The following is a 57671-nucleotide window of genomic DNA, read 5'->3' as shown; positions in this document are numbered from 1 at the left end:
GCGCACGTTCACCACCCTGCATACCTGGGTCGGCCTGGTGGCCGGCTTCGGCCTGTTCGTGGCCTTCTACGCAGGTGCGCTGACCCTGTTCCATCACGACCTGCCACTGTGGCAGACCCCGGGAGCCGCCACCGCACTGCCCGCCGGGCTGGACGATGCGCAGTACCTGCTGGAAGACGTGCTGGCTGCGCATCCGGAGGCACGCCGCCACGTCGGCATGACCTTCCCCGGCGCCGAACACCCGCAGCCGCTTGCGTACTGGCAGGCCGATGACGGCAGCTGGCGCTATGCCTGGCCCGGCCAGATCGCCGGCAGCCCCACACCACCGCAGACCGGACTGGCCGAACTGGTCAACGAGCTCCATTACAGCCTCGGCCTGCCCGTGGCCGGGATCTACGTGATGGGCATTGTCAGCCTGCTGTACGGCATGGCACTGCTCAGCGGCCTGGTGATCCATCTGCCGAAGCTGCTCGGCGACCTGTTCGCGCTGCGTCCGGGCCGCAACCTGAAGCAGCTGTGGCAGGACGCGCACAACGTGATCGGCGTGCTCAGCCTGCCTTTCCACCTGATGTTCGCGGTGACCGGTGCCCTGCTCTGCCTGGTGTTCGTGCAGATGGCCCTGCTCAACCCGTTGATCTACGACGGCAAGGCGCTGCAGGCGGTGCCGACGGCGATGGACACCGCGCCCGTGCGCGATGCCAGTGGCATTCCGGCACCGCCGGGCAGCCTGCGCGTGCTGCATGCGCGCGCGCTTGAAGTCGCCCGCGCACAGGGCGTGGCCAACTTCGAACCGGCCTACCTGAAGCTGGCCAATGCCGGCGATGCCAATGCCACCATCGAGATCACCGGCGAATCCACCGGCACGCTCGGCCCGCTTGGCGCGGTGGCGCTGGACGTGGCCACCGGCGACGTTCTGGCCTCGCAGCTGCCGGGCCAGCGCGACGCCAACCACGCCACGCTCAGCGCCGCCTACGCGCTGCACTTCGGCGAATTCGGCAACGGCGTGGTGGTCTGGCTGTACTTCCTGCTCGGCCTTGGCGGTGCGTTCCTGTTCTATTCGGGCAACCTGCTGTGGATCGAGTCGCGGCGCAAGCGTCGCCAGCCGCAGCAGCCGCGCGCCGGGGTGAACATGGCGCGGGCGACGGTCGGCGTGTGCATCGGCCTGTGCGTGGCGATCTCGGTCGCGTTCGTCACCGCGCTGGTGCTGGAGCGGCTGGCGCCGACAGCGGTCGATCGCGGCATCCGCTGGGCCTGCTTCGGCAGTTGGGCGGCCTGTGCGCTGTGGGCCGCGCTGCGACGCCCGGCGCAGGCCGCACGCGAGTTGCTGTGGGCGGCGGCGATCAGTACCGCGCTGGTACCGGTGCTGCACGGCGCACTCAATGGTGACTGGCTGTGGCGCGCCGCCGCGCGTGGCCACTGGCCGCTGTTCTGGGTCGACGCCATCGCGCTGGCCATGGCCTTCGGCTTTGCCCGCCTGGCAGTGGCCAGCCAGCGCCGCGCCCGCAACGGCGATCCCAACAGCGTCTGGGCCAACTGAACCTTCGCCCGGCATGCCCCGGCGCTACCTGCCATTGCGCGCAACGCCCCCTGTAGCGTCGAGCTTGCTCGACAGCTGTTGATTTCGCGCCAAGCACCGTCGAGCAAGCTCGACGCTACCCGAGCAGGATCATGCCTCGCCGGGGTAACGACTCACTTCGATCAGGTTGCCATCCGGGTCGCGGAAATACACCGATTCGATCGGCCCCAGCGCACCGGTGCGCGCAACCGGCCCCTCCTCCACTGCAACGGACTGCGCCTGCAGGTGGGACAGCACATCGACTGTCGCCATGCGCGTGACCAGGCACAGGTCGGCACTGCCCGGCGTGGGCCGCAGCGCATGCGGCTGCAGCGGGGCACTGGCCGCATGCAGATTGATCTTCTGCTGGCCGAACTGCAACGCGGTACGACCCGCGCCGAAGCGCACGACCTGCATGCCGAGCACGCGCTGGTAGAAATCACAGCTGCGGTCGATGTCGGCGACGGTGAGGACCAGGTGGTCCAGGCGTTCAAGATGGATCATGCCCGCAGCGTAACGCTGCGGGCGTGGCCATGCTGTGCGGGGTTGGGCCAATGGCGTTGCGGCATTGCGCCGGGCATCGCCTGATGCAGCTCAATCGCCGATGCGCGCCTTCTGCCACGGGCCCAGCATGGCGTTGAGCAGGCTGGCCTGTTCGTCGTCGCCGGTCAGCTCCCACATGAACACCCCGGCCAGGCCCTGCTCGCGGGCGAACTGCGCACGCAGGCCGATCGAGCGCGGGTCTTCATAGCTGATGAAGATCTTCTGCCCGGCGTTGTACAGCCACGGGCTCTGCGCCTGCGGCTGCCAGTGTTTCGTCCAACCCGGCTGATCGAGATAGCGCGCCTTGATCACCCGCCAGTCGCCGGCATCGGCCGGCGCACTGTAGGACTGGTACAGACCATCCGCTGCATCGCCGGTGACCTTGAAGCCGCGCCCGTAGAACGGTACGCCCAGCACCAGCTTCTCGGCCGGCACGCCGTGCTCGCGGTAGTACTGCACCGCGCCGGCCACGTTGTTCCAGCGCCGCAGCTCCGGGGCCAGCGGATCGGCCGGCACTTCATGCAGCGGCGCATTGAAGGTCGACACCGCAGAGAAACCGGTGCCCATGTCGTAGCTCATCAGGTTGATGAAATCGAACACCTTGGCCAACGCCGGCAGGTCGTAGCTGGCGGCCGGATCGTAGGGGCCATCGGTCTGCAGGCGACCGGCGGCCAGTGCGGCGGTCAGCAGCATCGGCTGTCGCTCCTTGCGCCCGTGCGCGTCGAGTGCCACGCGGAACGCCTGCGCGAGCCGGGTCAGATTGGCGCGATCCTGCGGGCGGTGCGCCAGCTCCTTCGGGCCGCCACTGACAGGAAATTCCCAGTCGATATCCACGCCATCGAAGCTGCCGGCATGGCGATCGAAGAACAGTGCCATGCACGAGTCGACCAGGCGCTTGCGGCTGGCCTCGGTCAGCGCTGCATCGGAGAACCCACCTGCGCCCCATCCGCCAATTGAGATCAGCGTGCGCAGATGCGGGTGCGCCTTCTTCAGCTCGGCCAGCGCCGCGAAATTCTTCGGCGCTTCGGCACCGATCGTGCAGCGCCCGTCCTCGATGGTGGAGAACGCGTAGAACAGATGGGTGAGGCGCTCGGCCGGAATGCTCGACACCGGGTAGCGCTCGGCCGAACCACCGGGGTAGTAGGCACCGAAGATCGGTGGCTGCGCGGGCGCCGCATGCACGGCAATGGGCAAGGCACCGGCAATCAGCACGGCAAGGACAGCCACGGTCTGGCGGAACATGGGATCTCCCGGTTCGAAGGCGCAGCCACGTTAGCAAACGGATGGGGCTGTGGGACGGTTGTCGCGGCATGTCGTCCAGTGGACAGGCACGCCGCATCCCTTGACGACATCGGGGCAGACATGCGATTGCCGTCATGCACTGCAGCAGGACACACACCGACGCCGGTCTCCCATGCATCGGCTAAGGTAGCCGCGGACCTCCAACCGTGCATGGACATGAGCACCGACCACAACGACATTGACGACGGCGACCTGCTGGACGACGAAATCCTCGACGAACACCAGGCACTGGAGGCACGCGCCTACGCCGTTTTCCGCGAGGGCGACCTGCAGCAGGCAGTGGCGCTGTTCGGCGAGCTGATCGCACTCGCTCCCGAAGTGCCGTATCTGCATTACATGCGCGGATTGGCGCACAAATACCTGCGCGACTGGGCTGCCTCGCTGCAGGACAACCGGCAATCAGAACAGCTGCGCGGCGAGTTCGATGAAGCCACCGCGTGGAATGCCGGTATCGCCGCCACCGGCGCCGGTGACTGGGCCGAAGCGCGCCGCCAATGGGCCCGCTGTGGCATCACCCTGCCCGAGGGCGAAGGTCCGATCGAGGGCAACTTCGGCGTGGCCTGTGTGCGCTTGGCACCGTGGTCCGATGCCGAAGTGGTGTATATGAGCCGCATTGATCCGGTGCGTGCACGCATCGACAACGTACCGCTGCCCGAAAGCGGCTTCCGCTTCGGCGACATCGTGCTGCACGACGGCGCATCAACCGGCCATCGCACCTACGGCGAGCGCCAGGTGCCGGTGTTCAACGCGATACAGCGCCTGCAGGCATCGGACATGACGACCTTCACCGTGTTCGTGCAGTGTGATTCGGCCGATGACATCGCTGCCCTGGAGGCCATCACGCTGCCAGGCATCGGCATGGTCGAGGACTGGACGGCCACCGTGCGCCGGCTGTGCCGCCGCTGCAGCTACGGCACGCCGCACCAGCATGGTGATGAGGCGCCAGATGAAGACCAATGGAGACGCGAACGTGACCTCGGCGTGGCCGCACAGGGCCGGGCTGCGGTGGAAAAGCTCATGGCGGTGTGGGGCGCTGCAGCCCCCAGCCGGGTGCTGGAGGCCATCGAACAGCGCGAGCACCCGATGAGCGCCCCGGAGCCAGGCCAGGTCTGGTGGCTGGGGGAGGACGAAGAAGGCGCGTAAGTGCAAGGACCAACGGTCCTCATCCACAGGATTCCAGGCAAAGAAAAAGCGGGCCGAAGCCCGCTTTTTCATTTGCGAAAGCGTGAGGACCAACGGTCCTCACCCACCGCACAATCAGCAATACCGATTATTCGGCGCTGGCGGCGTCGCCTTCTTCCACGGCCTTCATCGACAGGCGGATACGGCCCTGCTTGTCGACTTCCAGCACCTTGACCTTGACCACATCGCCTTCCTTCAGCACGTCGCCGACCTTCTCGACGCGATCGCTGGAGATCTGCGACACGTGGACCAGACCGTCCTTGCCCGGCAGGATGGTGACGAACGCACCGAAGTCCATGATCTTGGCGACCTTGCCTTCATAGATGCGGCCCGGTTCGACGTCCGAGGTGATCTGCTCGATGCGGGCCTTGGCGGCCTGCGCAGCGATGGCGTTGACCGAAGCGATGACGATGGTGCCGTCGTCCTGGATGTCGATCTGGGTGCCGGTTTCCTTGGTGATGGCCTGGATGGTCGAACCACCCTTGCCGATCACTTCGCGGATCTTGTCCGGGTGGATCTTGATGGTCAGCAGGCGCGGCGCGTAGTCCGACAGCTCTTCACGCGGAGCGGTCAGGCCGTGGGCCATTTCGCCCAGGATGTGCAGACGGCCAGCCTTCGCCTGCTGCAGGGCCTGCTTCATGATCTCTTCGGTGATGCCTTCGATCTTGATGTCCATCTGCAGGGCGGAAATGCCCTCAGCGGTACCGGCGACCTTGAAGTCCATGTCGCCCAGGTGATCTTCGTCACCCAGGATGTCGGACAGGACGACGAAGCGCTCGCCTTCCTTGACCAGGCCCATGGCGATACCGGCCACCGGAGCCTTCACCGGCACGCCGGCGTCCATCAGGGCCAGCGACGAGCCGCAGACCGAGGCCATCGACGAGGAACCGTTCGACTCGGTGATTTCCGAGACGACGCGGATGGTGTACGGGAAGGCTTCCAGCGACGGCATGACAGCCAGCACGCCGCGCTTGGCCAGGCGACCGTGGCCGATTTCGCGGCGCTTCGGGCCCATCATGCGGCCGCACTCACCCACCGAGAACGGGGGGAAGTTGTAGTGGAACAGGAAGTTTTCCTTGTACTCACCGGCAACGGCGTCAATGACCTGGCCGTCACGGGCGGTGCCCAGGGTGATGGTCACGATGGCCTGGGTTTCGCCACGGGTGAACAGCGAGGAACCGTGGGTACGCGGCAGCACGCCGGTCTTCACGGCGATCGGGCGGACGGTGTCCAGCGCACGGCCGTCGATACGGACCTTGGTGTCCAGCACCGAGTCACGCATGGTGCGGTATTCCAGCTCGCCGAATTCCTTCGACAGCTCGGCCGGGTTCCAGCCTTCGGCGGCCACGCGGCCAGCCAGGGTTTCGAACACGTCCTTCTTGATTGCCGAGATGGCGTCACGGCGCTGCAGCTTGTCACGCACCTGGAAGGCTTCGCCCAGGCGCGGGCCGATGGCTTCCTTCAGGGCGGAGATCAGCGCGTCGTTCTTGGCCGGGGCTTCCCAGGTCGACGGCTTGGTGCCGGCTTCGACGGTCAGCTCGTTGATCGCGTTGATGACCTTCTGCATTTCGCGGTGACCGAAGGTCACGGCGCCCAGCATCACTTCTTCGGACAGCAGCGCGGCTTCGGATTCAACCATCAGCACGGCGTTGGAGGTACCGGCGACGACCAGTTCCAGCTGCGAGTCAGCCAGTTCGCTGACGGTCGGGTTCAGGATGTACTCGCCGTTCTTGTAACCGACCTTGGCGGCGCCGATCGGACCCATGAACGGGGTGCCGGCCAGGGCCAGGGCAGCCGAGGCACCGATCAGGGCCGGGATGTCGCCGTCCACGTCCGGGTTCAACGACATGACCGTGGCGATGATCTGCACTTCGTTCTTGTAGTCTTCCGGGAACAGCGGACGGATCGGACGGTCGATCAGACGCGAGATCAGGGTTTCCTTCTCGGTCGCACGGCCTTCACGCTTGAAGAAACCACCCGGGATACGGCCGCCGGCGTAGAACTTTTCCTGATAATCGACGGTCAGCGGGAAGAAGTCCTGGCCTTCGCGCGCGCTCTTGGCGGCGACGGCGGTGACCAGCAGTACGGTGTCGTCCATCTTGACGATGACGGCGCCGCTGGCCTGACGGGCAACTTCGCCGGTCTCAAGCGTGACGGTGTGCTTGCCGTACTGGAAGGTTTTGGTGATTTTTGCCACGGAGGGTGTCCTTGGGGATGCTGTCTGCGAATTTGGACCGTCGGCGACCCTTGCCGCCAGCGGGTGGCCGGATCGTTCCGGCCTGAATCGGGGATTGCGGTACTACAAAACAAAACCGCGGCGCATCGCTGCGCCGCGGGGGATTCGTTGCTTAGCGACGCAGGCCAAGCTTCTCGATCAGGGCCTTGTAGCGCTCGACGTCCTTCTTCTTCAGGTAGTCGAGCAGGCTGCGACGGCGGTTGACCATCTGCAGCAGGCCGCGGCGGCTGTGGTGGTCCTTCTTGTGGGTCTTGAAGTGGCCGGTCAGCAGTTCGATGCGGGCGGTCAGCAGCGCAACCTGGACTTCCGGGGAGCCGGTGTCAGCCGAGCTGCGCTTGTTGTCTTCAATGACCTTCTGGGTGTCGATCGACATTTCTTTTTCTCTGTGATGCGTGGCCGGCAGGAACGCGCTTCGCGCACCGCCAGGCTCGCCGTGGACTACGAGGATGAAACCTGCGCCAGGCAGGCTGCCGGAAAACGGCCGCGAAATTGTAACGGTCGGGGGCTTCCGGGACAAGGACCGGGGCTGAACCGCCCGGGCCCGGTCAGAGGTTGAAACGACGCTGCGGGGCCAGCAGGCCGCTTTCGTCGACCTGGCCCAGGCCCTGGACAGCGTCGTCCGGACCAAACACCGCCACCAGGCCACGCGGCCAGGACAGATCGCGCTGGCGCTGGCCGACGCAGAAGCGGTGGGCCTGGTCGGCATCCAGGTCGACCCGCGGGTACTCGGCCAGGCCGGCCGCCAGCGGCAGCAGCAGCGCGTCCATGCCCGCCTCGTCACCCGCCTCGACCATCGCCCGCAGCTGGTCCAGGGTGACCATCACCGGCTCACGGAACGGCTCGACCCAGAGCCGACGCAGTGCGCTGATGTGGGCACCACAGCCCAGCGCCTCGCCCAGGTCGCGGGCCAGGCTGCGGATGTAGGTGCCGGAGCCGCAGGTCACGCGCAGCCGCAACCGTTCCGGCTGCTGCTCCAGCACCTCGATGGCATGTACCTGCACCTCGCGTTCGGGCGCTTCGATGACATCGCCGCGGCGGGCCTTCACATACAGCGGCTCACCGCCCTGCTTCAGCGCCGAATAGATCGGGGCACGCTGGCGGATGTTGCCGGTCAGCGCCGCCAGTGCGGCCTGCAGCGCTTCGGCACTGATGGCCGGCACCGGGCGCTGCAGCAGCACCTGGCCTTCGGCATCGTCGGTATCGGTGGTCTGGCCCAGAACGATCTCGGCGTCGTAGGCCTTGGCCGAGCCGAGCAGCAGGCCGGCGATCTTGGTTGCCTCGCCGAAGCACAGCGGCAGCAGGCCGGTGGCCAGCGGGTCAAGGCTGCCGGTGTGCCCCCCTTTCTCGGCGCGGAACAGGCGGCGGGCTACCTGCAGGGCGGCGTTGGAACTCATGCCGGTCGACTTGTCGAGCAGCAGGATGCCATCCAGGCGGCGGAACTGAATTCGGGTCATGGCAGAATTTTGTAGGGTCGAGCCATGCTCGACTGCCGCAGCGCGGTCTGCATCAGACATCGCGCAGCCGGAATGCAACAACGCCGGGCATGCCCGGCGCCACGCGGTTATTCTTCGTCGCTCTCGCGACGCTTCTCCGCGGCCAGCGTATCGGGCAGGTCGCGCAGGATGTTGTCGATGTGCTCACCACGGTCGACCGAGTCGTCGTAGTGGAAATGCAGCTCCGGCACGTGGCGCAGCTTCATCGCGCGTGCCAGGTCCATGCGCAGGCGGTAGCCCAGCTCCTTCAGGCCGGCCACGGCTTCGGCCGAACGTTCCGGCATCAGCGCGGTGACGAACACCTTGGCATGGGCCATGTCGCGGGTGATTTCCACGTCGGACACGCTCACCGAGGGCAACCCATGCTCGCGCACGGCGTTGTGCACCAGGGTGCCGAGTTCACGGCGCAGCTGGGCGGAGACACGGTCGGTTCGATGGAAAGTCTTGGGCACGAGGAGCTCTTCGTTCAGTTGTCGCCCGACCAACGGTCGGGCGCTACCTTTGATTCGATTGTCGCCCGACCAACCGTCGGGCGCTACAGGTCCATGGTGGGGCCCGACCGTTGGTCGGGCCACCTTGCAGCATTACAGGGTGCGCGGCACTTCGATACGCTCGAAGCACTCGATCTGGTCACCCGGCTTGACGTCGTTGTAGGCCTTCACCGCGATACCGCACTCGGTACCGTTGCGGACTTCCTCGACGTTCTCCTTGAAGCGACGCAGCGATTCCAGCTCGCCCTCGAAGATCACCACGCTGTCGCGCAGCACGCGGATCGGCTTGTTGCGCCTGACCACGCCCTCGATGACCATCGAGCCGGCAACGGCGCCCAGCTTGGAGCTGCGGAACACGTCGCGGACCTCGGCGATACCGATGATCTCTTCGCGGATCTCCACGCCCAGCAGACCGGAGGCCACCTGCTTCACCTGATCGATCACGTCATAGATGATCGAGAAGTAGCGCAGGTCCACGCCGTTGGATTCGATGATGCGACGGGCCGAAGCATCCGCACGCACGTTGAAGCCGATGACGGTGGCCTTCGAAGCGGCCGCCGAGTTGGCGTCCGATTCGGTGATGCCGCCCACGCCGGAGTGGATCACGTTGATGCGGATGTCTTCGTTGGACAGCGCCACCAGCGCCTGGCTGAGGGCCTGCACCGAACCCTGCACGTCGGCCTTGATGACCAGGTTGAGGACCTGCTGGCCCTCGCCCTTGCCCAGGGTCGCCATGATGTCTTCCATGCGGCTGCCGGCGGTGGCGACCAGGCGCGATTCACGGCGCTTGGTCTCACGCTGCTGGGCAACGTCCTTGGCCAGGCGCTCGTCCTCAACGACCACGAAGTCGTCACCGGCTTCCGGCACGCCGGACAGACCCAGGACCTGCACCGGGATGGACGGGCCGGCGAATTCCGGCTGCTTGCCGGTTTCGTCGAACAGCGCACGCACGCGGCCGTACTGGATGCCGCACACCAGGTAGTCGCCCTTCTTCAGGCGGCCCTGCTGCACCAGCACGGTAGCGACCGGGCCGCGGCCCTTGTCCAGCGACGATTCGATCACCACGCCCGAGGCGCGGCCTTCGTCGACGGCCTTCAGTTCCAGCAGTTCGGCCTGGATCGAGATGGCGTCCAGCAGATCGTCGATGCCCAGGCCGGTCTTGGCCGAGATCTCCACCATCTGGGTATCACCACCGAAATCTTCGGCCACGACCTGCTCGGACAGCAGTTCGTTCTTGACCCGCATCGGGTCGGCGTCGGACTTGTCGATCTTGTTGATCGCCACGATCAGCGGCACACCCGCCGAACGGGCGTGCTGGATCGCTTCCTTGGTCTGCGGCATGACGCCGTCATCGGCGGCCACGACCAGCACCACGATATCGGTCAGCTTGGCGCCGCGGGCACGCATCGAGGTGAAGGCAGCATGGCCCGGGGTATCCAGGAAGCTGATCACGCCCTTCGGCGTATCCACGTGGTAGGCACCGATGTGCTGGGTGATGCCGCCGGCTTCGCCGGTGGCGACCTTGGTGCGGCGGATGTAATCCAGCAGCGAGGTCTTGCCGTGATCGACGTGGCCCATGATGGTGACCACCGGCGGGCGCTGGGTGGCTTCGCCCTGGTTTTCACCGGTCGAGGCCAGCAGTGCGTCTTCGGCGTCGTTGTCGTTGGCACGGATCGCCTTGTGGCCGAGCTCTTCGGTCACCAGCGCGGCGGTGTCGTGGTCGATGGACTGGGTGATGGTGGCCATCACGCCCATCTTGAACAGCGCCTTGACCACCTCGCCGCCCTTCAGCGCGAGCTTCTGCGCCAGGTCGGCCACGGTGATCGTGTCGCCGATCGCCACTTCACGCACCACCGGCGCGGTCGGACGCTCGAAGGCGTGCGGGCCGGCATTGTTGCCACCGCGCGACATGTCGCGACGGCCACCGGCCTGGTTACGGCCGCCCGGCCGACCACGGGTGTTGCTGTTGTTGCTGTTGCCACGACGCGCACGGTCGGCAGCCGACAGGTGCATCTGGCCGGCGAAACGGTCGCCCGGGCCACGCTCGTTGCGCGGCGCGCTGCGGTTGTTGCGGTCGTCGTTGCGCGGCGGCGGCGGCGCACTGCGCGGCGCAGCCGGAGCGGCGGCCGGCGTGCGCGGCGGACGCGGCGCGGTTTCATCGATCGGAGCGCGCTTGGGCTTGGCGGCCGCCAGTGCCTCGGCAGCCTTGGCGGCGGCCGCAGCTTCCTCGGCAGCCTTCTTCTCGGCCTCTGCGCGTTCCTTGGCCGCAATCTCTTCCTCACGGGCACGGACGATGGCTTCGTCGCGCAGACGATCCTTCTCGGCCAGGGCCTGCTGTTCGGCGAGGTTGCGGGCGCGCGACTCTTCCAGCTTGCGCAGGATGTCGGCGCGCTCTTCGTCCGGCGTCATGGCGCGCGCACCATCCTTGACGTAGGTGCGCTTCTGGCGCACCTCGACATTCACGGTCGTCTTGCTGCGACCGGAATTGACCGTCACTTCCTGCTGCTTCCGGCGGTTGAGCGTGATCTTCTTTGCAGACTGATCGCTCTCTTCCGGGGCCTGCTCGGGCTTGCCGTGCGAACGACGAAGGAAGCCCAGGAGCTTCACCTTCTCGGAGCTGGTCACGACCTGGTCGGGACCGCTGAACTTCATGCCGGCACCGGCCAGCTGTTCCAGCAGTTTTTCGACCGGCGTGTTGACCAGTTCGGCAAGCTTGCGGATGGTGGTTTGCTGCGACATTCGGATCCTATGATCTTGTGGGCGCCCCCCCGCATCTGGAGGCGGCGCGGATTCTACGCCCTGAGCGGCTCAGGGCCCTGTTCATTGCCGGCTCATTCGCCGCGTTCCAGTCGGGCGATCTCTTCGGCACGGGCGGCCAGGATCAGCGCAGCGGCGCGCGCCTGATCCAGTCCTTCGATGCCGAAGTCCATGACCTCGTCGGCGGCCAGGTCGGACAGGTCCTCGCTGGTACGCACGCCGTGGCCGGCCAGCGCATATGCGGTGGCTTCGTCCATGCCCTTCAGGGACAGCAGGTCCTGCGCCGGCTGGCCGTCTTCAAGGCCTTCTTCGACTGCCAGGGCCTCATTGAGCAGCGCATCGCGGGCACGAGCGCGCAGCTCTTCGACGATGTCTTCGTCGAAACCTTCCACGGCCAGCAGTTCGCCGACCGGGACATACGCGATTTCCTCGACGGTGCCGAAGCCTTCGCTGACCAGGATGCCGGCGATTTCCTCGTCCACTTCCAGCTTGTCCATGAACAGCTGGCGGGCCGAAGCCTGCTCGGCCTCCGACTTGGCGGTGACCTGGTCCTGGGTCATCACGTTGAGCTGCCAGCCGGTCAGGCGGCTGGCCAGGCGCACGTTCTGGCCGCCCTTGCCGATCGCCTGGGCCAGGCGGTCTTCGGCAACGGCCAGGTCCATCGAGTGCTTGTCTTCATCGACGATGATCGACTGCACTTCGGCCGGCGCCATCGCGTTGATGACGAAGTTGGCCGGGTTGTCGTTCCACAGCACGATGTCCACGCGCTCGCCATTGAGCTCGTTGGACACGGCCTGCACGCGCGAACCGCGCATGCCGATGCAGGCACCGATCGGATCGGTGCGCTGGTCGTGGGCGAGCACGGCGATCTTGGCGCGGTCGCCCGGATCACGGGCGCAGGCCTTGATTTCCACCAGGCCCTGGCCGACTTCCGGCACTTCCAGCTTGAACAGCTCGATCATGAATTCCGGGGCGGCGCGGCTGATGAACAGCTGCGGGCCACGGGGTTCCGAACGGACTTCGGCCAGGTAGCCGCGCACGCGGTCACCGGCGCGCAGCACGTCGCGCGGAATGCCCTTGTCCTTCGGAATGAAGCCTTCGGCATTGCCACCGAGGTCGACATAGATGTTGCCGCGCTCGGCGCGCTTGACCACACCGGTGATCAGTTCGCCGACGCGATCCTTCCACGCATCCACGACCTGCTGGCGCTCGGCTTCGCGCACGCGCTGGACGATGACCTGCTTGGCGGCCTGGGCGGCGATGCGGCCGAAGTCCGGGTTCTCGATCTGCTCTTCGATGTAGTCGCCGACGTCCACGCCTTCGGCTTCGTCGACGGCGTCCATCAGGCGGATCTGGCGGTCCGGCGATTCCATGACCACGTCGTCGGCCACCACTTCCCAGCGGCGGAAGGTTTCGTAGCTGCCATCCTTGTGGTCGATGACCACGCGGGTCAGCACTTCCTCGTCGGGATAGCGCTTCTTCGCTGCCGAGGCCAGGGCGGCCTCGATGGCATCGAAGATCACTTCACGCGGCACGCCCTTCTCGTTGGCGACCGCGTCGACTACCAGCAACAGTTCCTTGCTCATTGGCTCACTCCGCGCGCGGCTTCTTTGCCGCCGGCTCGTTGGAAGAAGAATTCGTGTTCGGCTTCGGACGCTTCGGCGCCGGACCGGTCGGCTTGCTCGGGGCCAGCCCCAGCGCCACCCAGTCGGGCATGATCCGTGCCTTGTCGATGTTGTCGGCCGACACCACCACTTCGGTCTTGTCGACGATGAAGGTGATGGTGCCTGCGGCCTCGTCGGTTGCCTCGATACGGCCCTGCAGGCGACGACGGTTGTCCTGCGGCAGCTTCAGCGTGACCTTGGCCGATTCACCCTGGTGGCGAGCGAACTGCTCCAGGTTGAACAGCGGGCGATCCACGCCCGGCGAGGACACTTCCAGCGTGTAATTGCCGCTGATCGGGTCTTCGACGTCCAGCTGCGCCGACACTTCGCGGCTGACCCGCTCGCAGTCGTCGACATTGATGATGCGCTCGGGCTGTTCAGCCAGCGGCACGTCGATGTAAAGGCGCAGGGTCGCACCGCCGGGGGCCGGCAGATACTCAACGCCCAGCAGCTCCAGGCCCAGCGACACAACGGTCGGGGCGAGCAGATTCGCGATGTCGGTTGCCTTGTCGCTCACAGCCTGCCTTGATCTCTTGGTTGGGTGCCGGCTTTGGCCGGCGTGAAAACATGACGCCCCGGAAACGACAAAGGGCCCGCTGGGCCCCTTTTCCGGAAAGACTCCGGTGACTGGATTCCGGTTGCAACCTGCAGTGCCTGCCGGTTGCGGCCCTCCTTCCGGGTCCGGACTCCCGCCGGGAGGCCGCCTTCAGGGGTACTGCTAGGCCGCTGATGATAGCGGCTGCACCGCGCTGGTGCAAGGTGCGGACCTGGGGTCAGATCCCTTTCCCGCGGAAAAGGGATCTGACCCCGATCACGCAGAAACGACGCAGCCACCCAAAGAAAAACGCCTTCGAAGCAGGACTTCGAAGGCGATCTCTTTACTTGGTAGCGGGGGCAGGATTTGAACCTGCGACCTTCGGGTTATGAGCCCGACGAGCTGCCAGACTGCTCCACCCCGCATCAGAAGCGGAATTATGAGCGTTGGCTCCAAAAAATGCAAGCTTTCCCTCATTCATCAAACCGGTTGGCGCCGATCTGAAGCTGGTAGCGGGGGCAGGATTTGAACCTGCGACCTTCGGGTTATGAGCCCGACGAGCTGCCAGACTGCTCCACCCCGCACCGGAAGTGTTTGAACTGTTGCCCTACTCTCTTTCGAGGAGGGCTACCGCAACGATGTTCTGGCTGAACCGCTGCAGTGACAACTCAGGCTGCGCATATTACACGAATCGCGCAGCTTTGTGTCAACTTTTATGCAAGATGCGCAAATGCCTGCTGGCACCAGACCATGATCGGGTTCCAGGCCAGGCCCAGCGCCAGCAGCGCCAGCGCGTTCACGCCCAGCACCAGGCCCAGCACGCGGTCGTTGCTGCGCGGCATGGCCTCGCCCACCGGCTCATCGAAGTACATGACCTTGATGACGCGCAGGTAGTAGAAGCAGCCGACCACTGCACACAGCACGCCGAGGATGGCCAGCCACAGCAGGCCCCCGTTGACGGCCGCGCCCAGCACCGCCAGCTTGGTCCAGAAGCCCAGGAACGGCGGAATGCCGGCCAGCGACGCCATGATGCACAGCACCAGGCCGGCCATCCACGGGTTGCGGGCATTGAGGCCCTTGAAGTCCTCGATGTTCTCGGCTTCGAAACCGGCACGCGACAGCGCGATGATCGCGCCGAAGGCGGCGGTGGACATGATGGCGTAGGCCAGTGCGTAGAACAGCGCGGCGGCATAGCCCTGCGCGCCACCACCGGCGATGCCCATCAGCAGGAAGCCGATGTGCGAGACGGTGGAGAACGCCAGCATGCGCTTGAGGTTGCTCTGCGCGATGGCCATCAGGTTGCCGATGACCAGCGAGACCGCGGCCAGGCCGGCGATCAGCAGCTGCAGTTCAGTCGACAGCGGACCCACGCCCATTTCCAGCAGGCGGTAGGCCATGCCGAAGGCGGCCAGCTTCGGCGCCGAGCTGATGAACAGCGCGATCGGTGCCGGGGCACCCTGGTACACGTCCGGCAGCCACATGTGGAACGGTGCGGCACCCAGCTTGAAGGCGACGCCGGCGATCATGAACACCGCACCGGTGATCAGCAGCACGCGCTCTTCCGAGTGCGGGATGGCGTCACGGATGACGTCCAGGTGCAGGCTGCCGGTGGAGCCGTAGATCAGCGACATGCCGTACAGCAGCAGGCCCGAGGCCAGCGAACCCAGCACGATGTACTTCATCGCCGCTTCCGAGGCCAGACCGTTCTCACGGTTGCTGGCAACCAGTGCGTAGGAGCACAGCGCCAGCAGTTCCAGGCCCAGGTAGACCATCAGCAGGCTGCCGGCCGAGACCAGAATCATCATGCCGGCGGTGCCGAACAGGATCAGCACCGGGATCTCGCCCTGGAACAGGTTGCGGTCACGCAGGTAGCGCCAGCCGTAGACCAGGGTCAGGCCGCTGAGCAGCACGATCCCGGTCTTCATCACGTCCGCGGCGGTATCGCGCACGAACATGCCATGGAAGACCTCGCCCTGCCCGCCCACGCCGGTGGCCAGCATGAACAGCACCACGGCCAGCGCAGCGAGCGAGAACAGGTGGGTGAAGATCTTGTTCCGGTTGCTGACGAACAGGTCGAGGATCATCAGGGCGAAGGCGCTGCCGATCAGCACCAGCTCGGGAGCGAGCGGTGGCAGGTCAGCGGCGGTCAATGGCAGCAGCGGCGAGGTGGTCATCATCAAATCCTGGAATTACAGCAGCTTGCTGGATGCGATCTGCATCGCCAGCTTCGCGATCGAGGGCTCCATCAGGTCGGTCAGCGGCTTGGGGTAGATGCCCAGGGCCAGCACGCCGATGGCGAACACGCCCAGCACCAGCCATTCGCGGCCGTTGATGTCCTTCAGTTCGGCCACGTGGCTATTGGCCACTTCGCCGAAGAAGATGCGCTTGTATAGCCACAGGGTGTAGGCGGCGCCGATGATCAGGGTGGTGGCCGCGCCCAGTGCGATCCACGGATTACGCTGGAAGGCCGACAGGATGACCATGAACTCGCCGACGAAACCGCTGGTGCCCGGCAGGCCCGCATTGGCCATGAAGAACAGCATGGCGAAGGTGGCGAACCACGGCATCACATTGACCACGCCGCCGTAATCGGCGATGCGGCGGCTGTGCATGCGGTCGTACAGCACGCCGACACAGGAGAACATCGCACCGGACACGAAGCCGTGCGAGATCATCTGCACCATGGCGCCCTGCAGGCCCAGGCGGGCAGCATCGGCGTTGCCGGCTTCACGCACCAGCCACAGGGCGATGAAGGTGCCCAGGGTGACGAAGCCCATGTGCGCGATCGACGAATAGGCGATCAGCTTCTTCATGTCGTCCTGCACCAGGGCGACCAGGCCGACGTAGATCACCGCGATCAGCGACAGCGCGATCACCAGCCAGGCCCATTCCTGCGACGCGTCCGGGACGATCGGCAGGTTGAAGCGCAGGAAGCCGTAGCCACCGATCTTCAGGGCGATGGCGGCCAGGATCACCGAACCGGCGGTCGGCGCTTCCACGTGGGCGTCCGGCAGCCAGGTGTGGACCGGGAACATCGGCACCTTGACCGCGAAGGCGATCAGGAAGGCGAAGAAGATCCAGGTCTGTTCTTTGGCCGACAGCGGCAGCGCGTACAGGTCGGCCAGCTGGAAGCTGCCGCCCTTCATGTACAGGTAGATCAGCGCCACCAGCATCAGCACCGAGCCGAGGAAGGTGTACAGGAAGAACTTCAGTGCTGCGTAGATGCGGCGCGGGCCACCCCAGACACCGATGATCAGGAACATCGGGATCAGCATGGCTTCGAAGAACACGTAGAACAGCATCGCGTCCGTCGCGGCGAAGATGCCGACGGTGACGCCTTCCAGGATCAGGAAGGCCGCCACGTACTGGTTGACGCGCTTGTCGATGGCGCTCCAGGCGCCGATCAGGGCAAGCACGCTGACCAGGGTGGTCAGCAGGATCAGCGCCACGGCAATGCCGTCCACGCCCAGGTTGTAGCCGATCTTGTACGCCGGGATCCAGGCATGGGTCTCGACGAACTGCAGGCCGTCGATGCCCGCGTTGTAGCCGCTCAGCAGCGAGAGGCTTGCAACGAAGGTGAGCACCGCGACGCCCAGCGACGCCCAGCGGGCAGTCTGTGCATCACGGATCGCAAGGATCAGGGCGCCACCGATGATCGGCAGCCAGATGAGGACACTGAGTAGAGGCCAGTTCGACACGTCTTCTTATTCCGTACAGGTCATCAACGCAGGTAATGCATCAGCACGCCCAGCAGGGCAATCAGGCCGATGATCATCGCGAAGGCGTAGTGATAGAGGAAACCGGATTGGGTACGACGCAGCACGCCGGCTGCAACGTCCACAACACGTGCCGAGAGATTGACCACACCGTCGACGATGTTGCTGTCGATCCAGCGCGAGACCTTGCCCATCTTGACGCTGCCACCGGCAAAGCCATCGATCCACAGCTTGTCGAAGCCGTACTTGTTTTCCAGCACCGAAACGATCGGGGCGAAGGTCTTGCGTGCCTTGCCCGAGAGGTCCGGCTTCCACAGGTAGAACAGCGCAGCCAGCAGGAAGCCCGCCAAGGTCAGCCAGAACGGCGGCAGCATCATGCCGTGCAGCGCGAACGCGACCGGGCCATGGAACTCTTCACCCAGGAACGCGACGGTGTTCTTGGCCGGATCGTAGAAGTCGACGATGCCGGTGAAGAACGTCTGTGCCTGGCCCTTGATCGCCTCGTGCGCATGGTGGCCGGCCCAGTCGGTGCCGTGCAGCATCGGACCGATGCTGAAGAAACCGATGGCGATCGACGGGATGGCCAGCAGGATCAGCGGCAGGGTCACCACCCACGGGGTTTCATGCGGCTCATGCGGACCGTGGCCATGGCCGTGGTCGTCATGGGCATCGCCATGGTGGGCATCGCCGGCGTGGTGATCGTCATGGCCGTGGCCATGATCGTCGTGCGCGTCGCGGAAACGCTCCTTGCCGTGGAAGGTCATGAACAGCAGGCGGAAGCTGTAGAAGCTGGTCACCAGCACGCCACCCAGCACCGCCCAGTAGCCATAGGTGGCCACCCAGCTGTTCTGCATGTGGGCGTGGATCTCGGCCGCCTCGATGATGGTGTCCTTCGAGTAGAAGCCGGAGAAGAACGGCGTACCAACCAGGGCCAGCGTACCGATCCACATGGTGATGAAGGTGATCGGCATGTACTTGCGCAGGCCGCCCATCTTGCGCATGTCCTGCTCGTGGTGCATCGCGATGATGACCGAGCCGGCGCCCAGGAACAGCAGGGCCTTGAAGAAGGCGTGGGTCATCAGGTGGAACACGGCGGCCGAGTAGGCCGACACGCCCAGGGCGACGGTCATGTAGCCCAGCTGCGACAGCGTGGAGTACGCGACGACGCGCTTGATGTCGTTCTGCACGATGCCGATCAGGCCGGTGAAGAACGCGGTGGTGGCACCGATGAACAGCACGAAGTTCAGCGCCGTCTGCGACAGCTCGAACAGCGGCGACATGCGGGTGACCATGAAGATACCGGCGGTCACCATCGTCGCGGCGTGGATCAGTGCCGAGATCGGGGTCGGGCCTTCCATCGAGTCCGGCAGCCACACGTGCAGCGGGACCTGGGCCGACTTGCCCATGGCGCCGATGAACAGGCAGATGCAGATGACGGTGGCGATCGACCAGATCACCGGCTCGTTCAGCAGCTGCATGCCCAGGATCGTGCCGTCCCAGATCTGCAGCTGGGCGCGCGGGTCAGCCAGCATGCCGGCCTGCGAGAACACCTGCGAGTAGTCCAGGGTGCCGAACACCCACAGCACGCCGGCGATACCCAGCAGGAAGCCGAAGTCACCGACGCGGTTGACCAGGAACGCCTTCATGTTGGCGAAGATCGCGGTCGGGCGCTTGAACCAGAAGCCGATCAGCAGGTACGACACCAGGCCCACCGCTTCCCAGCCGAAGAACAGCTGCAGGAAGTTGTTGCTCATCACCAGGGTGAGCATCGAGAAGGTGAACAGCGAGATGTAGCTGAAGAACCGCTGGTAACCCGGGTCGTCCTGCATGTAGCCGATCGTGTAGATGTGGACCAGCAGCGACACGAAGGTCACCACCACCATCATCATCGCGGTCAGCTTGTCGACCATGAAGCCGACGTGCGCCGAATACTGGCCGACTTCGAAGAACGTGTAGATGTTCTGGTTGAACGGCTGCGCGCCGCCCCACATCAGCTGGTAGAACGTGTACATCGACAGGCCGCAGGCTACCGCGACGCCGAGGATGGTGATGGTCTGCGCGCCGAAGCGCTTGACCTGGCGACCGAACAGGCCGGCGATGATGCTGCCGAACAGCGGTGCAAGCACCACTGCGATCAACAGACTCTTGGAGAGAGTGATTTCCATCTGTGGATCAGCCCTTCAACGAATCGACTTCGCCGACATTGATCGTGCGGCGGGTACGGAACAGGGTCACCAGGATCGCCAGGCCGATGGCGGCTTCCGCGGCGGCGACGGTCAGGATGAAGAACACGAACAGCTGGCCGGACGGATCGCCCAGCTGACGCGAGAAGCCGACGAAGTTGATGTTCACCGACAGCAGCATCAGCTCGATCGACATCAGCAGGACGATGACGTTCTTCCGGTTGAGGAAGATGCCGGCCAGGCTGATGGCGAACAGCACCGCGCCAAGCGCAAGCATGTGGCCAAGGGTAATCACGGCTGGGTCTCCTCGCCGGTGGCCGGCTTGCTGTTGCTGTGCACGACCGGTGCTTCGGCGCCCATCTTGACCATACGCAGGCGCTGGCCGGCCTTGACCATGGTCTGCTCACCCGGGTTCTGGCTCTTCACGCCGGTACGGCGACGCAGGGTCAGCATCACGGCGGCGACCACGGCCACGGTCAGGATGACGGCGGCGAACTCGAACGGCAGCAGGTATTCGGTGAACAGCGTGCGCGCCAGCCAGGTGACGTTGGAGCTGTCGGCAGCGACCGCAGCGGCGTTGTCGGCCGGGAACGGAGTGACCGCCCTGCCCTTCACGCCGATCAGGATCAGCATCTGCACCAGCATCGCCACTGCCACGATCAGGCCGACCGGCAGGTAGCGCACCCAGCCCTCACGCATCTTGGTGGGATCGATGTCCAGCATCATCACCACGAACAGGAACAGCACCATCACCGCGCCGACGTAGACCAACACCAGCGCCACGCCGAGGAACTCGGCGCCCACCAGCAGCCACACGCAGGCAATGGAGAAGAAGGTCAGCACCAGGCACAGCACTGCATGCACCGGGTTGCGCACGCTGATCACCGCACCGGCCGAAACCGTTGCCGCGATGGCGAACACCCAGAAAGCGATATTTACCCAATCCATCTCTCGACCTCAGCGGTAAGCGGCATCGGCGGCACGACGCTCGGCGATCTCGTTTTCGAGACGATCGCCAAGGGCCAGCAGCTGCGGCTTGGTAACGATGTTTTCGCCACGGTTCTCGAAGTGGTACTCGAGGATGTGGGTTTCGACGATCGAGTCCACCGGGCAGCTTTCTTCGCAGAAGCCGCAGAAGATGCACTTGAACAGGTCGATGTCGTAGCGGGTGGTGCGGCGGGTGCCGTCCTCGCGCTTGGCCGAGTCGATGGTGATGGCCAGGGCCGGGCACACCGCTTCGCACAGCTTGCAGGCAATGCAGCGCTCTTCGCCGTTGGGGTAACGGCGCAGCGCGTGCAGGCCACGGAAGCGCGGCGACTGCGGGAACTTCTCCATCGGGTACATCATCGTGTACTTCGGCTTGAAGCTGTACTTCAGCGTCAGCCAGAGGCCCGCCAGCAGTTCGAGCAGCAGCAGGCTCTTGAAGTAATGGGTAATCCTGTTCATCACTTTAGACGCCCTTTTGAATCACGCCGAAGAACACCATGACGGCGGTAACCGCGATCCACAGAATGGCCAGCGGGATGAAGACCTTCCAGCCCAGGCGCATGATCTGGTCGTAGCGGAAGCGCGGGAAGCTGGCACGGAACCAGATGTAGGCACTGGCGAAGAAGAACACCTTGACGAACAGCCACGGTGCGCCGCCCTTCCAGATCCAGTCGACCAGCGGCGAGACATCGCCGAAGTTGACCCAGCCCTGGACCGGGCTCAGCCAGCCGCCGAGGAAGAAGATCGAGATCAGGAAGCTGATCAGGATCATGTTCGCGTATTCGGCCAGGAAGAACAGCGCGAAGGCACCGCCGGAGTATTCGACCATGTGGCCGGCGACGATTTCCGATTCGCCTTCCACCACGTCGAACGGCGCGCGGTTGGTTTCAGCCACGCCCGACACCCAGTAGATGACGAACAGCGGGAACAGCGGCAGCAGGAACCAGTCGAAGAAGCCGGAGCTGCCGGCCTGCGCCATCACGATATTGCTCAGGTTCAGGCTGCCAGCGGCGATCATCACGCCGACCAGGGCGAAGCCCATGGCGATTTCGTAGCTGATCATCTGCGCCGAGGCGCGCATGGCACCCAGGAACGCGTACTTCGAGTTGGACGCCCAACCGGCCAGGATGATGCCGTAGATGCCCAGCGAGGTCATCGCCAGCAGGTACAGCAGGCCGGCGTTGGCATTGGACAGCACGATCTGCGAATCGAAGGGGACCACCGACCAGGCCGCGAAGGCCGGGGCCAGGGTGATCAGCGGTGCCAGCAGGTAGATCGCCTTGTTGGCGCTGCTCGGCTGGACCACTTCCTTGAACAGCAGCTTGAAGACGTCGGCGAAGGCCTGGAAGATGCCCATGCCCACGTACATCGGGCCGTGGCGGACGTGCATCCAGCCGATCAGCTTGCGTTCCCAGACCACGTAGAAGGCCACCGAGATGATCACCGGAACGGTGATCACCAGGATCTTCAGGATGATCCAGATCAGCGCGCCGATGTCACCGAGGCCCAGCAGCCACTGGTGCAGCGGGTCGACCGCGTTCAACAGCAATTCGTTCATGCAGCCACCACCGTTACGCGAGCGGCACCCAGCGGCGCGGTCGCGCCGTGGCCCGATTCAATCCAGACCGAACCCGCAGCGACGCGGGCGTCGACCACCACCGGCAGGGTGGCCTTGCCGGCATCGGTGCCGACCTTGGCCATCTGCCCTTCCTGCAGCTGCAGGCGTGCGGCATCTTCAGCGTTCAGCACGATGCGCGGGGCGTTGTTGAGCGGATGCGACTGCAGTGCCGGGGCGCGACGGACCACCGCATCGGTGCGGTAGATCGCGGCGGTCGAAGCCACTTCCAGGCCTTCGCCGGCAACCACCGGCTGCGCCGAAGCGGCAACGGCGACCGACACCGGGGCCAGGCTGGCACGCAGGCCGGCCAGGTCGGTGAAGTCGAAACCGGCCAGCGCCATGTCGCCGCCCAGTGCGCGCAGCACGCGCCAGCCTTCACGGGCCTCGCCCAGCAGCTTGCCGCCGGCACGGGCCGACTGCTCGCGACCATCGAGGTTGGTCAGGGTGGCGTCGATTTCCGGCAGCGCACCGATCGGCAGGATCACGTCGGCGACGTCGCGGGTCGAGGCACAGGCGAACTGGCTGAAGGCCACCACCTGGGCACCGGCCAGCGCCTTGCGCGCGGCAGGTGCATCGGCGAAATCCAGGCCCGGCTCCAGGCCGTACACCACGTAGGCCTGGCGCGGCTGCGCCAGCATCGCGGCGACGTCCTTGCCGGCCGGCAGCACGCCAGCGCGGGTCAGGCCCACGGCGTTGGCGCCCTGCGGGATGCGGCACAGCTTGGCACCGGTGGCGGCGGCGAAGTCACGCGCGGCGGCGCGGATGGCGGCAGCCTGCGGGTGGTTCTCGGCGATGCCACCAACGATCAGCACGGTGTTGTTGCCGCCCTGCACGGCCGAACGCAGCTCGGCGTTGGCCAGCGCGTCGACGAACTTCGACGGTGCAACGATCTGCTTGCCGGCAATGCTGAAGGCGAAGTCGAAGTCCACCGGATTGACGACGTGGATCTTCGCGCCCTTGGTGGTCTGCGCCTTGCGCAGGCGGGCGTGCAGCAGCGGCAGTTCGTGGCGGATGTTGCTGCCCAGAACGACGATGCGGTCGGCGCCTTCGATCTCGGCCAGCGGCAGGCCGAACACTTCGGCGGTTGCGGCGTCGGAGAAATCGCGGTTGTTGATGCGGTGGTCGATGTTGCTCGAGCCCAGGCCCTTGGCCAGGCGGGCCAGCAGCGCGCCCTCCTCGTTCGAGGTGGACGGGTGCACCAGCACGCCCAGGTTGTCGCCCTGGTTGGCCTTGAGGATCTCGGCGGCCGCAGCCAGGCCTTCGGCCCAGCTCACTTCCTTCCACTCGCCATTGAGCTTGCGCAGCGGCTTGACCGCACGGTCTTCGCTGTACAGGCCTTGGTGCGAGTAGCGGTCACGGTCGGACAGCCAGCACTCGTTCACCGCTTCGTTGTCGCGCGGCACGGTGCGCAGCACTTCGCCGCGACGCACGTGCAGGAACAGGTTCGAACCCATCGCGTCGTGGTAACCCAGCGACTCGCGCGCGGTCAGTTCCCACGGGCGGGCGCGGAACTGGAACACCTTGTTGGTCAGCGCGCCGACCGGGCAGACGTCGACGACGTTGCCGGACAGCTCGGTGGTCAGCGGCTTGCCGTCGAAGGTGCCGATCTGCAGGTTCTCACCGCGGTACATGCCACCCAGCTCGTAGGTACCGGCAACGTCAGCGGTGAAGCGGACGCAGCGGGTGCACTGGATGCAGCGGGTCATCTCGGTGGCGACCAGCGGACCCATGTCCTCGTCCGGCACCACGCGCTTGCGCTCGTTGAAGCGGCTGACCGAACGGCCATAGCCCAGCGACACGTCCTGCAGCTCGCACTCGCCGCCCTGATCGCAGATCGGGCAGTCGAGGGGGTGGTTGATGAGCAGGAACTCCATCACCGAGCGCTGGAACTTCAGTGCCTTCTCGCTGCGGGTGGCAACCTTCATGCCATCCATCACCGGAGTGGCGCAGGCCGGCGCCGGCTTCGGCGACTTTTCCACGTCCACCAGGCACATGCGGCAGTTGGCGGCGATCGGCAGCTTCTCGTGGTAGCAGAAGCGCGGAATCGCAATGCCGGCCTTGTCGGCCGCCTGGATGATCATCGAACCCTTGGGCACGACCAGCGACTTGCCATCGATTTCGATGGTCACGTGATCCGGTGGCACGTTCGGGTTTACGGGTTGCGCGCTCATGCGGCGGCTGCCTCCACCTTCTTGCCGTCAACCATCGAATGACCGTTGACGATGTAGTACTCGAATTCGTCCCAGAACTGGCGCAGGAAGCCCTGGATGGGCCATGCAGCCGCTTCACCGAACGCACAGATGGTGTGGCCTTCGATCTGGCCGGCCACCGCCTTCAGCTGGTGCAGGTCTTCCATCGTGGCCTTGCCGGCGACGATGCGCTCCAGCACGCGGTGCATCCAGCCGGTGCCTTCACGGCACGGGGTGCACTGGCCGCAGGATTCCTTGTGGAAGAACTGGCTGATGCGGCAGGCGAACTTGACGCAGCAGACGCTGTCGTCGAGCACCACGATCGCACCCGAACCCAGGCCGGAGCCCAGCGCACGGATGGTGTCGTAGTCCATCGGCAGGTCCTTCAGCTCGGCCGCGGTCAGCACCGGCATCGACACGCCGCCCGGGATCGCGCCCTTCAGCGTGCGGCCCGGACGCAGGCCACCGGCCATTTCCAGCAGGTCGTGGAATTTGGTGCCGAGCGGCACTTCGAAGTTGCCGCCATTCTGCACGCAGCCGGACACCGAGAAGCACTTCGGACCGCCGTTGGCGGTCAGGCTCAGGCCCTTGAACCACTCCGGACCGTTGCGGATGATCGCCGGCACCGAACCATAGGTTTCGGTGTTGTTGATCGTCGACGGCTTGCCATACAGGCCGAAATTGGCCGGGAACGGCGGCTTGTAGCGCGGCTGGCCCTTCTTGCCCTCCAGCGATTCCATCAGCGCGGTTTCTTCGCCGCAGATGTACGCGCCGGCGCCCAGCGCCCCGTAGATGTCGATGTCCACGCCGCTGCCGAGGATGTTCTTGCCCAGCCAGCCGTTCGCATAGGCGTCGGCCAGGGCCTGCTCGAAGTGCTCGAACGGCTCGTGGTGGAACTCACCGCGCAGGTAGTTGTAACCCACGGTCGAACCGGTGGCGTAGCAGGCGATCGCCATGCCTTCCACCACCGAATGCGGGTTGTAGCGCAGGATGTCGCGGTCCTTGCAGGTGCCCGGCTCGGATTCGTCCGAGTTGCAGAGGATGTACTTCTGCATGTTGCCCTTGGGCATGAAGGACCACTTCAGGCCGGTCGGGAAGCCTGCGCCACCGCGGCCGCGCAGGCCCGAGGCCTTGACCATCTCGATGACCTGCTCCGGCGGGATCTTCTCTTCGAGGATCTTGCGCAGGGCGGCGTAGCCACCGGTCTTCAGGTAGCTTTCGTACGACCACGGGGTGTCGTAATGCAGGGTGGTGTAGACCACCTGGTGCGGCAGCGGCGCGGGGCCGACTGGACCCTTGGATTCGTGGTGATGTGCCATGCCCTTACTCCAGCCCGTCCAGCAGCTCGTCGACCTTTTCCAGGGTCAGACGCTCATGGTAGTGACCGTTGATGACCATCATCGGCGCGCCACCGCAACCGGCCAGGCACTCTTCCTCGCGCTTGAGGTAGACGCGGCCGTCCGGGGTCGATTCACCGTGCTTGATGCCCAGCTTCTTCTCGCAATGGCGCACGATGTCCTCGGCACCATTGAGCCAGCAGCTGATGTTGGTGCAGATGGCCACGTTGTTGCGGCCGACCTTCTCGGTCTCGAACATCGAGTAGAAGCTGGCGACCTCGTAGGCCCACACCGGCGGCAGGTCCAGGTACTTGGCCACGCCGGCGATCAGCTCGTCGGTCAGCCAGCCCTGGTTCTGCTCCTGGGCCGCATGCAGGCCCTGCAGCACGGCAGAGCGCTTGCGGTCCGGCGGGAACTTGGACAGCCAGTGATCGATGTGAGCGCGGGTCTTGTCGCTCAGCACCACCATCGGGTCGACGTCGCGCGCCGCCTCGAAATTACCTGTCGCCTTCATCGGCCGACCTCAGCGAAATGCATAACGTGAAATTCCAGAAACTGCGGCGCCGGCTTGCGCCGGCTGCCTGCAGCGGGCGTTGGCGTGGCGGACGGCATTACCGGTCAACCTCGCCGAACACCAGGTCGTAGGTACCGATCATCGCCACCACGTCGGCCAGCATGTGGCCGCGCACGATCGAATCGATCGAGGACAGGTGGGCGAAGCCCGGCGCACGCAGGTGCACGCGGAACGGCTTGTTGGCGCCATCGGAGACCAGGTAGCAGCCGAATTCGCCCTTCGGGGCTTCCACCGCCGAGTAGGTCTCGCCGGCCGGCACGCAGTAGCCTTCGCTGAACAGCTTGAAGTGGTGGATCAGCGCTTCCATGTCGTCCTTCATGTCCTCGCGCTTGGGCGGAGCGACCTTGAAGTTCTTCACCATCACCGGGCCCGGGTTGGCCTTCAGCCACGCCACGCACTGCTTGATGATGCGGTTGGACTCGCGCATTTCGGCAACGCGGACCAGGTAGCGGTCGTAGCAGTCGCCTTCCTTGCCCAGCGGGATGTCGAAATCGACGGCATCGTACTTGGCGTACGGGCGCTTCTTGCGCAGGTCCCAGGCGACGCCCGAGCCACGCAGCATCACGCCGGTCATGCCCCACTGGTGCGCCAGTTCCGGCGTCACCACGCCGATGCCGACGGTACGCTGCTTCCAGATACGGTTGTCGGTCAGCAGGGTTTCGTATTCGTCGATGCGCTTGGGGAACTCGACGGTGAAGTTCTCCAGGAAGTCCAGCAGCGAGCCCTCGCGCGAAGCATTGAGCTGCTTCAGCGCCTTGCCCTTGTGCCAGCGCGACTCCTTGTACTTCGGCATGTGGTCCGGCAGGTCGCGGTAGACACCGCCCGGACGGTAGTACGCCGCGTGCATGCGTGCGCCGGAGACTGCTTCATAGCAGTCCATCAGCTCTTCGCGCTCGCGGAAGGCGTACAGCATCACCGCCATCGCACCCAGGTCGAGCGCGTTGGAGCCCAGCCACATCAGGTGGTTGAGGATGCGGGTGATCTCGTCGTACATGGTGCGGATGTACTGCGCACGCTCCGGCGCCTCGATGCCCATCAGGGTCTCGATCGCGCGCACGTAGGCGTGCTCGTTGCACATCATCGACACGTAATCCAGTCGATCCATGTAGCCGATCGACTGGTTGAACGGCTTGGACTCGGCCAGCTTTTCGGTACCACGGTGCAGCAGACCCACGTGCGGGTCGGCGCGCATGATGGTTTCACCGTCCATTTCCAGGATCAGGCGCAGCACACCGTGAGCGGCCGGATGCTGCGGGCCGAAGTTCATGGTGTAGTTGCGGATTTCCTGCCGGCTTTCGGCGGCGTTGCTGGCGAATGCTTCGCCGGCCTGGTGTACGTGGCTCACTTCACTGCCTCCTGCGCGCGCTCACCTTCTGCGGTCTGCAGACGGGCGTCGTCGCGGATCACGCGCGGCACGCCGACACGCGGCTCCACCGAGGTGACCGGTTCGTAGATCACGCGCTTCTTTTCTTCGTCGTAGCGGACTTCGACATTGCCGATCAGCGGGAAGTCCTTGCGGAACGGATGGCCGACGAAACCGTAGTCGGTCAGGATCCGGCGCAGGTCCGGGTGGCCTTCGAAGATCACGCCGTACAGGTCGAACGCTTCGCGCTCGAACCAGTTCAGGCCCGGCCAGATGCCGGTCAGCGAGGACACCACCGGCAGTGCTTCGTCAGGGGCGAAGCAGCGCAGGTGCATCATCAGGTTGTGCTGGTACGAGCGCAGCTGGGCGACCACGGCGAAACGCTGGGTCGGCATGTGCTGCGGGCGGGCACCGTCGGCACCGTTTTCCTCGGTGGGGAACTCACCCCACGCGAAACGGCCCTGGGCCTTGCCTTCGACGCCACGGCTGAAGCCCTGCGAGGACACGTCGGCGGTGTCCCATTCGTCGGAGCCATAACCCAGGTAATCGACGCCGCAGAGATCCACGGCCTGCTCGAAACCAAACTCGTCACGCAGCGCCAGGGCGGTGGCGTGCCACTCGGCGGCAGGCACTTCCAGCGTCACTTCGCCGCGGGGTTCGACCACGATGACCTTCGCACCAGCGAAACGTGCGGAGAGTCGGTCGATGAAGGATGCTTGCTCTGCCATGGGGGCTTGGCGCGCTCTTGTCAGGTGAAGGGGTCAGCGGGCGATGGTCTGTGTACGCCAGATCTTCTTCTGCAGCTGCAGGATCCCGTACACCAGCGCCTCGGCGGTCGGCGGGCAACCCGGGACGTAGACGTCCACCGGCACCACGCGATCACAGCCGCGCACGACAGAATAGGAGTAGTGGTAATAGCCGCCACCATTGGCGCAGCTACCCATCGAGATGACCCACTTCGGGTCCGGCATCTGGTCGTAGACCTTGCGCAGCGCCGGGGCCATCTTGTTGACCAGGGTACCGGCCACGATCATCACGTCGGACTGGCGCGGCGACGGGCGGAACACCACGCCGTAGCGGTCAAGGTCCAGGCGCGCGGCGCCGGCGTGCATCATCTCGACCGCGCAGCAGGCCAGACCAAAGGTCATCGGCCACATCGAGCCGGTGCGCGCCCAGTTCAGCAGTGCATCGACGCTGGTGGTGACGAAGCCCTTTTCCAGCAGCGGGTTGTCGCCTTCCGGCCGCAGGATGTCATCAACCCGGCCTTCCGGCGTGGGGTTGTTCATGAGGCCATCGAGAGTCTGAATCACTCCCATTCCAGCGCTCCCTTCTTCCAGACGTAAATGAAACCGAGGAACAGCATGCCGACGAACAGGCCCATGGTGACGAGCGAACGCGCGCCCAGCTCCATGAAGACCTGGGTCCACGGCACGATGAAGATGATTTCCAGGTCGAAGACGATGAACTGGATCGCGATCAGGTAGTAGCGCACGTCGAACTTCATGCGCGCGTCTTCGAAGGCCTCGAAGCCGCACTCGTACGGCGACAGCTTTTCCAGATCGGGGCGGCGGGGACCGAGGAATCGACCAACCAGCATCAGCGTAATGCCGATACCGGTGGCAACGATCAGAAACAGCAGAGACGGCAAATATTCGGCCAGCACAGCGATTCTCTCTTGCCTCTGCCGCTGCGCCTGCAGGCGCTTTGGCATGGGGGAGTGGACGGGAATCTACCTGGCGCCTTGCGCGCCAGGCGAACCCGCTTTACTTACAAATGGTGCCCAAGAGGGGACTCGAACCCCTACGACCTAAGTCGCTACCACCTCAAGGTAGTGCGTCTACCAATTCCGCCACCTGGGCAAACGATCACATCAGACTATCTTCCCGATGCGCCGCGTATTGTAACCGGCTTCAGTGTTTCTGGGAGCCTTCCGAAGGCTTTTCTTCACCAGAAACCGAAGATTCCGCCTGAGCCGGCACATTCGCGGCCGGAACCGGGGCGGCCGGGACCGCATCAGCCTTCGGAACGGCCGGCAATTCGCCTGCCGGAGCCGCCGGAGCGACCGCCGCCGGGGCGGACATCAAGCCCAGATCCTGGTCGGCCGCCGGACGACTGCCATGACCGGCATACCAGGCCATGAAGAGGCTGATGCCGAAGAACACGACGGCCAGCCACTTGGTCGACTTGGACAGGAAGTTCGAGGCGCCACGCGCACCGAACACCGTACCCGAGGCGCCGGCACCAAAGCCCGAACCCGCCGCCGCACCCGAGCCACGCTGCATCAGGATCAGCGCGATCATGGCCACAGCGACCAGCACGTAGACGACATTGAGGATCAACATCAGCATTGGAAACCGCCCTCGGACAATACTTCTAGGATTAGTTCGCGGCCGCCGCCCTTGCGATGGCCAGGAAGTCCGCAGCCACCAGGGAGGCGCCGCCGACCAGCCCACCATCGACATCCGGCTGCGCGAACAGTTCCCCGGCATTGTCGGGCTTCACGCTACCGCCGTAAACAATGGGCAGTGAATCAGCGATTCTAGCATCGATACGCGCGACTTCGCCACGGATGAACGCGTGCACCTGCTGTGCCTGCTCCTTGGTGGCGGTACGGCCGGTACCGATGGCCCAGACCGGCTCATAGGCGACCACAGCCTGGGCGAAACCGGCCGCGCCAACCAGCTCCAGCACCGGTGCCAGCTGGCTGGCGATGACCGCTTCGGTCTGCCCGGCCTCGCGCTGTTCCAGGGTCTCGCCCACGCACAGCACCGGCACCAGGCCGGCGTGCTGGGCGGCGGCGAACTTGCGCGCGACCAGCTCGCTGCTCTCGTGGTGGTACTGGCGGCGCTCGGAATGGCCGACCAGGCCATAGCGGGCCCCGACCTCGACCAGCATGGCCGCGCAGACCTCGCCGGTGTAGGCGCCCTTCTCGTTGCTGCTCACGTCCTGCGCGCCAAAGGCCAGGCCGGTCTCGCCGAAGTCCTCGACCAGCTCGCCCAGGTACGGCAGCGGCGGCAGGATCACCACGTCCACCCCCTCCAGCGGCAGCCCGGCAGCCACCTGCCCCAGCAGTTCATTGGCGAATTGACGGCTGCCATGCAGCTTCCAGTTTCCGGCGACGATCTTGCGGCGCATGAGCGGGTGGCTCCTGTGTGAAGTCAGCCGGTCATGATACCCGCTGCGGCAAAAATCCGTTTCCTTGTAAGCGGTTACATGGATTTTCAGCCAACGGCGCAGCCCCTCGTGGCGGGGGGCGGGTTGGTCGCGTATCACCGGTTGGATTGGTGAGATTGGCCGGGCGGGTGAGGATGCCGGGGGACGCCGTAAACCCGTCCCTGGGGGCTTGGCCGCGGCATCCATGCCGCGGACACCCCCGCCATCCCCACCCGCCCGGCCTCTGACACAGTCCGGCGGTTCCGCCCGCCACGGAAAGAAAAAAGAAGAGCAGGAGCAAAGGCAAAAGCTGCATTCCGGGTTGCTGCCGGCTGGACCAACCCCTACCCCACTTCGATCCGACAGATCTCATCCACGCAAGGCGTGGATCTACCGTGTCGACCAAGGTCGACACCCACCAACCGTCACCGGGAAACTGTCGAAGGCGGGGAGGTGTGGGTTGGCAGGACCGTTGGCGCCATGGATGGCGCCATCGAGCCCCCAGGGGTGAGGGCGCTTTGCTTGCGAAGCACTGCTTCGCAAGCGCCCGAACGCACAGCCGCCAGCGGCTGGGCCGGTCTGGGGGTTCACGGCGTGTCCTGCCAACCCACACCGCCCCGCCCAACACGCAGAAACCCAGAGCCGCTTTGGCTTTGGACTTGCCGGCCAGCGGCCGGCACTACCGCGGGTGCAGGGTGCAACCCTGCAAAGACAAAGGCCGCCTTTCGGCGGCCTCACTTTTCTTTACTTCAGCTTGATCTCGCGCAGGCGCTCCTCGAGGAAGCCGTGGGCGGTGATCGGCTCCGGGTACCGGCTCGGGTTCTCCGGGGTGATGCACGAGGGCAGCACGTCGATCAGGAAATCCGGGTTCGGGTGCAGGAAGAACGGCACCGAGTAACGCGGCTGGCGGGCCAGCTCGCCCGGGGGGTTGACCACGCGATGGATCGTCGACGGGTACACATGGTTGGTCAGGCGCTGCAGCATGTCGCCGATGTTGACCACGATGGTGTCCGCGTCCGAGGTGAACGGCACCCACTCGCCCTCATGCGACTGCACCTCCAGGCCCGCGGCGCTGGCGCCGACCAGCAGGGTGATGAAGTTGATGTCGCCATGCGCGCCGGCACGCACGTTCGGGATGTCGTCGGTGGTGATCGGCGGGTAGTGGATCGGGCGCAGGATCGAGTTGCCGAAGTTGGTCTTGTCGGCGAAGAAGTCTTCCGGCAGGCCGATGTGCAGGGCCAGCGCGGACAGCACGCGCGAACCCAGGTTGTCCAGCGCCTGGTACAGGCCGTAGCCGCGCTCACGGAAGCCCTCGACCTCGGTCGGCCACAGGTTCGGTGCCATCACGTCGCGGTACTTGGAGTCGTCGGCGATTTCACGACCGATGTGCCAGAACTCCTTCAGGTCGAAGTGCTTGGAGCCCTTGGCGGTTTCCACGCCGAAGGGAGTATAGCCGCGGGCGCCGCCGCTGCCGGCCACGTGGTACTTGCGCTTGACCTCTTCCGGCAGGGCGAAGAAGGCCTTGAAGGCATCGTAGGCCGCGTCGATGTCGGCCTGCGGAATGCCGTGGTTGCGGATGCCCGCGAATCCCCATTGGCGGTAGGCCGCGCCCAGCTCGGCCACGAAGGCCTCGCGGTCGCTGTCGAAACGGGTGATGTCGAGGGTGGGGATCTGGCTCACAGCAATTCCTGGCTTGTCATTGGGTCTGGGGGGCCTGCGCATTCATGGCCCGCCTGAACATTGTGACAGATCACCCGGCGGACGCTACTCGATCCTCGGAAACAAATCGATACAATGCGCGACCTGCGCACAATTTAACGAATCCATCACGTTGGCAGCGCAAGCCCCGACCGCGCCTCCCCGACCGCGCCTCCCCGACCCGACGCACCATGCCCGACGCCCCAGCCGCCATCGCCCTTCCCTCTGCGGGCCCTGCCCTTCGCTGGCGCCGGCTTGCGTGGTGGTCCCTGTTCGTCCTGGGCAATGCGCTGCTGGCGACGATGATCACCCTCGGCAACGTGCCGCTGTACGACAACCCGGGCGGCCACCAGGGCCTGGCCTATCTCGCGATTGCCCTGCCCGGGCACCTGCTCGCCTTCGGCGCGCTGGCCGGCGCGCTGCCACTGCTGCTGGGCCTGTGGCCGCGCAGCGCGCGCACGCTGAGCATCAGTGCGGTACTGCTGCAGGGCTTGTGGTTGTGCCTGCTGCTGGTCGACGCCAAGGTGTTCACCCTGTACCGCTTCCACCTCAATGCCATGGTCCTGAACATGGTGTTCGGCGGCGCCCTGCAGGACCAGGTTGCGTTGTCGTGGAAGACCTGGGTACAGGTCGGCCTGCTGGTGGCGGCCATTTTCACCGCCGAGGGCATCCTGGCCTGGGCGTGCTGGAAGCTGCTGCCGGCCGCGCCCCGCCGGCGCAGGGTGCTGCAGGCCTGGGCGGTGGTCGCCCTGCTGATGGCGAGCGGCCAGGTGGCCACCGTCTACTACGACGCACGCGGCGACCGTGACGTGATTGCCCAGTGGAACTACCTGCCCTGGGCCCAGCCGATCACCGCCAAGAGCTTCATGCGCAGGCTGGGCGTGGTCAGTGAACAGCAGGTCGGCCTGCCCGATCCTCGCCATGCGCAGCTGCTGTATCCGCTGCAGCCACTGCGCTGCCAGAGCCCACAGCGGCCCAATGTACTGATGGTCGTGCTGGAATCGCTGCGCCACGATGCGCTTACCCCGCAGACCATGCCGAACACCTCGGCACTGGCGGCCTCCGCTCGTGTCTACGACCGCCATTTCAGCACGGGCAACGCCACCCGCTATGGCCTGTTCGGCCTGCTCTACGGCCTGCCGGGCGGCTACTGGCAAAGCATGCTTGACGAACAGCGCGGCTCACAGCTGTTCAAGGTGCTGGGCCAGCAGGGGTACGACCTGCATCTGTACGGCAGCGCGCCGATGTACAGCCCGGAATTCGACCGCACTGCATTTGCGGACGTCCGCGACCAGCTGCACCAGGGCCCGCCCGGCCTGGGTTCGGAAGGCCGTGACAGCAGCATCGTAGCCTCGCTTCAGAAGGACATCCGTGCAAGCCAGGCAGCGCACACGCCGTGGTTCGGCTTCGTCTTCCTCGATTCCACCCATGCGCCCTACCACATGCCCGCAGGCTACCCGCCGCTGGCGACCCCGATGGCGCAGGAAATCGACTTCCTCAGGTTCGGTCCGGACCACGACCCGGCCCCGGAACTGAACCGTTACCGGACCGCCGTGCATTACGCCGACAGCCTCGTCGGCACCCTGCTGGACGATCTGCGCGCGCAGGGCCTGGATCAGAACACCATCGTCCTGGTCACCGGCGACCACGCCGAGGAGTTCAACGACCTGAAGCTGAACTACTGGGGCCACAACGGCAACTTCTCCGACTACCAGCTGCAGGTACCGTTCGTGCTGCACTGGCCCGGCCAGGCCAGCGGCCATGAGACACGCACCAGTTCACATGAGGACTGGGTGCCGACGTTGATGCGCCACGCCCTGGGCTGCGAGAACGCACTGAGCGACTTCAGCACCGGCCAGGATCTGCTGGCCGAACCCGCAGGCGAGCGCGCACTGGTGGTGGAAAGCTGGTCACAACGCGCCGTCCGCCATGGCAATGGCATCTACGTGTTCGACAAGTTCGGCAATGCGACGGCGCTTGACCTGCATTACCGCCCGCTGCCGCGCCAGGCCCCGGATGCCGGCGCCGTCCGTACCGCATGGGAAGCGCTGACCCGCTTCCGCAACCGCTGACCACAGAGGATGGATTCCATGAAACGCTCGCTGCGGATCCTGCATACCGAAGCTGCCCGGGGAATGGGCGGCCAGGAGATCTACATCTTCCGCCACATGCAGGTGATGCGTGCGCGAGGGCACCAGGTGTCCCTGCTGTGCCAGCCCGATGCCCGCCTGGCCCAGCTCGCGCGCGACGATGGCTTCACCGTGCATACCCTGCGCATGGGCGGCCTGGCACGGCTGCTGCGCGGCATCTGGTCGGTGTCACGCCTGGTACGCCGCGAGCGCTACGACGTGGTCAACACCACCAGCCGCCGCGACGCACTGATCGCCGCGGCCGGCGCACGCCTGGGCGGCACGCCACTGGTGGTGCGCTCGCGCCACCTGATGAGTCCGGTCAATTCGTTGCTGACCTATACCGGTCTTCCGCACCGGATCATCACCGTCAGCGATTTCGTCAAGCGGCTGCTGGTCGACCGCGGCATTGCCGCCGAGCGCATCGGCATCGTGCCCCCCATGGCGACGCCGCCGCGCTGGGGCATGACCGAGCAGGGCGATCCCTGGGAGAACCTGCAGGCCACCCGCGCACAGGTCCGCGCCGAACTCGGTTTCGCCGAGCGCGACATCGTGGTCGGCTGCGTGGCCGTGCTGCGCGAGCCCAAGGGCCATGCCGAGCTGCTGCGCGCCATGGCGCCACTATGCAAGACCAATCCCGACCTGCACCTGGCCGTGGTCGGCGACGGCGAGCCGGTCATGGGCCGCCTGCAGGCCCTGCGCAGCGAACTCGGGCTGGAGCGCCAGGTGCACCTGCTCGGCTTCCGCAGCGACGCACACCGGCTGATGGCCGGTTTCGACATCTTCGCCCTGGCCACCCACAAGGAAGCCTCGGGGACCGTGTTCCTCGAGGCGGCGCAGGCGGCACTGCCGATCGTCTCGCATCGCGTTGGCGGCGTGCCTGAAATGCTGGTGGAAGGCAGCAACGCCATCCTCACCCGGCTGGGTGATGACGCCGCCCTCACTGGTGCGTTGCGGCTGCTGGTGGATGATCAGGAACGTCGCCGGCAGATGGGCCGCGCCGGTTGGGACTGGATCCGCAGCGCCAAGCAGTTCAGCGCGGCCGGCCACGGAGAGGCCACTGAAAACTACTACCTCCAATGGTTGAAGGAGCTGGGTCATGGCTAACGCCAGAACCGTACCGGTGCTGATGCACCACCATGTCAGCAACTCGCCGGGAATGATCACCGTATCCCCGGAGAACTTCGAGAGCCAGATCGCCTGGCTCGCACGGACCGGCTGGACCTCGCTGACGCTGGACCAGTACGCCGGCTTTCTCGCCGGGAAGCCGGTGCCGCGCAAATCGATCGTGATCACGTTCGACGACGGCTACCTGGACAACTGGGTCTACGCCCATCCGATCCTGCAGAAATACGGCATGCATGCGGTGGTCTTCGTGGTCACCGGCTGGATGCACGAAGGTCCGATCCGCCCGCATGCAGGCATCGAAGGCGCCGAGCTGCCGGCCACGCCGGAACATCGCGCCTGCGAGGACCTGATCTACAAGCAGGGCCGCAGCGACGAAGTGATGATGCGCTGGAGCGAAGCGCGTGCGGCAATCGAAGCCGGCACGTTCGAGGTCCACTGCCATACCCACAGCCACACCCGTTGGCTCAAGCGCGATGACCTGGACCGTGCGCAGCGCCGCGAAGGCATCAGCGGCGACCTGGCCATGGCGAAGCAGACGCTGCTGGAGAAGCTCGGCGAAGTCTCCGATACGCTGTGCTGGCCCTATGGTGACTTCGACGATGACTACATCGAAGTGGCACGCGAACAGGGCTTCCGCTACCTGCACACCACCCATCCCTTCGGCCGCAACGTGATTGGCGGCGATCCGGAGCGGATCTATCGCTTCGCGATCCGCAACCGGCCGGCCAGCTGGCTGCGCAAGCGCATCGCATGGAGCTACAACCCGTTGATCGCGCCGATCTTCAACGGCTTCAAGGCGCGGCAGAAGAAGATGGTGCCTGGCCCGTAGGAGGCCACGTTCATCTTGATCGCGGCAACACCCGGTTTTCGAATGGACTCAAAGGGACAGTGAAGGCAATGAACGTACTGGTGACCGGCGGTGCTGGCTACATCGGCTCGCATGCATGCGTGGAGCTGCAGCAGCAGGGGCACGGCGTGGTCATCGTGGACTCGCTGTGCAACAGCGACGCCAGCGTGGTCGAGCGCATCGGACGGATCACCGGCACTGCACCGGTGTTCGTGCAGGCTGACATCCGGGACCGGCCGCGCATGGCCGCCTTGATGCAGGAGCACGCGATCGATGCCGTACTGCACTTCGCAGCGCTCAAGTCCGTGGGCGAATCCCAGAAGATTCCACTGCAGTACTTCGACAGCAACATCAGCGGTTCGATTGCCCTGCTCGGTGCCATGCAGGATGCAGGCGTGCAGTTGCTGGTCTTCAGCTCTTCGGCAACGGTGTACGGCAACCAGGACCACTGCCCGGTGGCCGAGACCGCTTCAACCTGTGCGATGACGCCCTATGGGCGCACCAAGCTGGTGGTCGAGCAGCTGCTTGCCGACCTGGCGGCAACGGGCCAGGACCTGCATATCGCGACGCTGCGCTACTTCAACCCGGTCGGCGCCCACGCCAGCGCGCTGATCGGCGAGCTGCCGCATGGCACGCCGAGCAACCTGATGCCCTACATCGCGCAGGTCGCCGCCGGGCTGCTGCCGGAGGTCCAGGTCTTCGGGGACGACTATCCGACCCATGATGGTACCGGCGTGCGCGACTACATCCATGTGCAGGACGTTGCCAGCGCCCACGTGCTGGCCCTGCAGTTCCTTCGCGACCAGCGGCGCAGCATCACCCTCAACCTTGGCACCGGCCAGGGCCACAGCGTGCTGGAACTGATCCAGGCCTTCGAGCTCACCACCGGCGTACGGGTTCCGTTCCGCATCGTACCGCGGCGCGATGGCGACATCGCGGTCAGCTTCGCCGATGCCTCGCTGGCGCTGCGCGAGCTGGGCTGGAAGGCGCGTCACGATCTCACCGACATGTGCCGGGACACCTGGAAGTGGCAGCGGGCGATGTCACGCGCCGCACAAGGTGCAGTGCGAGAGCACCTGCCCGCGCGCTGATGCGGGCAGGACCCAGCGGTCGGAAACGCCCGTACACGACGCGTCACAAGGTGCGCAGCCGCAGCTGAACGCGATCGCGGGTCGCGCACGGTTGAGTCCCCCTCCCAGAAAAAAACATGGCCGCATACGCGGCCATGTCGGGTGCAACACGCGGGATTGCCACGCTGCTCAGGCAGCGGCTTCGCGCACCGCAGCGGACAAGCGATCGAGTGTCTCCTGCATCAGCGTGGCGTCATCGGCTTCGACGGTAACCCGCACCACCGGCTCGGTACCCGACGGGCGCAGGAACGCGCGACCGCGGCCGGCCACCGACTGCTGCGCGGCCGCCAGCGCGGCCTGCACACTGTCGGCCTGCACCGTGGCCTTGGCCGAGACATTGCCCAACCGCACGTTGACCGTTTTCTGCGGCACCCGCTCCAAACCCTTCAGCGCCTGGCGCAGGGTCTGGCCGCCGTTGCGCAGTGCCACCAGTACCTGCAGGGCACTGACAATACCGTCGCCGGTGGTCGCCCGGTCCAGGCACAGCAGGTGGCCCGAGGCCTCACCGCCAAGCACGCCCCCGCCTTCGACCAGCGCCTGGTGCACGTATCGATCACCAACGTTGCTGCGCACGAACGGGATCTGCAGATCGGCGAAAGCTTTCTCCACGCCGTAGTTGCTCATCAGCGTGCCGACCACCGGGCCGCGCAGGCGGCCTTCGTCCTTCCAGGCGCGGGCCAGGATGTACAGCAGGTCGTCACCGTCGACCGGGTTGCCCTGGTCGTCGGCCATCAGCACACGGTCGCCATCACCATCGAAGGCGATGCCGAGATCGGCGCGGGTCTCGCGGACCTTGGCCGCCAGGTTGTCGATATGGGTGGAACCCACACCGGCGTTGATGTTGACGCCGTTGGGCTCGGCACCGATGCCGATCACCTCGGCGCCCAGTTCGCGGAACAGCAGCGGTGCGATCTGGTAGGTGGCGCCGTGTGCGCAATCCAGCACCAGGCGCACGCCACGCAGGTCGAACGCGCGCGGCACGCTGGCCTTGCAGAACTCGATGTAGCGGCCGACCGCTTCGCGCGCGCGCGACGCCTTGCCCAGCTTCTCCGATTCGGCGGTGGTGAACGGAACGTCCAGCGCCGCTTCCAGGGCCAGTTCGGTGGCGTCGTCGAGCTTCTCGCCCTGGGCGGAGAAGAACTTGATGCCGTTGTCGTAATGCGGGTTGTGCGAAGCGCTGATGACGATGCCGGCGTCCACGCCCAGCGTGCGGGTCAGGAACGCCACCGCCGGGGTCGGCATCGGCCCCAGCAGCTGTACGTCGGCGCCGGCAGCGACCAGGCCGGCCTCCAGCGCCGCTTCGAACATGTAGCCGGAAATGCGGGTGTCCTTGCCGATCACCACGATCGGCCGGCGCCCGTCCTGGCCGCGCTGGGCGACCAGGACACGGCCCAGGGCGTTGCCCAGGCGCAGCACGAAATCGGCCGAGATCACGCCTTGGCCGACCCGCCCACGGATGCCGTCAGTACCGAAGTACTTGCGGCCTCCCATCAAGCCACCTCCGGGGCCGGCTGACGGCCCAGCATTGCCAGCAGATCGGACAGGCGGTCGCGCATCTCGCGGCGGTCACAGATCTGGTCAATGGCACCGTGTTCCAGCAGGAACTCCGAACGCTGGAAGCCTTCCGGCAGCTTCTCGCGCACGGTCTGCTCGATCACGCGCGGGCCGGCGAAGCCGATCAGCGCCTGCGGCTCGGCGATGTTGATGTCGCCCAGCATCGCGAACGAGGCCGACACGCCACCGGTGGTCGGGTGGGTCAGCACCGAGATGTACGGCAGGCCCGCTTCACGCAGCTTGCCCAGTGCGGCCGAGGTCTTGGCCATCTGCATCAGCGAGAACAGGCCTTCCTGCATGCGCGCGCCGCCACTCTGCGAGAAGCACACGTAGGGGGCACCGATTTCGACTGCGGTTTCGGCGGCCAGCGCGAAACGCTCACCCACCACCGAGCCCATCGAGCCGCCCATGAAGGCGAAGTCGAACGACGAGGCCACCAGTGCACGGCCCTTGAGCAGACCGCGCATGGCGATCAGCGCGTCGTACTCACCCGTGTTCTTCTGCGCGATCTTGATGCGCTCGCTGTACTTCTTCTGGTCCTTGAACTTGAGCAGGTCGGTCGGCCCCAGGCGCGCACCGATCTCGGTGGTGCTGTCGGCGTCGAACAGGGCGGCCAGGCGCGCACGCGCGCGGATCGCCATGTGGTGGCCGCACTTCGGGCAGACCTCCAGGTTCTCTTCCAGTTCCGGACGGTACAACGCGCTGCCGCAGTTGCTGCACTTTTCCCACAGGCCCTCGGGGACACTGCGCTTCTTGCTGGGGGTGTTGTCGGTGCGGATGCCGGACGGCATCAACTTGCTGAGCCAACTCATGCGGGAGGACACTTCCGTTCAGGGCGGCCCGAGGGCCGCAAAGGCGGACAGTCTAGCTCCGCTTTCCCTGCCCGTGCACCCCCTTGCCGGCCACGGAGCCGCCGGAAAAAACCATGCTGGGACGTACGTTTAGGTGCTGGGTCATGCCGGCCGCTGGCCGGCAGCCCCTACGTGCAGACCCATGGGTAGTGCCGGCCGCTGGCCGGCAGCCCCTACGTGCAGACCCATGGGTAGTGCCGGCCGCTGGCCGGCAGCCCCCACGTGCAGATCCATGGGTAGTGCCGGCCGCTGGCCGGCAGCCCCTTACGTGCAGACCCAGGGGTAGTGCCGGCCGCTGGCCGGCAGCACTTGCATGTGGCCGTCAGGAAGATGCCGGCCGGCGGCCGGCACGACCGTTACGCGTCCAGCGCCTGCCGCAGCGGGGCCAGGAAAGCTCCAGCGCGCTGCGCGGCCTCTTCAGCCGAGCCCGCTTCGGCCAGCACCGCCACCAGTGCACTGCCAACCACCACGCCATCGGCCTGGCGCGCCATCGCCGCCGCACTGGCGGCGTCCTTGATGCCGAAGCCAGCAACCACCGGCACTGAAGCGCGCGCGCGCAGGGCCTGCAGGCGGGCACTGGCGGCATCGCTGTCCAGGCGTTCGGACGCGCCGGTGACACCGGCAAAGCTGACGTAGTAGAGATAGCCACGGGCCAGCGCCAGCAGCTTGTCGGCCCGCGCTTCGCTGGTGGTCGGCGACGCCAGCAGGACCAGTGCCAGGCCGGCTGCATCGAAGGCCTGCTGCGCTTCACCCGCTTCTTCCGGCGGCAGGTCGACCAGCAGTACGCCGTCCACGCCTGCGTCGACGGCGGCCTTGGCGAAGGCCGCGTAGCCATGGATCTCCACCGGGTTGAGGTAGCCCATCAGCACCACCGGGGTCTGCGCGTCGCGCTCGCGGAACTGCGCCACGGCCTGCAGGACGTAGCGGCTGCCAGCCCCCCGTGCCAGCGCGCGCTCGGAGCTGCGCTGGATGGTCGGGCCATCGGCCATCGGGTCGGAGAACGGCACGCCCAGCTCGATCACATCGGCACCGGCATCGACCAGCGCGTGCATGACCGGCACCGTGGCCTCCAGCGAGGGATCACCGGCGGTGACGAAGGGGATAAGTGCCTTGCGCTGCTGCTCGCGCAGGCGCTGGAAACAGGCATCGAGTCGGGATACGGGCATCTCAGGCACATCCTTCAATCAGTTCAATCGCATCGCTGGTCCCCCAGTACATCCGGGTGACCTTCCCTTCATAGAGTTCCAGGCGGATGCCCAGGTCCGAGCCCGGGTCCTGCCAGGTGAGGTACTCGCCCTGGTCGCCGTCATAGGCATGCGGACTGGACACCGGCGGATTCGGAAACTGCGCCATGGCCTGTGCGCGGGTCATGCCGACGCGCAGGCCAAACGGACCGGGCTGCTCAACCGGCAGCTCCGGGTCGTCACCCGGCTTCAGATCGAAACGCACCACGCGCTCGTCATCGGTCATCATCGACACGCCGGCCGGCAGCGCCTTGCCATCGTAGTACTCGCAGTCGCCTTCGAAGAACTCCTTCGCGCCCTGCGCTTTCCAGGGACCCAGGGCCTTCAGGTCACTCATGTGCTGGCCGACCAGCACCTCGCCGGCATGATCCAGCGCCACCGAGGCCACTGCAGGCACGTCGTCGCTGTCCGCGCCTTGCGCAGACGGTGGATCGACGATCGGCGTACGCGCCATCGGGTCGAGGTCATCATTGGCGGTCGGCTGCTGGGCCGGCTGCGTGGTGGCCTTGGCGGCCGGTGCCAGCACCGGCGGTTCCGGCGGCTGGCACGCGGCCAGGCCCAACGCCAGCAGAAGCACGCCGCTGTTGCGCAGCAGCGCGCTCACAGGACCAGCCCTTCGCGCGCGGCGATGGTGTGCACGTCCTTGTCACCGCGGCCGGATAGATTGCAGAGGACGATCTGGTCACGCGGTCGCTCACGCGCCAGCTTGATCGCCTGCGCCAACGCATGGCTGGACTCCAGTGCCGGCAGGATGCCTTCGGTATGCGCCAGCAGATGGAAAGCCTGCAGCGCTTCCTCGTCGGTGATGCCGAGGTACCGTGCGCGACCGGTATCGGCCAGGAATGCGTGCTCCGGGCCGACGCCCGGATAGTCCAGGCCGGCTGATACCGAGTGGGTCTCGATGATCTGGCCGTCGTCGTCGCACAGCACATAGGTGCGGTTGCCGTGCAGCACACCCGGGCGACCGGCAGCGATCGAAGCGGCGTGACGGCCGGTGTTGATGCCGTCACCGGCGGCTTCGGCGCCGACGATCTCGACCTGGCGGTCGTTGAGGAAGGCATGGAACAGGCCGATGGCATTGCTGCCGCCGCCCACGCAGGCGGTGATCGCATCGGGCAGGCGGCCGTACTCGGCCAGCATCTGCTCGCGCGCCTCACGGCCGACGATGGCATTGAAGTCACGAACCATGCGCGGATACGGATCCGGGCCGGCCACGGTGCCGATGATGTAGAAGGTGTCCTGCACGTTGGTCACCCAGTCGCGCATGGCTTCGTTGAGTGCGTCCTTCAGGGTGGCCGAGCCGGAAGTGACCGGCACCACCGTCGCGCCCAGCAGCTTCATGCGGTAAACATTGATCTTCTGCCGCTCGATGTCGGTGGCGCCCATGTACACCACGCATTCCAGGCCCAGCCGCGCGGCAACCGTGGCACTGGCCACGCCATGCTGGCCGGCACCGGTCTCGGCAATGATGCGCTTCTTGCCCATCCGCGCGGCCAGCAAGGCCTGGCCGATGGTGTTGTTGATCTTGTGCGCGCCGGTGTGGTTCAGGTCCTCGCGCTTGAGCAGGATCTGCGCGCCACCGACGTGATCGCTCAGGCGCTGGGCGTGATAGATCGGGCTCGGCCGGCCCACGTAGTGCGCCAGATCGCGGTCATAGGCCAGCTGGAATGCGGGATCCTGGCGCGCCTGGTCATAGGCCTGGGCCAGTTCCTGCAGCGGGCCGACCAGGGTTTCGGCAACGAAACTGCCGCCATAGCGGCCGAAGTGGCCCTGGGCATCCGGGAAGGCGTGATAGTCGGCAATGGGGGAGGCAGACATGGATACGACCGGTGGTTCAGACAGGTGGATACTCTAGCGCACGGGTCATGACCGGAAAATGGATATTATCTGGCGCATATCGTCAGGAAATCTCACATGAGCCGTTCCCTGCTGCCTCCCCTCAATGCGCTGCGCGCGTTCGAAGCGACGGCCCGCCTTGGCGGCGTTGGGCGCGCCGCGCAGGACCTGCACGTCACCCACGGCGCGGTCAGCCGGCAGTTGAAGCTGCTGGAGGATCACCTTGGCCTGGCGTTGTTCCAGCGGGCCGGCCGTGGCCTGCGCCTGACCGCTGCGGGCACGCGGCTGCAGGCAGCATGCAGCGAGGCCTTCAGCGGCATCGAAGACTGCGTGCGCGAACTGCGGCGGCCGACAGCAGCCCCGGCGCTGGTACTGGGCTGCAGTGGCAGCGTGCTGGCGCGCTGGATGATTCCACGACTGCCAGCATTGCAGGCTGCCCTGCCCGACGTGCGCCTGCAGTGGTCGGCACTGGATGGCAGTTTCACCGAAGCGCAGGCGGCGCTGGACGCCGTGCTGCTGCTGGCGCAGGCCCCGTGGCCACGGGGCTGGCAGGTATGCGAGCTGGCGCCGGAACGGGTCGGCGTGGTGGTGGCGCCATCGCATCCGGCCGCGCAGCGTCTGCGGCATGCACCGCCGTCGGCGCTGTTGCAGGAGACGCTCCTGCACACCAGCTCACGGCCGCAGGCATGGCCGGCATGGGCACAGGCGCACGATCTGGACGTGTCGAAGCTGCAGCTGGGCACCGCCTTCGAGCACCTGTACTACCTGCTGGAAGCCGCGGTGGCCGGGCTGGGCCCGGCGATCGCACCGGAACCGCTGGTGGCCGAAGATCTGGCAGCAGGCCGGCTGGTCGCACCGTGGGGATTTACCGCCACCGGCGGCTTCTGGGTGCTGGCGCGGCCGGATGGCCCGGCCGATGCACGGGTGGACGCCCTGGCCGACTGGGCAGCAGCACAGCTGCGATGAGACAAGGCTCCGGGTGGCGTTCGCCCCCGAAGCCGGCAACACAAGCCTCAGCGACCGCCCATCGCGACCCGCTGCTGCTCCTCATGCACCTGCTGCTGGTGCGACGGATCTGCCAGCAGCTTGGCACTGGTCTGCTCCATCGGCGGTGGCGCCTGAGCCAGATCGATGGCGGTGCGGAAGCCCGGCGTCGTGCCCATCACGAACGCCTTGCCATCCTGCACCGTGATGCTCTGCAGCTTGTCGGCCGCATCGATACCGTGATTACATTCCGTTGGAAAACACGTCGAGCACGTCCGCCCTGACCCAGCCCTGCGCGCAGTTCCCGGCGTAATGTCCCGGCGCCGCCACATGGCAGGCCTCGCCCCCCGTGTTCGCCAGGCCAGTGATCGGCCTGTCGCCATAGGTGTCACACAACGAGTTGCCCTTGCACTTGCCGACCGTTGCTGCGGGAACCGCCACGACGTAATAGAACAGCGGATTCTGTCCGGTACGCCCGATGCCCTGCACGCAGACCAGCTGCCCCTTCGACAGCTTTGCGGTCACGCTGGCCTTGCTGCCGGTGGATCGCACCGCATTCAACGTCTCCACGCCCTTGGCGTCGGCTACGTCCGCGAAGAAGCCCTGGTCACCACAGTCCGGCGACAGTTCGACATCGTAGAAATCACCGCTGTCCACATCGCCGGCCGTGCAGCCGCTGCCCGTATTGGCGTTGCTGCATTTCACGCCACTGGCCTGGATCAGCGCCGCCAGGCCGTCGGCAGCCGGTGCTGCCGCCGGAACCGTCGCCGGTGCTGTGGCGGCTGCGCCTGCCGGTGTGGCAGCGGCCGGTGCCGATGCAGTCGGGGCGGACGAGTCACCGCCCGCACACGCGCCCAATGCAAGCAGCAGGCCGGGCATGATCGTCAGGCGGGCCAGGCGGATACGGTGGGAAGAGAGATGGCGCATATCCATTGCGTCCTCGTTCGAAAGCCAAGGCGTATCTCATGGGTGCGGCCAGCGACACGCACACCGCATCGCACCCAGCCAGGTCAGGCTGGGCCCATGGTGTCCGATCAGATGCTCGGGGGGTGTCGACTTCCTGGCGCTGGATCCTGAATTACCCGAAAGTGGGATGCTCACCGCATTCAGTAGACGTCCGCCTTCATGGCACGGCACGCGACAGGCAAGAACACAGACCCGGCGGAATGCACCGTCGGCGATGACGTTCCGGGTGCGCCCTCAGGGGGCGCGGATCACTCCAGGACCGTGCAGTCCGCGCGGCGCACTTCCTCGACGAAGGTGCGCATCCTGTAACCGTCCTTGATGCCCGGCTCCAGTTCGATGCCGCTGGACACGTCCACGCCCCAGGGAAGCGTGGCCAGCACAGCGTCGTAGACGTTTTCCGGGTTCAGCCCACCGGCCAGCAGGAACGGCCGGTGCAGGCCGGTCGGGATACGGCCCCAGTCGAAGGCCACGCCGGTACCGCCGCCGCCGCCGGGAGCGTGGCTGTCGAACAGGAACCCCGCCGCGCTCGGGTAACGCAGCTGCAACGTGCGCGCATTGACCTCTTCCCGGCCCCCCATGGCAATCGCCTTCAGGTAGGGCATGTTGAAGCTGCGGCAGAAGCTCTCGTCTTCCTCGCCGTGGAACTGCAGCAGGGTTGGCCGCACCGTGCGCAGCACCTCGCGCACCTCTTCCTTGCTGTTGTTGCGGAACAGGGCCACCACATCAACCATCGGCGCGATCGCCTGGCGCATCGCGCGTGCTTCGGCAGGCGCAACCCGGCGGCTGCTCTCGCGGGCAAAGATGAAACCCACTGCGTCCACGCCCAGCTCACCGGCCAGGCGGACATCGCCGGCACGGGTCATGCCACAGAACTTGATGCGCGTGCGGTAGTAGGAGCGGCTCATAGCGTGACCTCGGCGGGCAGATGCCAGTTGTCGGGGTACAGGGGCCCAAGGAACACCAGGCCCTGCGGCGGTGCGGTGGGACCGGCTACGGTGCGATCGCGCCCGGCCAGCAGTTCGGCGATCCATTCCACCGGTTTTTCACCGCTGCCCACCAGGATCAACGATCCGACGATATTGCGGACCATGTGATGAAGGAATGCATTGCCCTGCACGGCCACTTCAATCACTTCGCCCTGGCGGCTGACCTGCAGTGATTGCAGCTCACGCCGCGCATGCAGCGCCTGGCACTGCACGGAGCGGAACGCGCTGAAGTCATTTTCGCCGATCAGGGCCTGGCCGGCGGCGTGCATCAGCGTCTCGTCCAGCGCCCGGCGCTCCCAGCTGAGGGTCTGCCGGTCCAGCGCCGGCCGCACCTCGCGGTTGAGCAGGCGGTAGCGGTAGCGGCGCGCGCGTGCCGAGAAGCGGGCGTGGAAATCGTCGGCCACCGGCACGCACCAGCGCACCGCGATCGAGCGCGGCAGGCGGGTGGTGGTGCCCAGCATCCAGGCGCGCGGGTCGCGCACCACGTCGGTATCGAAATGGACGACCTGGCACTGGCCATGCACGCCGGCATCGGTGCGGCCGGCGCAGACCACCTGCAGCGGCGTATCGGCCACCGACGACAGGGCCTGCTCAAGGCTGGCCTGCACGCTGGGACCGCCCTCGCCCAGGTTCTGCCAGCCCCTGAAATCGCTGCCGTCGTATTCGACGCCAAGCGCGTAACGCATGTGCTACCTCGATATTGCGTATGGGGCGGCTCTCAGGCCGGATCGCGTTCGGACCAGACCGCCAGTTCGTTGCCACCGGGCTCGACGAACTGGAAGCGGCTGCCACCGGGGAAGGAAAACACCGGGCGCACGATCTCGCCGCCGGCGTCGCGCACGGCGGCCTCGACCGGTGCCAGTGCGTCGGCATACAGCACCAGCAGCGGTGCACCGCTGTCGCTGGCCCGCTGCGGCTGGCCGCGGAAGAAGCCGCCCTGCAGGCGGCCATCGTCGAACGCCGTGTAGTCGCTGCCGTAATCGACGAACGACCAGCCGAACACCTTCTCGAAGAAGGCGCGGCTTGCGGCCGGGTCGCTGGAAGCGAATTCAACGTAGTCGATGCGACGCTCGCGGCTCATGGCAGGGCCCTTGTCGGCAGGTTCGGTCACGGCAGGCGGGCCAGCAGTTCGCGGGCCTGGGCCTGGCTGTGCAGGTCACCGCCTTCGGCGACTTCCAGCAACAGGGTGCGCGCACTCTGCGCGTCGCCCAGATCGAGGTAGGCAATGGCCAGTTCCAGGCGCTCCTGGCCGGCACGCGGCGACCAGCCCGCGTCGCCGGCGGGCGCGGCCGCGCTCGGCGCGATATCGTCGGAATGAGAAGCGTCGACGCTGCCGTGGTCGATGCTGTCGATGGCCTCGGGATGTACGGTATCCGCCGGAGCCTCGTTCTCATGCGCGTCAGCCGGCAGATCGAACACTCCGCGGAACTGAGGCTGCTGTTCGGCATGCAGTGCGTAGTCCGGCACCGCCACTTCGGCCGGCGCCTGCGGTACAACGCGTTCGTCCTGCAGCGGCTCGGCGACGACAACCTCGTCGCCGGTGGTTGCGGAATCGTCCCAGCGCGGCAGATCGGTCACCGCTTCGGGCAATGCCACCGCGTCCTCGTCGCGCAGTGTCTCGGCCTGCCATTCGGCCCGCACCGCGTGCTCGGCGACGGGTTCGGCGACCACCACGTCGTGCACTTCGGTTTCGGTCGCCCAGGCAGGCATCGCCGGTTCCTGGCGGCCATTGTCGGCAACAGCCGACGACCACGAGGACTGCTCGGCCAGCGTATCCAGCGCCGCACCTGCCGGCACCGCTGCGGCCAGGCCGGCGGCATCGTCTTCCTCACGCAGCGGCGGCAGCGGCGACGGCTTGCGACGACGCAGCAGCCAGGCCGCGCCCGCCGCCAACAGCAACACCGGCAGCCCCAGCCAGTACCACGGCGTTGCCGCATCACGGGAACCCGGCGCCTGTGCCAGGCGCTGCTGCGCGGCGGCCAGGTCGTTGTCCTTCATCGCGATCAGCGATTGCTGCTGTTCCTTCAGCTTCTCCAGATCGGCCACGCGCTGCTTCAGTTCACCGATCTCGGCATCGCGGGTGGCGATGTCCTCACGCGCCTGGCGCAGTTGTTCATTGCCCAGCATGTCACCCTCGCTGCCGGCAGCGGTGCCGGTGGTTGTGCCCGCATGCGCGGCGTCGGACGCCAGCGCCGGAGCGATCTCAAGTCGTGCCCCGTTGGCGGCAGCCGGGGAAGAAGCGTTCGCGGTTGCCGCCTTGGCGGCCGGCGCGACCGCACCCGCCGGTTGCGGCACGGTACGCGCCTGCCGCCATTGCGCAGCGTGCTCGCGCACCAGCGCGGTGGCCTCGGCGGCATCGACAGCGACAAGCGCATCGCTGCCCGGCACGCGCAGCACCGCGCCCTGCTTGAGCAGATTGACGTTGCCACGGATGAAGGCTTCGGGATTGGCGCGCAGCAGGGCGATCATCGCGCGGTCGCGGCTGACCTGGTTGCCACGCGCCACCGCGCTGGCGATCTGCGACAGGGTCTGACCGCGCTGTACGGTGATGCCGCCATCGGCCGCCGGTGCAGCGACCGGCGCGGAGGCCGCACGCGGGCGTGCCGGTGCAGGCGCCACCGCAGGTGGCGGCGTAGTGGGCGCCTCTGCCGCTGGCACCGTTGCCGAAGCCGGTGCAGGTTCGCGCACGATGGTATTGGAGAGCGTGCCTGCCGGCGCGACGATCTCCGGCTCGGCCACGGCCAGCGCGCTGGACGGCGCGTCGACCAGCGCGGAGTACTCGCGCACCAGGCGGCCCTGACCCCAGTCAGCTTCGATCAGGAAGCTCAGCGATGGCGTCTCCACCGGGGCCTGCGAGGTGACGCGCACCACCGCCCTGCCCTGCGCATTGCGGGTCAGCTCGAACTGCAGCTCGCTGACCAGCCCGGTCGGCCGTTGCAGGCCGACGCGTTCGAAGGTGACCGGCGAGGCCAGCGCCACGCGCAGGTTTTCCAGTTCGGACGGGTCCGCCGACACCACCGGGATTTCGGCCAGCAATGGCTGCCCCGGCTTGGACAGGACACGGATGTCTCCCAGGCCCAATGCGAGTGCCGAACTGCTGGCCAGGGCCAGCAGCGCGGTGGAAAGATAGAGGAGCGGGCGCTTTGCGCCCCTGGCCCGTTTATTCATGGGCGACACTATAAAGCGTGCGGACCGGGGTCCGCACCCACCGGAAAGACCCTTGAGGTAGTGCCGGCCGCTGGCCGGCATGCACTCCGGCACAAGGATCACGGCAATGCCGGCCAGCGGCCGGCACTACCGGTGAGGCAACCGCTGTGATCAGCGCTGCTCGGCGGCGACCAGCTCGGCCAGCTGCACGGCATTCAACGCCGCGCCCTTGCGCACGTTGTCCGACACGATCCACAGGTTCAGGCCGCGCGGGTGCGAGAGGTCCTCGCGGATGCGGCCGACGTACACCGCGTCCGTGCCCGAGGCGTGGGTGACCGGGGTTGGGTAACCACCGGCTTCGTGACGATCCACCACTTCGATGCCCGGCGACTGCTCCAGCAGCGCGCGCGCTTCGGCGACGGTGACCTTGTCGCGGGTCTCGATCGCCACCGACTCGGAGTGGCCGTAGAACACCGGCACGCGCACCGCAGTCGGGTTCACCAGGATGCTGTCGTCGCCGAGGATCTTGCGGGTTTCCCAGATCAGCTTCATTTCTTCCTTGGTGAAGCCATTGTCCTGGAAGTCGTCGATGTGCGGGATCAGGTTGAAGGCGATCTGCACCGGGAAGCGCTGCGGATCGATTTCCTGGAAGCTCAGCAGCTGGCCGGTCTGCTTGCCCAGTTCCTCGGTAGCCGAACGGCCGCCGCCGGACACCGACTGGTAGGTGGAGACGTTGATACGCTCGATGCCGTACTTGCGGTGCAGTGGCGCCAGCGCCACCAGCATCTGCATGGTCGAGCAGTTCGGGTTGGCGATGATGCCGCGCGGACGGTTGGCCACCTGTTCCGGATTGACCTCGGACACCACCAGCGGCACGTCATCGTCGTAACGGAAGGCCGAAGAGTTGTCGATCACCACCGCACCGGCAGCGGCGAACTTCGGTGCGTATTCCTTGGACACACTGCCACCGGCCGAGAACAGCGCGATCTCGACGCCGCTCGGATCGAAGGTGGCCAGGTCCTGGACCGTGACCTTCTGGCCGTTGAATTCGATCTCGCCGCCGGCCGAACGCTCGGAAGCCAGGACGCTCAGGGTACCGACCGGGAAACCACGCTCGGCCAGGATCGACAACATGGTCTCGCCGACCGCACCGGTGGCACCGACGACGGCGACGTGGAAACTGCGCTGTGCATTGCTCATGGGGGAACTCTCACGAAAACGGGAATGGGGAAGAAACACGCACAACAGCTGGGTTCGGGGAACCTCCTCAAGCGGGGCGCGCGGAGGTTCCCTATCGTTTCCCGGTTTTTTTGCCCAGCGTCACGCGCGCGGCCATCGCCGCATCAGCGTTGATCGCGCTCGGCATGCGCGACGGGCCGCCGTCCAGGCCGAGCCCGGCAACCAGATTATCCACGGCCAGCTGTACCATCGCCGTGCGCGTGGCCAGCGAGGCGCTGCCGATGTGCGGCGTGAGCACGACATTGCGCAGCGCCAGCAGTTCGGGGCGCACCGCCGGCTCACCCTCGTAGACATCCAGGCCGGCAGCGGCCAGACGGCCTCGGGCAAGCGCGTCGGCCAACGCCAGTTCGTCGACGATGCCGCCGCGGGCGATGTTCACCAGGGTGGCTGAGGGCCTCATCTTCGCCAGCGCAGCCGCATCGATGATGTGATGCGAGGCCGGCGTGTAGGGCAGCACGGTGACCAGGTGGTCGGACTGCGCCAGCAGCGTGTCCAGGTCGACGTAGGTCGCGCCGAGCGCAGCCTCGGTCTCGGCCGGAAGGCGCGAACGGTTGTGGTACAGCACCTTCATGCCGAAACCATGCGCGCCGCGGCGGGCGATGCCCTGGCCGATGCGGCCCATGCCGAGGATGCCCAGCGTGCTGCCATGGATGTCTGCGCCAAGCATGGTCTGGAACGACCATTGCTGCCACTGGCCTTCGCGCAGCCAGCGCTCGGATTCGGTGATCCGGCGCGCGGTCGCCATCAACAGGGCGAAACCGAGATCGGCGGTGGTTTCGGTCAGGACGTCCGGCGTGTTGCTGGCGAGGATGCCGGCTGCGCTGAGCGCATCGACATCCAGGTTGTTGTAGCCGACGCCGACATTGGCGATCACCTGCAGCTGCGCGGCGTCGGCCACCTGGGCCGCACCGATGCGCTCGTTGAGGGTGATGATCGCGCCGTCGACGCCGTCCAGCTGTTCGGCGACCTGCTCGGGCGACCAGGCGGTGACCGCATCGGTGCTGCGCAGCTGCACGCGATCGCGCAGCGGCGCGATGGCCGCGTCGATCAGCGGCTGGCTCACCCACACGGTCGGCCGCGTGTCAGCCATCGATCTGCCCGGGAATGCGCGGGGTGATCGTGCCGACATCGCCGCACTGCGCGCGATGGCGCAGCGCCTGGTCCATCAGCACCATCGCCACCATCGCCTCGGCGATCGGGGTGGCGCGGATGCCGACGCAGGGATCGTGGCGACCGGTGGTGACCACCTCGACCACGTTGCCGGCGGTGTCCAGCGACGGGCCCGGCAGGCGCAGGCTGGAGGTCGGCTTCAGGGCGATCGAGGCGACCACCGGCTGGCCGGTGGAGATGCCACCGAGGATGCCGCCGGCGTGATTGCTGGCGAAGCCCTGCGGGGTCAGCAGGTCACGGTGTTCGGTGCCCTTCTGTGCGGCGCTGGCGAAACCGTCACCGATCTCAACGCCCTTCACCGCGTTGATGCTCATCAGCGCGGCGGCCAGTTCGCCATCGAGCTTGCCGTAGATCGGCTCGCCCCAGCCCGGCGGCACGCTGTCGGCGACCACGTCCACGCGCGCACCGACCGAATCACCGGACTTGCGCAGCGCATCCATGTACGCCTCCAGCTCGGGCACCTGTGCGGCGTGCGGCCAGAAGAACGGGTTGTCTTCCACCGCCGACCAGTCGAAACCGGCCGGGGTGATGTCGCCCAGCTGCGACAGGTAGCCGCGCACGGTGACGCCGAAGCGTTCGGCCAGCCACTTCTTGGCGACCACGCCGGCGGCCACGCGCATGGTGGTCTCGCGCGCCGAGGAACGGCCGCCACCGCGCGGGTCGCGGATGCCGTACTTGTGCCAGTAGCTGTAGTCGGCATGACCCGGCCGGAACTGCTGGCCGATGTTCACGTAATCCTTGCTGCGCTGGTCGGTGTTGCGGATCAGCAGCGCGATCGGCGTGCCGGTGGTCAGGCCCTCGTACACGCCGGACAGGATCTCGACCTCATCGGCCTCGCGGCGGGCCGAGGTGTGCCGGCTCTTGCCGGTCGCGCGACGCTGCAGGTCATGGGCGAATTCGGCCGCGTCCAGCGCCAGCCCCGGAGGGCAGCCATCGATCACGCAGCCGATGGCCGGCCCGTGCGACTCGCCGAACGTGGTGACGGTGAACAGCTTGCCGAACGAATTGGAGCTCACGGGCGCTGCGCCGCCAGTTCGGTGATGCGCGCGCTGTGGGCGATCAGCTCGCGGCACTCGACCGCGAAGATGCCCATCTGGCCGACCTTGAACTCGATCCAGGCGAAGTCGACTTCCGGCAGCAGCTTGATCAGGTGCTGCTCGGATTCGCCCACTTCGCAGATCAGCAGGCCGTCCTCGCTCAGGTGCAGCGGGGCGTCACGCAGGATCTTCAGCACCAGGTCCAGGCCGTCGTCGCCGGCACGCAGGCCCATTTCCGGCTCGTAGGAGTACTCCTGCGGCAGGGCATCGGTCTCGTCGTTGGTGACGTACGGCGGATTGGTGACGATCAGGTCGTAGTGGCGGCCGGTCAGGCCGTTGAACAGGTCCGACTTGAGCAGGGTGACGTTGTGCGCCTGCAGGCGCTCCTTGTTTTCTTCGGCAAGCGACAATGCATCGTCGCTCAGGTCGACGCCGTCCACTTCCCAGTTCGGGTAGTAGTGACCCATGGCAATGGCGATGCAGCCCGAGCCGGTGCACAGGTCCAGCGCACGGCTGACATCGCGGCCGGCCAGCCACGGCTCGAAGCCGCATTCGATCAGTTCGGCGATCGGCGAGCGCGGCACCAGGGCGCGCTTGTCGCTCTTGAAGCTCAGGCCGGCGAACCAGGCCTCACCGGTCAGGTAGGCGGCCGGGATGCGTTCGTCGATGCGACGCTGGAACAGCTCCAGCACGCGCAGCTTCTCGGCCTGCAGCAGGCGCGCCTGGCCATAGGCCGGGCCGAGGTCGTGCGGCAGGTGCAGGCTGTGCAGCACCAGCTGGGTGGCCTCGTCCAGCGCGTTGTCGTAGCTGTGCCCGAAGGTCAGTCCGGCTTCGTTGAAACGGCTGGTGCCGTAGCGGATCAGATCGATGATCGTGTGGAGTTCGGCGGCCGTTTCAGCGGTCATGGCGGTACTGCGGGCAAAGTGGCCCCCGATTATAGGGGCTGGCGCCCGTGGCGGCATCCGTTGCGGCGGAAACGATTCGGGCCACAGCCGGTATGATGGGGCCCACTTCGCGCGGGAGCCCCCATGTTCAATCGCAACGCCGGCATCATCCTGCTGATCGCCCTGGCGGCGGGTCTCGGCCTGCTGGCCGCCCAGCAGCTGTTCGCGCCGAAGCCGCCGGCCAATGCCCCGGCCACCGAAGCGATCACGCTGTACCCGCAGCCGCGCGAACTGCCCGACTTCAACCTGGCCCAGTCCGACGGCACCCGCCTGATCCCGGGCGAACTGAAGGGCCACTGGACCTTGGTATTCCTGGGCTTCACCTTCTGCCCGGACGTCTGCCCGACCACCCTGGCCGAGCTGGCCGGCGCGCAGAACCAGTGGGAAGCCCTGCCCGACAGCCTGCGCCCACGCGTGTTGTTCATCTCGGTCGACCCCGACCGCGACAGCGCCACCCGCCTCGGCGAGTACGTGCACGGCTTCCACAAGGACACCCTGGCCGCCACCGCTGACGTTCCCTCGCTGGAGCGCTTCGCCACCTCGTTGGGCTTCGTGTTCCAGAAGGTACCGGGCAAGCATTTCGACGAGAACCCCGAGGATTACACCGTCGAGCATTCGGCCAGCCTGGCCGTGCTCGACCCGCAGGGCCGCCTTGCCGGCCTGGTACGCCCCCCGTTCAACGCGCCGGCCATTGCCCGCGACCTGCAGAAGCTGACCGAGAAAACCGCCCCATGAGCCTCACCACCGCCCTGACGTACGCCCTGCCACACCGCCTGCTGTCCTCGATGGCGCGTTCGCTGGCGTACTCGGACGATCCGCGCGTATCGCGCTGGCTGATCGACACGGTCACCCGCAAGTTCAACGTCAACCTGGACGAAGCGGCCAACCCGGACCCGCGCAGCTATGCGACCTTCAACCAGTTCTTCACCCGTGCGCTGAAGCCGGGCGCGCGCGCAGCTGACGCCGATCCGCGCAGCCTGGTGATGCCGGCCGACGGCCGCATCAGCCAGCTGGGGAAGATCGAGGCCGGCCGCATCTTCCAGGCCAAGGGCCAGTCATTCACCGCTGCCGAACTGCTGGGCAGTGACGAGGACGCCAAGCCATACAACGATGGCCTCTACGCCACGGTGTACCTGTCGCCGCGCGATTACCACCGCGTGCACATGCCGTGGACCGGCACCCTGCGTGAGACCGTGCACGTGCCGGGGCGCCTGTTCAGCGTTGGTCCGGCGGCAGTGAACGGCGTACCGCGCCTGTTCGCCCGCAACGAGCGCCTGGTCTGCCACTTCGACACCAGCTTCGGGCCGATGGTCAGCGTGATGGTCGGTGCGCTGCTGGTGTCCGGGGTGGAAACCGTGTGGAGCGGCGAGGAGATTCCGCACTATGGCGACCGCATCACCCGCAAGGACTACCGCGGCCAGGGCATCAGGCTGGAGCGCTTTGCCGAGATGGCGCGCTTCAACTACGGCTCCACCGTGATCGTGCTGCTGCCGCCGGGCGTGGCTGACTTCGCCCCGCAGCTGGGCGCTGAAAGCCCGGTGCAGCTGGGCCAGGCGCTGGCGAAGCTGCGCTGAGGCTTCGGTAGTGCCGGCCGCTGGCCGGCATCTCCGCTGATCCAACGCGTCGAGCATTGCCGGCCAGCGGCCGGCACTACCGGTACTCGTGTTACTGCAGGGACGGGGCCGGACCGACGTCCATGCCGTCGTAGTCTTCCACGCCCTTCTCCGCGGCCAGCGCCGCGAACTCCTGGTTGCGGCGGTCAAGCGAGGCTTCGTCGTGGATCTCCACGCGCTCCACATGCAGCACGTGGAACGGCGCGTCGCCCTCTTCCGGATCCTGTTCGAACAATTCCACGAAGGTGTAACCCTGCGCCTGCAGGTGCTGCGCCAGTGCCTGCAACGGCTCGGCAGTGGAGTGCACGAAGAAGTACCCCCACAGCAACGGGCCGGTGATGTCCCAGTCGGTGTTTTCGCGGAGGTTGGCGAACAGGTTGCGGGTGTCTTCGAGGTCCATGCGGATTCCAGGGGTCGTGGGGATTACTTGTCGCAGCCCTGCAGCTTCAGCGTCTGGCCGTGGCGCAGGCTGTAGGCCGGGGCCTTCAGGCCATTGGCGCGGGCCAGGGTGGGCACGTCGCACTGGAACTTGGCCGCGATGGCGCCCAGGGTTTCACCCCGGCCCACCTTGTGGCTGCGCACCGGCTTCGGGCGCGCCGCCGGGCGCGGCGTGGCCACCGGAGCAACCGGCGTGGTCGGCACGCTGGTGGACGCGGCCGCATCGGCCACCGGCACCACGCCGCCCACGGCCACGCTCCCGGTGTAGCTGGTCGCGGCCGGGCGCTTGATTGCTGCGTTCAGATCGGCGGTGATCAGCGTGCGGGCCAGGTCGGCACGCGGGCCACTGACGCAGTTGCGCTGGTACAGGCCGGCGATGCGGGTGGTGGCATTGATCAGCGTGCCGGCCGGGATCCAGCCATCGGCCTCATAGCGCGGGTTGAGGTTGCGCAGCGCGCGCATGTAGCCATCGCGGGTACCGTGGCTGCCCAGGCAGATGGTCAGTTCGTAGATGGTGGTCGACCTGGCCAGGCGCAGCGTGGCCGGCTGCGCGCTGATCTTCGGGAACTCCACCCCGTATTGCTGCGGGTGCAGGAAGATCCAGGCCGCGGCGATCACCATCGGCACGTAGTCCTTGGTCTCGCCGGGGAACTGGTTGTAGACGCTGTCGGTCCAGAAGCTCTGCCCGGCGCTCTGCTTGAACACGCGCGCGGCGCGGCCTTCGCCACCATTGTAGGCGGCCACCGACATTTCCACGTTGTTGTTCAGTTCGCGCAGGCGTTCGTTGAGGTAGCTGGCGCTGGCCTCGGCCGCACTGCGTGCATCGAAGCGGGTGTCAAAGCCGGTGCCATCCGGGCCGAGGCCGAAGCGGCGGCCGGTGGCCGGCATGAACTGCATCAACCCGGCGGCGCCAGCGCGCGATGAAGCATGCACGCGGCCATTGGACTCCTTGGCCATGATGCCGAACAGCAGCGCTTCAGGCAGGCCACGCTTCTCCCACTCCGGCCACATCACCGCACGCAGGTTCTGGTAGTTCTCGTAGCTGGTCAGCAACGCCGGGCGCATGTCGGTCAGCCAGCGGCGGATGCCGGCCTGCACCGCCGGGTTGTATTCGACCATGCTGTCGAAGGCGTGCCGCTTGTCGTTCAGCAGCGCGGCAGCGCGCGCGGCCTCCGGTACGTCGGCGGTAAGCGGGCCGATGTGGTCGGGGTCGGCTTCCAGGCGATCACCGCCCTCGTCGGCCACGTCATCGCTGGCGGCCGCGTCGGCGTCGTGCTTGAGCAGGCGCTTGTAGCTGGCCAGCAGGGTGCCCATCTGGCAGCCCTTCTGCTTCACGCAGTCGTTGAGGACATCTTCCATGTCCTCCAGCGCGGCGTCGGCTTCGTTGCTGCCCTTGGGGTCGGCATTGGCGACCAGCAGCAGCGCATCGCTGTAACGCTTCTCGGCGACGGTCATGCGCTGCTGCAGCGCATCCACCCTCACCTTGTCCCGGGCCGAAACCCGCTGCGCATGGGCGTCGGGCGCCAGGGAAACCAGGCCGGCCAGGGCCAGCAGCGGCCAACCGCGGGAAATCAGGACAGGAACGGGCATTGATGGCACTGTGTGCGAAACAGGCAGGCAGAGTAGCGGCGCCGCCAAGGTCCGGGCAAGCCGACCTTCGGACCGTCACCGCCGGCGGTTAACATTGGGCTATTCACCACAAGGGCTGGACCATGGATCCGATTCTGCTCGGCAAAGGCATCACCGACGATGTGGCCGTCACCCTGCTGCCGAAACTCGGCAACCGCCACGGCCTGGTGGCCGGCGCCACCGGTACCGGCAAGACCGTGACCCTGATGACCCTGGCCGAGGG

Annotated in this window: 52 protein-coding genes, 3 tRNA genes and 1 pseudogene (2 of these 56 running past the window's edge); 10 read left to right on the top strand and 46 right to left on the bottom strand. The window is 66.4% G+C overall.

What is annotated here, in order from left to right:
• A protein-coding gene (locus AC5P5X_RS02730; RefSeq protein ID WP_005414066.1) for a PepSY-associated TM helix domain-containing protein crosses the window boundary here: on the top strand, positions 1–1537 show its 3' portion. The gene continues 23 nt to the left of window position 1, outside the view; the window shows 1537 of its 1560 coding nt (coding positions 24–1560); its start codon lies beyond the left edge, outside the window; the stop codon is at positions 1535–1537.
• Positions 1538–1666: 129 nt separating this feature from the next.
• Here AC5P5X_RS02730 and AC5P5X_RS02725 read toward each other — a convergent pair whose 3' ends face one another.
• Entirely contained in the window at positions 1667–2059 is a 393-nt protein-coding gene (locus AC5P5X_RS02725) for a VOC family protein (protein WP_005410442.1), read from the bottom strand.
• Between the two features lie 90 nt (positions 2060–2149).
• Positions 2150–3340 (bottom strand): glycoside hydrolase family 18 protein, encoded by a 1191-nt coding sequence (locus tag AC5P5X_RS02720; RefSeq protein WP_012480874.1) that lies wholly within the window; start codon positions 3338–3340, stop codon positions 2150–2152.
• Positions 3341–3556: 216 nt separating this feature from the next.
• On the opposite strand from AC5P5X_RS02720, the gene AC5P5X_RS02715 reads away from it, so the two are divergent.
• Entirely contained in the window at positions 3557–4543 is a 987-nt protein-coding gene (locus tag AC5P5X_RS02715; RefSeq protein WP_223846433.1) for a tetratricopeptide repeat protein, read from the top strand.
• Between the two features lie 127 nt (positions 4544–4670).
• On the opposite strand, the gene pnp is transcribed toward AC5P5X_RS02715, so the two are convergent.
• From pnp to AC5P5X_RS02580, 27 genes are all read right to left on the bottom strand, one after another.
• Complete coding sequence (gene pnp / locus AC5P5X_RS02710) at positions 4671–6779, bottom strand: polyribonucleotide nucleotidyltransferase (RefSeq protein ID WP_005410444.1); 2109 nt, start codon at positions 6777–6779, stop codon at positions 4671–4673.
• 151 nt (positions 6780–6930) lie between these two features.
• Positions 6931–7191: a 30S ribosomal protein S15 gene (rpsO, locus tag AC5P5X_RS02705; protein WP_005410445.1), complete on the bottom strand. Its 261-nt coding sequence runs from the start codon at positions 7189–7191 to the stop codon at positions 6931–6933.
• A 172-nt stretch (positions 7192–7363) separates the two neighbouring features.
• Complete coding sequence (gene truB / locus AC5P5X_RS02700) at positions 7364–8272, bottom strand: tRNA pseudouridine(55) synthase TruB (protein WP_005410446.1); 909 nt, start codon at positions 8270–8272, stop codon at positions 7364–7366.
• 107 nt (positions 8273–8379) lie between these two features.
• Positions 8380–8763, bottom strand: a complete 384-nt coding sequence (gene rbfA, locus AC5P5X_RS02695; protein WP_005410447.1) for a 30S ribosome-binding factor RbfA — start codon at positions 8761–8763, stop codon at positions 8380–8382.
• Between the two features lie 132 nt (positions 8764–8895).
• Positions 8896–11541 carry a translation initiation factor IF-2 gene (gene infB / locus AC5P5X_RS02690; protein WP_012480878.1) on the bottom strand — a complete coding sequence of 882 codons (2646 nt, stop codon included), beginning with the start codon at positions 11539–11541 and terminating at the stop codon, positions 8896–8898.
• 92 nt (positions 11542–11633) lie between these two features.
• Positions 11634–13145 (bottom strand): transcription termination factor NusA, encoded by a 1512-nt coding sequence (gene nusA / locus AC5P5X_RS02685; protein ID WP_005410449.1) that lies wholly within the window; start codon positions 13143–13145, stop codon positions 11634–11636.
• Positions 13146–13149: 4 nt separating this feature from the next.
• Positions 13150–13740 (bottom strand): ribosome maturation factor RimP, encoded by a 591-nt coding sequence (rimP, locus tag AC5P5X_RS02680; RefSeq protein ID WP_005410450.1) that lies wholly within the window; start codon positions 13738–13740, stop codon positions 13150–13152.
• A 366-nt stretch (positions 13741–14106) separates the two neighbouring features.
• Positions 14107–14183 (bottom strand) — tRNA-Met (locus AC5P5X_RS02675).
• Between the two features lie 82 nt (positions 14184–14265).
• Positions 14266–14342: transfer RNA gene (locus tag AC5P5X_RS02670), tRNA-Met, on the bottom strand.
• 129 nt (positions 14343–14471) lie between these two features.
• Positions 14472–15932 carry an NADH-quinone oxidoreductase subunit NuoN gene (gene nuoN, locus AC5P5X_RS02665; protein ID WP_049397768.1) on the bottom strand — a complete coding sequence of 487 codons (1461 nt, stop codon included), beginning with the start codon at positions 15930–15932 and terminating at the stop codon, positions 14472–14474.
• Positions 15933–15947: 15 nt separating this feature from the next.
• Positions 15948–17456 carry an NADH-quinone oxidoreductase subunit M gene (locus AC5P5X_RS02660; RefSeq protein WP_005410452.1) on the bottom strand — a complete coding sequence of 503 codons (1509 nt, stop codon included), beginning with the start codon at positions 17454–17456 and terminating at the stop codon, positions 15948–15950.
• Between the two features lie 23 nt (positions 17457–17479).
• Positions 17480–19639, bottom strand: coding sequence for an NADH-quinone oxidoreductase subunit L (nuoL, locus tag AC5P5X_RS02655; protein ID WP_049397769.1), 2160 nt, complete (start codon positions 19637–19639; stop codon positions 17480–17482).
• 7 nt (positions 19640–19646) lie between these two features.
• Positions 19647–19952 (bottom strand): NADH-quinone oxidoreductase subunit NuoK, encoded by a 306-nt coding sequence (nuoK, locus tag AC5P5X_RS02650; RefSeq protein ID WP_005410454.1) that lies wholly within the window; start codon positions 19950–19952, stop codon positions 19647–19649.
• A complete protein-coding gene (locus AC5P5X_RS02645; protein ID WP_010486441.1) occupies positions 19949–20605 on the bottom strand; it encodes an NADH-quinone oxidoreductase subunit J in 657 nt (218 codons plus the stop codon). Before AC5P5X_RS02645 ends, nuoK begins: the two co-directional genes overlap by 4 nt.
• Before the next feature lie 9 nt (positions 20606–20614).
• Positions 20615–21103 (bottom strand): NADH-quinone oxidoreductase subunit NuoI, encoded by a 489-nt coding sequence (gene nuoI, locus AC5P5X_RS02640; protein WP_005410456.1) that lies wholly within the window; start codon positions 21101–21103, stop codon positions 20615–20617.
• A 4-nt stretch (positions 21104–21107) separates the two neighbouring features.
• Positions 21108–22202, bottom strand: coding sequence for an NADH-quinone oxidoreductase subunit NuoH (gene nuoH / locus AC5P5X_RS02635; protein WP_005410457.1), 1095 nt, complete (start codon positions 22200–22202; stop codon positions 21108–21110).
• Positions 22199–24433 carry an NADH-quinone oxidoreductase subunit NuoG gene (gene nuoG / locus AC5P5X_RS02630; RefSeq protein ID WP_111189297.1) on the bottom strand — a complete coding sequence of 745 codons (2235 nt, stop codon included), beginning with the start codon at positions 24431–24433 and terminating at the stop codon, positions 22199–22201. The genes nuoH and nuoG overlap by 4 nt, the downstream gene beginning before the upstream one ends.
• Positions 24430–25770 carry an NADH-quinone oxidoreductase subunit NuoF gene (gene nuoF / locus AC5P5X_RS02625; RefSeq protein WP_010486436.1) on the bottom strand — a complete coding sequence of 447 codons (1341 nt, stop codon included), beginning with the start codon at positions 25768–25770 and terminating at the stop codon, positions 24430–24432. The genes nuoG and nuoF overlap by 4 nt, the downstream gene beginning before the upstream one ends.
• A 4-nt stretch (positions 25771–25774) precedes the next feature.
• Positions 25775–26302: an NADH-quinone oxidoreductase subunit NuoE gene (nuoE, locus tag AC5P5X_RS02620; RefSeq protein ID WP_005410460.1), complete on the bottom strand. Its 528-nt coding sequence runs from the start codon at positions 26300–26302 to the stop codon at positions 25775–25777.
• Positions 26303–26399: 97 nt separating this feature from the next.
• A complete protein-coding gene (locus tag AC5P5X_RS02615; protein ID WP_014037950.1) occupies positions 26400–27707 on the bottom strand; it encodes an NADH-quinone oxidoreductase subunit D in 1308 nt (435 codons plus the stop codon).
• Positions 27704–28453, bottom strand: a complete 750-nt coding sequence (locus AC5P5X_RS02610; protein ID WP_005410462.1) for an NADH-quinone oxidoreductase subunit C — start codon at positions 28451–28453, stop codon at positions 27704–27706. The genes AC5P5X_RS02615 and AC5P5X_RS02610 overlap by 4 nt, the downstream gene beginning before the upstream one ends.
• Before the next feature lie 33 nt (positions 28454–28486).
• A complete protein-coding gene (locus AC5P5X_RS02605; RefSeq protein ID WP_005410463.1) occupies positions 28487–29041 on the bottom strand; it encodes a NuoB/complex I 20 kDa subunit family protein in 555 nt (184 codons plus the stop codon).
• The gene (locus AC5P5X_RS02600; protein WP_005414075.1) at positions 29032–29388 is read right to left on the bottom strand and encodes an NADH-quinone oxidoreductase subunit A; all 357 of its coding nucleotides are present in this window, start codon (positions 29386–29388) and stop codon (positions 29032–29034) included. Before AC5P5X_RS02600 ends, AC5P5X_RS02605 begins: the two co-directional genes overlap by 10 nt.
• A gap of 111 nt (positions 29389–29499) precedes the next feature.
• Positions 29500–29584 (bottom strand) — tRNA-Leu (locus AC5P5X_RS02595).
• Between the two features lie 51 nt (positions 29585–29635).
• A complete protein-coding gene (secG, locus tag AC5P5X_RS02590) occupies positions 29636–30073 on the bottom strand; it encodes a preprotein translocase subunit SecG (protein WP_005410465.1) in 438 nt (145 codons plus the stop codon).
• Positions 30074–30104: 31 nt separating this feature from the next.
• A complete protein-coding gene (gene tpiA / locus AC5P5X_RS02585; protein ID WP_005410466.1) occupies positions 30105–30860 on the bottom strand; it encodes a triose-phosphate isomerase in 756 nt (251 codons plus the stop codon).
• A 762-nt stretch (positions 30861–31622) separates the two neighbouring features.
• A complete protein-coding gene (locus tag AC5P5X_RS02580; protein WP_005410467.1) occupies positions 31623–32600 on the bottom strand; it encodes an isopenicillin N synthase family dioxygenase in 978 nt (325 codons plus the stop codon).
• Between the two features lie 167 nt (positions 32601–32767).
• Between AC5P5X_RS02580 and AC5P5X_RS02575 the strand changes: the two genes are divergently transcribed.
• From AC5P5X_RS02575 to galE, 4 genes are all read left to right on the top strand, one after another.
• Positions 32768–34648 (top strand): DUF3413 domain-containing protein, encoded by a 1881-nt coding sequence (locus AC5P5X_RS02575; RefSeq protein WP_111189607.1) that lies wholly within the window; start codon positions 32768–32770, stop codon positions 34646–34648.
• Between the two features lie 18 nt (positions 34649–34666).
• A complete protein-coding gene (locus tag AC5P5X_RS02570) occupies positions 34667–35812 on the top strand; it encodes a glycosyltransferase family 4 protein (RefSeq protein ID WP_076739728.1) in 1146 nt (381 codons plus the stop codon).
• Complete coding sequence (locus tag AC5P5X_RS02565; RefSeq protein ID WP_005410470.1) at positions 35805–36662, top strand: polysaccharide deacetylase family protein; 858 nt, start codon at positions 35805–35807, stop codon at positions 36660–36662. Before AC5P5X_RS02570 ends, AC5P5X_RS02565 begins: the two co-directional genes overlap by 8 nt.
• Positions 36663–36730: 68 nt before the next feature.
• On the top strand, positions 36731–37771 hold the full coding sequence (gene galE / locus AC5P5X_RS02560; RefSeq protein ID WP_012480884.1) for a UDP-glucose 4-epimerase GalE: 1041 nt from the start codon (positions 36731–36733) through the stop codon (positions 37769–37771).
• Positions 37772–37939: 168 nt separating this feature from the next.
• Here galE and glmM read toward each other — a convergent pair whose 3' ends face one another.
• From glmM to trpB, 5 genes are all read right to left on the bottom strand, one after another.
• Entirely contained in the window at positions 37940–39301 is a 1362-nt protein-coding gene (gene glmM, locus AC5P5X_RS02555) for a phosphoglucosamine mutase (RefSeq protein WP_012480885.1), read from the bottom strand.
• Positions 39301–40176, bottom strand: a complete 876-nt coding sequence (accD, locus tag AC5P5X_RS02550) for an acetyl-CoA carboxylase, carboxyltransferase subunit beta (protein WP_005410473.1) — start codon at positions 40174–40176, stop codon at positions 39301–39303. The genes glmM and accD overlap by 1 nt, the downstream gene beginning before the upstream one ends.
• 395 nt (positions 40177–40571) lie before the next feature.
• Positions 40572–41381 carry a tryptophan synthase subunit alpha gene (gene trpA, locus AC5P5X_RS02545; protein ID WP_024958316.1) on the bottom strand — a complete coding sequence of 270 codons (810 nt, stop codon included), beginning with the start codon at positions 41379–41381 and terminating at the stop codon, positions 40572–40574.
• A 1-nt stretch (position 41382) separates the two neighbouring features.
• On the bottom strand, positions 41383–42063 hold the full coding sequence (locus AC5P5X_RS02540) for a hypothetical protein (RefSeq protein WP_495215887.1): 681 nt from the start codon (positions 42061–42063) through the stop codon (positions 41383–41385).
• Positions 42060–43277 (bottom strand): tryptophan synthase subunit beta, encoded by a 1218-nt coding sequence (gene trpB / locus AC5P5X_RS02535; RefSeq protein ID WP_005410476.1) that lies wholly within the window; start codon positions 43275–43277, stop codon positions 42060–42062. The genes AC5P5X_RS02540 and trpB overlap by 4 nt, the downstream gene beginning before the upstream one ends.
• Before the next feature lie 96 nt (positions 43278–43373).
• Between trpB and AC5P5X_RS02530 the strand changes: the two genes are divergently transcribed.
• Entirely contained in the window at positions 43374–44261 is an 888-nt protein-coding gene (locus AC5P5X_RS02530) for a LysR family transcriptional regulator (RefSeq protein WP_049460880.1), read from the top strand.
• 47 nt (positions 44262–44308) lie between these two features.
• Here AC5P5X_RS02530 and AC5P5X_RS02525 read toward each other — a convergent pair.
• The 10 genes and pseudogenes from AC5P5X_RS02525 to prmB all read right to left on the bottom strand — a co-directional run.
• A pseudogene (locus AC5P5X_RS02525) lies at positions 44309–44521 on the bottom strand (peptidoglycan-binding protein); the annotation flags it as partial.
• A gap of 1 nt (position 44522) precedes the next feature.
• On the bottom strand, positions 44523–45212 hold the full coding sequence (locus AC5P5X_RS02520) for a hypothetical protein (RefSeq protein ID WP_099527647.1): 690 nt from the start codon (positions 45210–45212) through the stop codon (positions 44523–44525).
• A 281-nt stretch (positions 45213–45493) separates the two neighbouring features.
• Positions 45494–46150, bottom strand: coding sequence for a phosphoribosylanthranilate isomerase (locus tag AC5P5X_RS02515; RefSeq protein WP_005410480.1), 657 nt, complete (start codon positions 46148–46150; stop codon positions 45494–45496).
• Complete coding sequence (gene truA / locus AC5P5X_RS02510; protein ID WP_012480891.1) at positions 46147–46917, bottom strand: tRNA pseudouridine(38-40) synthase TruA; 771 nt, start codon at positions 46915–46917, stop codon at positions 46147–46149. Before truA ends, AC5P5X_RS02515 begins: the two co-directional genes overlap by 4 nt.
• A 32-nt stretch (positions 46918–46949) precedes the next feature.
• Positions 46950–47312 (bottom strand): VOC family protein, encoded by a 363-nt coding sequence (locus tag AC5P5X_RS02505; protein WP_005410482.1) that lies wholly within the window; start codon positions 47310–47312, stop codon positions 46950–46952.
• A 26-nt stretch (positions 47313–47338) separates the two neighbouring features.
• Positions 47339–49399 (bottom strand): FimV/HubP family polar landmark protein, encoded by a 2061-nt coding sequence (locus AC5P5X_RS02500; protein WP_329762668.1) that lies wholly within the window; start codon positions 49397–49399, stop codon positions 47339–47341.
• A gap of 150 nt (positions 49400–49549) precedes the next feature.
• Positions 49550–50578, bottom strand: a complete 1029-nt coding sequence (locus AC5P5X_RS02495) for an aspartate-semialdehyde dehydrogenase (RefSeq protein ID WP_049397021.1) — start codon at positions 50576–50578, stop codon at positions 49550–49552.
• A 91-nt stretch (positions 50579–50669) separates the two neighbouring features.
• Entirely contained in the window at positions 50670–51707 is a 1038-nt protein-coding gene (locus AC5P5X_RS02490; protein ID WP_043034819.1) for a 2-hydroxyacid dehydrogenase, read from the bottom strand.
• Entirely contained in the window at positions 51700–52803 is a 1104-nt protein-coding gene (aroC, locus tag AC5P5X_RS02485; RefSeq protein WP_111189605.1) for a chorismate synthase, read from the bottom strand. The genes AC5P5X_RS02490 and aroC overlap by 8 nt, the downstream gene beginning before the upstream one ends.
• Positions 52800–53729, bottom strand: a complete 930-nt coding sequence (gene prmB / locus AC5P5X_RS02480; protein WP_005410487.1) for a 50S ribosomal protein L3 N(5)-glutamine methyltransferase — start codon at positions 53727–53729, stop codon at positions 52800–52802. The genes aroC and prmB overlap by 4 nt, the downstream gene beginning before the upstream one ends.
• 123 nt (positions 53730–53852) lie before the next feature.
• Here prmB and AC5P5X_RS02475 point away from each other — a divergent pair, with 123 nt between their 5' ends.
• Both AC5P5X_RS02475 and asd read left to right on the top strand, forming a co-directional pair.
• Positions 53853–54503, top strand: coding sequence for an SCO family protein (locus AC5P5X_RS02475; RefSeq protein ID WP_005410488.1), 651 nt, complete (start codon positions 53853–53855; stop codon positions 54501–54503).
• Complete coding sequence (gene asd, locus AC5P5X_RS02470; RefSeq protein WP_060380517.1) at positions 54500–55342, top strand: archaetidylserine decarboxylase; 843 nt, start codon at positions 54500–54502, stop codon at positions 55340–55342. The genes AC5P5X_RS02475 and asd overlap by 4 nt, the downstream gene beginning before the upstream one ends.
• A 91-nt stretch (positions 55343–55433) precedes the next feature.
• Here asd and AC5P5X_RS02465 read toward each other — a convergent pair whose 3' ends face one another.
• Both AC5P5X_RS02465 and AC5P5X_RS02460 read right to left on the bottom strand, forming a co-directional pair.
• Positions 55434–55781 (bottom strand): ribonuclease E inhibitor RraB, encoded by a 348-nt coding sequence (locus tag AC5P5X_RS02465; RefSeq protein ID WP_005410490.1) that lies wholly within the window; start codon positions 55779–55781, stop codon positions 55434–55436.
• A gap of 23 nt (positions 55782–55804) precedes the next feature.
• Positions 55805–57409: a transglycosylase SLT domain-containing protein gene (locus AC5P5X_RS02460; RefSeq protein WP_099527652.1), complete on the bottom strand. Its 1605-nt coding sequence runs from the start codon at positions 57407–57409 to the stop codon at positions 55805–55807.
• A gap of 122 nt (positions 57410–57531) precedes the next feature.
• Here AC5P5X_RS02460 and AC5P5X_RS02455 point away from each other — a divergent pair, with 122 nt between their 5' ends.
• On the top strand, positions 57532–57671 hold the beginning of the coding sequence (locus AC5P5X_RS02455; protein WP_005410492.1) for a helicase HerA-like domain-containing protein. Its footprint extends 1366 nt past the window's final position; only the first 140 of its 1506 coding nucleotides appear in the window; it begins with the start codon at positions 57532–57534; its stop codon lies off the right edge, out of view.

The sequence above is a fragment of the Stenotrophomonas sp. YJH_SMC_91 genome (genome assembly GCF_059368495.1).
This window is presented reverse-complemented; position numbering and strand designations above follow the sequence as displayed.

Bases quoted from the DNA above. Each gene is read 5' to 3' on its own strand.
- AC5P5X_RS02725 (WP_005410442.1), bottom strand. From the start codon at position 2,059: ATGATCCATCTTGAACGCCTGGACCACCTGGTCCTCACCGTCGCCGAC.
- AC5P5X_RS02720 (WP_012480874.1), bottom strand. From the start codon at position 3,340: ATGTTCCGCCAGACCGTGGCTGTCCTTGCCGTGCTGATTGCCGGTGCC.
- AC5P5X_RS02715 (WP_223846433.1), top strand. From the start codon at position 3,557: ATGAGCACCGACCACAACGACATTGACGACGGCGACCTGCTGGACGAC.
- rpsO (WP_005410445.1), bottom strand. From the start codon at position 7,191: ATGTCGATCGACACCCAGAAGGTCATTGAAGACAACAAGCGCAGCTCG.
- truB (WP_005410446.1), bottom strand. From the start codon at position 8,272: ATGACCCGAATTCAGTTCCGCCGCCTGGATGGCATCCTGCTGCTCGAC.
- infB (WP_012480878.1), bottom strand. From the start codon at position 11,541: ATGTCGCAGCAAACCACCATCCGCAAGCTTGCCGAACTGGTCAACACG.
- nusA (WP_005410449.1), bottom strand. From the start codon at position 13,145: ATGAGCAAGGAACTGTTGCTGGTAGTCGACGCGGTCGCCAACGAGAAG.
- nuoN (WP_049397768.1), bottom strand. From the start codon at position 15,932: ATGACCACCTCGCCGCTGCTGCCATTGACCGCCGCTGACCTGCCACCG.
- nuoL (WP_049397769.1), bottom strand. From the start codon at position 19,639: ATGGAAATCACTCTCTCCAAGAGTCTGTTGATCGCAGTGGTGCTTGCA.
- AC5P5X_RS02645 (WP_010486441.1), bottom strand. From the start codon at position 20,605: ATGGATTGGGTAAATATCGCTTTCTGGGTGTTCGCCATCGCGGCAACG.
- nuoI (WP_005410456.1), bottom strand. From the start codon at position 21,103: ATGAACAGGATTACCCATTACTTCAAGAGCCTGCTGCTGCTCGAACTG.
- nuoH (WP_005410457.1), bottom strand. From the start codon at position 22,202: ATGAACGAATTGCTGTTGAACGCGGTCGACCCGCTGCACCAGTGGCTG.
- nuoG (WP_111189297.1), bottom strand. From the start codon at position 24,433: ATGAGCGCGCAACCCGTAAACCCGAACGTGCCACCGGATCACGTGACC.
- nuoF (WP_010486436.1), bottom strand. From the start codon at position 25,770: ATGGCACATCACCACGAATCCAAGGGTCCAGTCGGCCCCGCGCCGCTG.
- nuoE (WP_005410460.1), bottom strand. From the start codon at position 26,302: ATGAAGGCGACAGGTAATTTCGAGGCGGCGCGCGACGTCGACCCGATG.
- AC5P5X_RS02610 (WP_005410462.1), bottom strand. From the start codon at position 28,453: ATGGCAGAGCAAGCATCCTTCATCGACCGACTCTCCGCACGTTTCGCT.
- AC5P5X_RS02605 (WP_005410463.1), bottom strand. From the start codon at position 29,041: ATGGGAGTGATTCAGACTCTCGATGGCCTCATGAACAACCCCACGCCG.
- secG (WP_005410465.1), bottom strand. From the start codon at position 30,073: ATGCTGATGTTGATCCTCAATGTCGTCTACGTGCTGGTCGCTGTGGCC.
- tpiA (WP_005410466.1), bottom strand. From the start codon at position 30,860: ATGCGCCGCAAGATCGTCGCCGGAAACTGGAAGCTGCATGGCAGCCGT.
- AC5P5X_RS02580 (WP_005410467.1), bottom strand. From the start codon at position 32,600: ATGCGCAGGCCCCCCAGACCCAATGACAAGCCAGGAATTGCTGTGAGC.
- AC5P5X_RS02575 (WP_111189607.1), top strand. From the start codon at position 32,768: ATGCCCGACGCCCCAGCCGCCATCGCCCTTCCCTCTGCGGGCCCTGCC.
- AC5P5X_RS02570 (WP_076739728.1), top strand. From the start codon at position 34,667: ATGAAACGCTCGCTGCGGATCCTGCATACCGAAGCTGCCCGGGGAATG.
- AC5P5X_RS02565 (WP_005410470.1), top strand. From the start codon at position 35,805: ATGGCTAACGCCAGAACCGTACCGGTGCTGATGCACCACCATGTCAGC.
- galE (WP_012480884.1), top strand. From the start codon at position 36,731: ATGAACGTACTGGTGACCGGCGGTGCTGGCTACATCGGCTCGCATGCA.
- glmM (WP_012480885.1), bottom strand. From the start codon at position 39,301: ATGGGAGGCCGCAAGTACTTCGGTACTGACGGCATCCGTGGGCGGGTC.
- accD (WP_005410473.1), bottom strand. From the start codon at position 40,176: ATGAGTTGGCTCAGCAAGTTGATGCCGTCCGGCATCCGCACCGACAAC.
- trpA (WP_024958316.1), bottom strand. From the start codon at position 41,381: ATGCCCGTATCCCGACTCGATGCCTGTTTCCAGCGCCTGCGCGAGCAG.
- trpB (WP_005410476.1), bottom strand. From the start codon at position 43,277: ATGTCTGCCTCCCCCATTGCCGACTATCACGCCTTCCCGGATGCCCAG.
- AC5P5X_RS02530 (WP_049460880.1), top strand. From the start codon at position 43,374: ATGAGCCGTTCCCTGCTGCCTCCCCTCAATGCGCTGCGCGCGTTCGAA.
- AC5P5X_RS02520 (WP_099527647.1), bottom strand. From the start codon at position 45,212: ATGGATATGCGCCATCTCTCTTCCCACCGTATCCGCCTGGCCCGCCTG.
- AC5P5X_RS02515 (WP_005410480.1), bottom strand. From the start codon at position 46,150: ATGAGCCGCTCCTACTACCGCACGCGCATCAAGTTCTGTGGCATGACC.
- truA (WP_012480891.1), bottom strand. From the start codon at position 46,917: ATGCGTTACGCGCTTGGCGTCGAATACGACGGCAGCGATTTCAGGGGC.
- AC5P5X_RS02505 (WP_005410482.1), bottom strand. From the start codon at position 47,312: ATGAGCCGCGAGCGTCGCATCGACTACGTTGAATTCGCTTCCAGCGAC.
- AC5P5X_RS02500 (WP_329762668.1), bottom strand. From the start codon at position 49,399: ATGAATAAACGGGCCAGGGGCGCAAAGCGCCCGCTCCTCTATCTTTCC.
- AC5P5X_RS02495 (WP_049397021.1), bottom strand. From the start codon at position 50,578: ATGAGCAATGCACAGCGCAGTTTCCACGTCGCCGTCGTCGGTGCCACC.
- AC5P5X_RS02490 (WP_043034819.1), bottom strand. From the start codon at position 51,707: ATGGCTGACACGCGGCCGACCGTGTGGGTGAGCCAGCCGCTGATCGAC.
- prmB (WP_005410487.1), bottom strand. From the start codon at position 53,729: ATGACCGCTGAAACGGCCGCCGAACTCCACACGATCATCGATCTGATC.
- AC5P5X_RS02475 (WP_005410488.1), top strand. From the start codon at position 53,853: ATGTTCAATCGCAACGCCGGCATCATCCTGCTGATCGCCCTGGCGGCG.
- asd (WP_060380517.1), top strand. From the start codon at position 54,500: ATGAGCCTCACCACCGCCCTGACGTACGCCCTGCCACACCGCCTGCTG.
- AC5P5X_RS02465 (WP_005410490.1), bottom strand. From the start codon at position 55,781: ATGGACCTCGAAGACACCCGCAACCTGTTCGCCAACCTCCGCGAAAAC.
- AC5P5X_RS02460 (WP_099527652.1), bottom strand. From the start codon at position 57,409: ATGCCCGTTCCTGTCCTGATTTCCCGCGGTTGGCCGCTGCTGGCCCTG.